Origin of the sequence: Alteromonas gilva, assembly GCF_028595265.1 — a bacterium.
Taxonomy (GTDB): domain Bacteria; phylum Pseudomonadota; class Gammaproteobacteria; order Enterobacterales; family Alteromonadaceae; genus Alteromonas; species Alteromonas gilva.
Genome location: NZ_JAQQXP010000001.1, coordinates 1,038,087 through 1,095,214 on the forward strand (window position 1 = coordinate 1,038,087; position 57,128 = coordinate 1,095,214).

Below are 57,128 nucleotides of genomic sequence, written 5' to 3' on the forward strand. Positions count from 1 at the left end.
ACGGTCAGAGATACATAAATAATCTGGCTGGCTTTACAGGAGCGAATGAATGAAGGTTTTTCTGCGCGGTTTGGCAGCGGTGGTAAGTGTTTTTTCTGTGAGTGTGGTGGCAAATGTGCTGGCCGACGCGCCCGATACTGATAGCGTTAAAGCAAAAATTGAAACCACATTAAAATGGCGTGTCGACTCAATTGCCGATTCACCGGTTGACGGGCTGCTCCAGGTAGGCACCGAAAATGGCCTGTTTTATGTCAGTAAAGACGGCACTTATTTGTTGCAGGCCAGGGTGTATAACCTGGATGCAGAGATGCGCAACGAAACCGAGCTGGCGCTGGCTGATATGCGCATCGAAGGCCTTAAGCAATTCGACGACTCTGTTATCGAATTTAAAGCCGACGATGAGCAATATGTAGTGACGGTCTTCACCGACACCACATGTGGCTATTGCCGTAAGCTGCACGAACAAATCGATGAATACAATGACGCTGGTATTACTGTGCGCTATTTAGCGTATCCGCGCGCCGGACTAAACAGTCCGGTGTATCGCGAAATGGTGTCTGTGTGGTGTTCTGCCGATCCCAAGAAAGCCATGACAAATGCCAAAGGGGGTAGCAGTATTACGCCATCAAGCTGTGAAAACGATATCGCAGAGCAGTTTAAATTTGGTCGCCGTATTGGTGTCAACGGCACACCAAACATTGTATTAAGCAATGGCAGCGTCATTCCAGGCTATCAGCCGCCAGCACAGCTGTTGATGGCGCTGGAGCAAGCCGCAGGGTAAAGCGGTAAGCGTACTTATAAACTCAATAATGGCGCAGTTCGTGTTCGGGCAGCGCCATTTTCGTAACCACATTTCGATAATAAAAGTACATTATGGGATTACCAATCCGTCGCCGGTCATTAGCCGCGGCATTTGATGCAAATTTGCATCCGGTTATTGAGCGAGTTTATCGTGGCCGTGATATTAGCGCTACTGAACAGTTAACTACGAATGCACAGGCGCTGCTGCATTATCGTGACCTACTGGGCTGCGAAGAAGCCGCAGAGCATATTGCCAATGCGATTGTTCACCGTAAACCCATCACCATTATCGGCGACTTCGATGCAGATGGCGCAACCAGCACCGCACTGTGTCTGTTAGCGTTGGCCCAAATGGGCGCCACCGCGGTGGAATATCTGGTGCCTAACCGGTTTGACTTTGGTTACGGGCTGTCGCCGGAGATAGTCGAGCTGGCTGGCCAACGCGGTACTCCACTGATTATCACGGTAGATAATGGCATTTCGTGTCACGCGGGAGTCGAGCGCGCCAAAGCGCTGGGCATGGACGTAATTATTACCGATCACCATTTACCTGGCGAAACCCTGCCTGTTGCCGCCGCGATAGTTAATCCGAATCAACCCGGCTGTCGTTTTGCCTCCAAAAATCTGGCTGGCGTTGGCGTTGCCTTTTATTTAATGCTGGCCCTGCGGGCAACTTTGCAACAACGTGGCTGGTTTGATGAGCGTGGTACGCCCGCGCCAAACTTAGCCAATTTACTGGATATCGTGGCGGTGGGCACCGTTGCTGATGTGGTACCGCTTGATCAAAATAACCGAATTTTAGTGCATCAGGGGCTTCAGCGCATCCGTGCTGGCCGTTGCCGACCCGGCATCACCGCTTTGCTGGACGTAGCCAAGCGGCACCCGCAACGCATTAGTGCCACCGATTTAGGGTTTGTTGTTGGGCCACGGTTAAATGCCGCCGGACGCCTTGATGATATGGCGGCGGGCATAGAGTGCCTGGTATGCAGCGATCCCATGGAAGCCCGTGCCAGAGCAACCGAACTCGACCGGCTTAATCAGCAGCGGCGCACCATTGAACAGGAAATGAAGCAACAGGCGCAGGAGGTGCTGGCCGGTATTCGTCTTGACGAAAGCGCACCACCAGAGGCCATTGTGTTATACGACGAGAGCTTTCATCAGGGCGTTATTGGTATTGTTGCGGGGCGCTTAAAAGACGAGTACAAGCGCCCGACTATTGTGTTTGCACGCCAGGACGATACCACCATCAAAGGGTCGGCACGTTCAATTGCCGGCGTGCATATTCGCGATATACTGGAAGCCGTGAGCACGGCGACGCCGGGTCTTATTGACAAGTTTGGCGGACACGCCGCCGCTGCCGGTTTGTCGTTGCCCCTTGCTAACCTTAGCGCATTCACGCAAGCCTTTACCGCCCACGTGAGCAAGGCGCTGGAGCAGGCTGATGATCCAAACGTGATCTTAAGTGACGGACCGCTTGACGCCGACGTGTTAAACTTACCGCTGGCGCAAACGTTGCGCCAGGCAGGTCCCTTCGGGCAAGGTTTTCATCCACCTTTGTTCGACGGTGATTTTCGGCTTATTGACCAGCGCATTGTCGGCGATTGTCATTTAAAAATGGTGCTGGCTCACCCTGACAGTGGCGAAGAGTTTGATGCCATCGCGTTCAATGTCGATACCGAGGTATGGCCGGATGCGTCGATAAAACACGTGCAGTTGGCGTATCAACTCGATGTGAATTATTATCGGGGACGTGAATCGTTACAATTATTGGTCGAGGCTCTCGCCCCTTATGACGGTAGATAAATTACTTAAGCGCCATCAGCAACTCACTCACAGTGAAAATGTCAAAGTCGTCTCTCACGTGCAACGGGAAGAAGGCGAGTGGGTGCGTCACACAGTGATGATAGAAAATGTCGATGTGCCTTTTGTTTTTAAACGCACTAAGCATTATCAGGGGTTAACCGGTGCCAGAGTCAACATGACCTACTACCCCATGGTAGAATCAATTGCCGGTATGGACTTTGAGCAAATGAAAGTGGTCAGAATTAAACGCGCTTAACGAGAGCTTACTATGCTTCAAGGCTGGCTTAATGCCTATGTACTGCATCGCCGACCGTATCGGGAAACCAGTTTCATTGTTGATTTTTTCAGCCTTGAGCTGGGGCGGGTCAGTGCCGTTGCCCGGGGGGTGCGCAGTGCAAAATCAGACCGGCGCAGTTTATTGCAGCCGTTTCAGTCGCTGCGTATTCAACTCAGCGGCAAAGCGGATTTAAAAAATCTTAGTCAACTTGAAGCGGCTGGCCCCATGAATACTATCGTCGGCGAGGCGTTGTATTGCGCTTTATATGTCAATGAATTAACTAATCGTGTGCTGCCTAACGCCGTGGAGACGCCTGAGTTGTATGGCCGGTATGGCGAAACCCTGGCCGGGCTTCAACAAACGCCGCACAGTCCGGCGCTGGTACTACGCCAGTATGAACTGGCGTTGCTGCAGGAGCTGGGGGTGATGCCCGACTTTACCACTGACGCGGCAACCGAGCAGCCGCTGGAGCCAGCCTTGCATTATGAGTTAATTCCGGAACTTGGATTCTGTGCGGTAAAACAACCCTCGCGCCTGAGTTTTCAGGGCAGTGAACTGTTATTGCTGCAAGACGGTATATTCAACCAGCAAAGCTTACCGGCTGCCAAACGTTTGTGCCGCATTGCACTGCACCCTTTTGTTGGTGATAAACCGTTGAAAAGCAGGGAGCTGTTTTTGGCCTCACGCTGATTCGCTGGTACAATTCAGGTAACTTAACTTTAGGCTCTGTTAATGAAAGATATTCTACTTGGCGTCAATATTGACCACATCGCCACTTTGCGCAATGCCCGTGGTACGTCTTACCCCGATCCGGTGCATGCTGCAGACATAGCCGAACGCGCTGGTGCCGACGGGATCACCGTGCACTTACGTGAAGATCGCCGGCATATTAAAGACCGTGACGTGACTATTCTGGCCCAAACAATCAATACCCGACTCAATCTTGAAATGGCGGTGACCGACGAAATGCTCAGTATCGCTGAGCAGGTGAAACCTGTTTTTTGTTGTTTGGTTCCCGAAAAACGCGCCGAGCTGACCACCGAAGGTGGCCTGGATGTAGCCGGTAACCTCAGTCGTGTTAGCGAAGCATGCCAGCGTCTTGCCGAAGCGAATATTTTAGTCTCCTTGTTTATTGATGGCGATGAGCGTCAGCTCGATGCGGCCAAAGCAACCGGAGCCCCTTTTGTTGAAATTCACACCGGCCATTATGCCGATGCAACCAACGAAGCATCGCAACTGGCTCATTTGGCGCAAATTCGTCGTGGCGTAGAGTATGCCGATCAACTGGGCCTTAAAGTGAATGCCGGCCATGGTTTGCATTACCATAACGTCAAGCCTATTGCGGCCATACCGCAAATCATTGAGCTTAATATTGGCCATGCCATTATTGCCCGCGCTGCCTTTGACGGCTTGCATACGGCGGTTGCTGATATGCGCCGCCTGATGCAGGAAGCCCGCTTACAAGCTCAGTTTTCTTAAGCGCAGGAGTCAGCCATGGCCATTGCCGGCGTGGGTACCGATATTGTTGAAATTGCCCGCTTCGAAAGGGAAGATCCCCAGTCAAACCGCTTGGCGCGTCGGGTGTTAACCGATGCCGAGTGGGCTATTTTTGTTGCGCATACGCAACCTGTCCGCTATCTGGCAAAACGTTTTGCTGCCAAAGAAGCCGCCGTCAAGGCGCTGGGTACGGGTATTGGTCGGGGCATTGGTTGGCAACAGCTGAGCGTAAGTAACGATGAACATGGCGCGCCGCTATTAGCGTTTGACGGTGAATTTGCCCGTCAATGCGAATGTCGGGGAATAGTCCGGGCGCATTTGTCGCTGTCGGATGAACAGCATTACGCAGTAGCCACTGTTATTTTGGAAACCGCTTAACAACCTGGACGACGGCGATGGTCAGCTTTTACAACAACGGCAAGAATAACAAGCCCGGTAAGCGAGGAAAACCGCACCAGGCCAGCAACGTCACGGTAACCATAGATGCCTGGGATGCCCGCGGCCGCGGTGTATGCCGTAATCATAAGCCGGTGTTGTTTGTCGACGGGGCATTGCCGGGTGAAGTGTGCGAAGTGACGGTGACGGCACAAAAAAAACAATTGTGGGAAGGGCATGTTAAGCGGGTTGTCGAGCCGGTAAATGAACGCCAGCAGCCGTTTTGCCCGCTGTATACGCAGTGTGGCGGTTGTCAGTTGCAACATGTCACACCGCATGCCGCGCTGGGTTGGCGACAGGAAGCGCTGGACAGTCAAATGCGGCGCCAGCATAAGCTTGAGAGTATCCACTGGACGGTGCCCATTAGTAGCCCTCAGCCCCGTTACCGGCGTAAAACCCGCCTGGCCATTGATGCGCGCAAAGGTAAGCCGCTGGCTTTGGGGTATCGGTCGCAGCAGAGCGATAAGATAGTAAATGTTGAACAATGCCCGGTGTTGCACGACAGTCTCAACCAACTGTTACCGCCGCTTCATCAGTTAGTGCAAGGGTTGCTGTGCCGAACTCATTTGGGACATATCAGTTTGCTCAACGCCGATAATGGAATTGGTGTCACGTTGCGCTGTACCCGCTCGCCCGGCGCCGACGATCGGCAAAAGTTACAGGCCTTTGCTGAGGCGCATCAGCTCACGCTTACCCTTGATTTAGGCGATACTGCCGAGGTTGTGTACCAACCAACCCCCGCACTTTACTGTGATACCGCTGAGCAACTTAAGTTAACGGTAAGCACCGAAGACTTCGTGCAGGTTAACCGCGAGGTAAACCTGGCCATGATAGAGCAGGCCCTGGACTGGTTGTCACCGGCTGCCGACGATCATGTGCTGGATTTGTTTTGCGGATTAGGCAATTTTACCCTGCCGCTGGCTAAACGGTGCAAGCAGGTGACCGCCGTGGAAGGCATCGCTACGATGGTGCAACGAGGGCAACAAACTGCCCGGAAACAAGGCATCACAAACATAAAATGGTGCGCAGCCGATCTCAGTGACGCCGCTGCGCTGGCTACTCTTGAGATAAAAAATTACCATAAAGTGTTGCTCGATCCCTCGCGGGAAGGCGCGTTAGCGGCGTGTGAACACATCGCGCGCAGCAAGGTGAAGAAAGTCGTGTACGTATCTTGCAATCCGGCAACCTTTAACCGGGATCTTGCGGTGCTTTTGGCGGCTGGCTATCAGTTAGTACAAAGCGGCTTAATGGAAATGTTTCCGTATACCCAACATGTTGAATTGATGGCATTGCTGGAATATAAAGGCAGTATCAGGGGTAAGAGGTAAAAATGGTATCTACCAGAACTGCGCATGGGGAAAAACGCCCGCCATTTGAAAAGTGGTTGGCGAGCTTAAACTTATCCGATACCACGGCACAGAAGTTACGTGACATCTCGCATATGCCCGACAAACTGTTAGTGGGGCAGGAGATGGTGGAAATACTCCATCAGCTCAATATGGACGATGTGACCCTGCAAGCAGCGCTGGTTTACCCTTATTGTCAGCAGCATGAATTAACCGATGCCCAGGTACTGGAAAACTTTGGCGAAGAAATAGAACAGCTGATTATTGGTGTGCGGCGAATGGAAGCCATTCGCATGCTGCATAACCGCAAGCAATCTGACAGTAAATTGTCGGCGCCGGATGAGCAGCACATCGACAGCATACGCCGCATGCTGTTAGCGATGGTGGAAGATGTGCGTGCTGTCGTCATTAAGATGGCTGAGCGGATTTGTGCACTGCAACAGGTCAAAAAGGCTGACGAAGAAACCCGTGTCATGGTGGCGCGCGAGTGTGCAACCATTTATGCGCCGTTGGCTAACCGTTTGGGAATCGGTCAGCTTAAGTGGGAGTTAGAAGATCTCGCTTTTCGTTATTTGCACCCCAAAACGTACAAACAAATTGCTCAGCAACTCGATGGCAAGCGGCGCGAGCGGGCAGAATATATCGATAGTATGGTGGAGGAGCTACAAACACTGCTGAATAACGAGCGTATCGAAGCAGAGGTGTATGGCCGACCCAAGCATATTTACAGCATCTGGAAAAAGATGCAGAAAAAACACCTGACCTTTGAGCAACTGTTTGATATTCGGGCGGTACGCATCATCGCCGAGCGGCTGCAGGATTGTTACGCCGCGCTGGGCACCGTACATGCCCACTTTAAGCATATCCCCAAAGAATTTGACGACTACATTGCAACGCCTAAGGCCAATGGCTATCAGTCTATTCATACGGTTATTCTCGGACCCAAAGGCAAACCGGTGGAAATTCAGATCCGAACGCAGAAAATGCATCAGGATGCGGAGCTGGGAGTCGCGGCCCACTGGAAATATAAGGAAGGCAGCACAGGTAAGGTGTCAGGGTACGATGAGCGTATTAACTGGCTGCGTAAAATCCTCTTGTGGCAGGAAGAAGTGGCCGAATCCGGTGACCTGGTTGAAGAATTACGCAGCCAGGTATTTGACGATCGCGTTTATGTCTTTACTCCCCGTGGCGACGTGATTGATTTACCTCAGGGGTCGACACCGGTTGATTTTGCCTATTATATCCACAGCAATGTAGGTCACCGGTGTATTGGCGCTAAAGTTAATGGCCGCATAGTGCCGTTTACCTATCAGTTGCAAAGCGGTGACCAGGTGGATGTACTCACGGGCAAAGAAGCCAACCCCTCCCGCGACTGGATGCATCCGGGGCTTGGCCATGTACATTCGTCACGAGCCCGCGCCACAATCCACAGCTTCTTTAAGAAACAGGATAAAGAGAAAAACCAGCAGGCAGGTAAAGAACTCCTCGAACGTGAGTTGCACCGCGCCGGGTTATCTCACAAAGTGGCCAGTGATGCCTGTGAGCGGTTTAATGTGCCCTCGGTAGATGAACTGCACGCTGCTATTGGTGCCGGCGATGTACGCGTGATGTCGGTGGTGCATTATTTACAGCAAATTCAGGCGCCGCCCCCAGAGATAGAACTCAGCCCTAAATTAAAAACCCGTAAAGCGGCCAGAGGCAATAATAAGCCCGATAGTGTGGTGGTGCAGGGCGTAGGTAACCTAATGAGTCAGCTGGCTAATTGTTGTCATCCGGTGCCGGGAGAAGCCATATTAGGGTACATCACCCAGGGCCGTGGGGTGAGTGTTCACAAAGAAACCTGTGATCAACTGCAGCATCTGCTCAACCAACACCCTGAACGCCAGATTGAAGTGAATTGGTCGCAGGATCTCAATGTGGGGTACGAGGTAAATCTTGATATAGAATGTAATGACCGTACCGGGTTACTGCGTGATATTACCACCGTGCTGGCCAATGAAGGGGTGGCCCTGCTGGGCGTCAACAGCCTGAGTGACAAACGCCATCAAACGGCACTTATCGCGATCTCGGTAGAAGTGTCAGATGTGGCCAGCTTAACCCGTCTGATTAATAACCTGAGACAGTTAAAGGATATTGTCGATGTCAGACGCAAAACCAATTGATCCCGCTGGTGCGCTGGAGCGCTTGCTGACGATCATGGCGCGGCTGCGCTCTCCTGACGGCGGGTGTCCCTGGGACGTGCAGCAAACCATGCAGTCGCTAACCCGTTATACATTAGAAGAAGCCTACGAGGCAGTAGACGCCATTGAACGCAATGCACCGGATGACATTAAGGATGAACTGGGCGATTTGCTGTTTCAGATTGTGTTTTATGCGCAAATTGGTGCCGAGCAAAAGCTGTTTGATTTTACTGCTATTGCCAATGCCATTAGCGACAAAATGGTCCGTCGCCACCCACATGTTTTTGCCAGGGCAATGACCGATGAGACAAAGCTCGCTGAACAGTGGGAAGCGATAAAAGCCACCGAGCGCCAACAGCAAAGTGGCGGTAAGCCCGCACCTGCGGCCTTGCTCGATAGCGTACCCACTGGTTTGCCAGCCCTGATGTATGCGCAAAAAATCCAGAAAAAGTGCGCCCGTGTTGGGTTCGACTGGCCGGATTTTGCGCCGGTGTTAGACAAGGTTCGCGAAGAGATCGATGAAATTCAGGCTGAGTTAGCGGTCAAACAAATAAACCATGCTGCCCTGGAAGCAGAAATAGGCGATGCGTTGTTTGCGCTGGTTAATGTTGCCAGACATTGTCAGGTGGATGCGGACGCCGCGCTGCGCCGTGCCAGTCTTAAATTTAGTCGCCGTTTTGGTCAGGTGGAAGCCCTTGCAACGGCCCGCCATGGAAGCTTGTACGGGCTCGAACTTGCCGAGCTGGAGGCGTTGTGGCAACAGGTTAAAGCTGATGAGACTAAGGCGTCCTGAGATCTTGCTGGCGTTGAAGATAGGTTTCCATGGGGCGAGGGTCGACTGTCCATAACGGTTGTTCAAACGTCACCGTGAGGTTGGGGTTGTCCAGTTCGAAGTGCTGCCTGTCAGTTGCGGTAGCCAGCGTCATGGCACTTTGATAACCCGGTTGTTTTTCAAAATACTGCTGCAGTTCACCATTTTTTAACATTATGTACAGGCCTTCGTACAAGCGTGCCACCAACGCCGGGTATTTGGGGGAAACAAAGAAATACTCATAACTTGGATAACGTATCAGCCAGTTCTGTTCGAGCGCTATATGTTTTTGTTGGTGGCGTTCCAAGTCGTTAAACACCTCAATGACATTACGTGGAAAATAGTCGACCAGGCCTTTATCTACGGACGTAAACATCGTTGTGAACCACAAGCTCCATGGCGCTCCTTCTACTTTTAGCCCGCTATGTTGCAGTACTTTTAAGTCGGGCCAGTCATCACCCTGAACTCCAACGTAGCCTTGCAATGCTTCAAAAGTCATTGTGGCGGGGAACTGGTCCTGACGGGACGCGTTAATCACTAATACACGATAACCCGCAAGGCCCTGCAAAAGCGGAAACCGAACCGGCAAAAGCTGTTGCTCGCGCTGGTCAGATGTGGCGCTCCACATGATATGTGCTTCGCCATTTTGCAGTTTCAGAATTTGCCTGGCCTGCGGCATTGGGTGCGGGTGGGGGAGCGCGATGGCGTTGCCATATTCGGGCGTTAACTCGAGGATTCGCTTGAGTATACTGACGTGATAGTGGCCATAGTCTTTGTCGGCAAAGGCGCGGGTAAAAATAACTTCCTGTGGGTCGCTATTGGCCTTCATGCTCGCTAAAAGCAACAACATTACACTGTAAAGACGTATCGATAGCATAACTCACTAATATCACAACAGGCCAAACCAGTAGATTAGGGTATAGAAGGTGATTAGGCCAATTATATTTTTTTGTACATTGGGGTTCGCTTTTTGTGCAAATCCTGTATAATTCGCGCCCTGCCCAGTTACACCCGCCTGTGGGAAGGCGGAAGAATCAACGGACTCGAAGGGGTCATCACATTGATTTTAGGTGGTTTAGAGTGGTTTTATATGAATTAAAACTGGTTTAAATCAAGTAACGACGAATTATTTTCGGGTGAAATTTAAAAATGAAAACTTTTGTTGCAAAGCCAGAAACGGTAGTACGTGACTGGTACGTGGTAGACGCCACAGACAAAACTCTTGGTCGCTTAGCTTCAGAAATCGCACTGCGTTTACGTGGTAAGCATAAGCCTGAGTACACACCTCACGTTGACACTGGTGATTATATCGTAGTGGTTAATGCTGATAAAATTACGGTAACCGGTAACAAAGCGAAGGGTAAAATGTACTACGCTCACTCTGGTTATCCTGGTGGTCTTAAAGAGACTAACTTTGAGAAGCTACTCGCTCACAAGCCAGAAATGGTTCTTGAAAAAGCGGTTAAAGGTATGTTGCCTAAAGGTCCTTTGGGTCGTGCAATGTTCCGTAAGCTGAAAGTTTACGCAGGTGCTGAACACATGCATACTGCACAACAACCTCAAGTATTGGACATTTAAGGAGCTTATCACATGGCAGATACTCAATATTACGGCACAGGCCGTCGCAAAAGTTCTACTGCTCGTGTATTCCTGCGTCCAGGTACAGGAAACATTACAGTAAACAAACGTGCTCTAGACGAGTACTTTGGTCGTGAAACCGAGTGCATGGTTGTTCGTCAGCCGCTAGAACTGGTTGAAATGACTGAAAAGTTTGACCTGTACGTCACCGTTGTTGGTGGTGGTACAAATGGTCAGGCAGGCGCTATTCGTCACGGTATTACCCGTGCACTGATGGAATATGATGAAACACTTCGTCCGGCACTGCGTAAAGCAGGCTTCGTAACACGTGACGCACGTCGCGTAGAACGTAAGAAAGTGGGTCTTCATAAAGCGCGTAAGCGTCCACAGTTCTCAAAACGTTAATACGTTTTACGATATCAAAAACCCGGTTATTACCGGGTTTTTTTATGCCTGTTAATTGGTCTGAAGTGCTATAGTTTGCCGTATTGAGTGTACAACGGTTAATCATCGAAACTGACAGCGAAAACAACATTACAGCGTCAGATAAGCACGAAGGGTGCTATTGTGATAAATTAATGTAAATAATTAGTGCAATAACGGGTAACTAACCAGGACTTTAGTCTCAAGCTAATGATTGGAGTCGAAAACTTACAAATATTTATCCAGTTAATTCCACTAATTCCTTGTGTTTTGAGGGGGTTTTCTTTTATCATTTTCGGTCGAAAATAATGACAATCTTTCGTGTGAAATCGCTACTTTGCCTAACAAGTCAGGGGCGGTGGGCACGACAAGTTTAATGAATACCTGTTAAATGCGCTTACCAAGCGTGTTGGCGGGTTTTCATATTATCCAAAACCTGGAGAAAAGTGGATGAGCAATGTATCTGTAGATGCAAAAGAGTCTGCGCTGAGTGATGACAAACCGCAAGACAATCCGCGTCGCCGGTTCCTGACCGTTGCGACATCGGTTGTAGGTGGTGTGGGTGTAGTAGGTGCAGCAGTGCCCTTCGTTGCGTCCTGGAATCCGAGTGCAAAAGCCAAAGCGGCCGGTGCTGATGTAGAAGTTGACATCAGTGCAATTGAGCCTGGTCAGTTGGTGCGTGTTATGTGGCGTAGTAAACCGGTATGGATTGTACGTCGTACCCCTGAGATACTTGCCGAGTTAGGCGAGCACGAAGACAAGTTACGTGACCCTGCCTCAGAAAACGAACAACAACCTGCTTTTGCACAAAACCAGTATCGTTCACTTAAAAAAGAATATCTTATTCTGGTTGGCATCTGTACTCACTTGGGCTGTTCTCCACAGCACCTTAAAGATGGTGCCTTCGAAGAGTATGTAGAAGGCGTGCCTGAAGGCTTTTTCTGCCCCTGCCACGGTTCAAAATTTGATATGGCGGGTCGCGTGTTTCAAAACGTACCGGCGCCATTAAATCTGGTTGTGCCACCGTATCAGTTTGTTGATGACACAACAGTGATCATTGGTTCAGAAGCGGAGGTTGCGTAACATGCAAGCATTTTTAGCCTGGATTGAAGCACGTATTCCTGTAATGCGTGTCGCCAACATGCATGCTATCCAGTATCCAGCCCCCAGAAACATGAATTTCTGGTATGTGTTCGGATTCCTGGCCACTATCGTGTTAGTCAACCAAATCGTAACCGGCATTTGGTTGACCATGAATTTTAACCCCACTGCAGAAGGCGCTTTTGCTTCAGTTGAATTCATTATGCGTGAAGTCGACTATGGCTGGATTATCCGCTACATGCACAGTACCGGCGCGTCGGCGTTCTTTATTGTGGTTTATCTGCACATGTTCCGCGGTATGATTTATGGCTCCTATCAGAAGCCCCGCGAATTGCTTTGGATCTTCGGTATGCTGATTTATCTGGCGCTGATGGCCGAAGCTTTCATGGGTTACGTACTGCCCTGGGGACAGATGTCTTACTGGGGGGCGCAGGTTATCGTGTCGCTGTTTAGTGCCATTCCGGTCATCGGCCCCGATCTGGTGCAATGGATACAGGGTGATTATGTTATCTCCGGCGCTACCCTGAACCGCTTCTTTGCGTTGCACGTAATAGCGTTGCCGCTGGTGATTGTTATTTTAGTGTTCCTGCACATCATCGCATTACACGAAGTGGGTTCAAACAACCCTGACGGCATTGCGATTAAACACAAGAAAGGCAGTTTGCCTGAATCAGAAAAAACCAAATTTGAGATCCATGAATATTACACCAGCAAGTACGATATAGCTGATGATGTATTGCCGTTCTTCCCGCATATTGTGTTGAAGGATCTGGTCGCGTTTTGTATTTTCCTGGCTGGCTTTACCTACATTATGTTCTTTGCGCCAGAAATGGGCGGTAAGTTCCTTGAGCATCCAAACTTTGAAATTGCTAACCCGCTGAAAACACCGGAGCATATCTTCCCTGTTTGGTATTTCACGCCGTTCTACGCCATTCTTAAAGCGGTACCTGACAAGCTGTTTGGTGTTATTGCTATGTTTGGCGCCATTATCTTCTTGTTCCTGTTGCCCTGGTTTGACCGCGGTACTGTGAAGTCCTGGCGTTATCGCAGTGGTTTGCACAAACTCAATCTGATTGTGTTTGCCATTGTCTTTATCTTCCTGGGTTACTTAGGTGGTACGCCGCAGGAGAACTGGAAGATAACTGCTTCACAGATCTTAACGGTCATGTATTTCGGTTTCTTCATTCTGATGTTTATTTACAGCAAAAATGAAACCACCAAGCCTGTACCAGAGAGGATCCCTAAATGAGAAAAATAATCTGTATTCTGGCGTTGTTGTTGCCGGGAATGGCGATAGCCGCTGGTGGTAATGTTCACCTTGATAAAGCTAACTACGATCTGACCGACAAAGCCTCGCTACAGCGTGGTGCGAAGTTGTTCATGAACTATTGCCTGGGCTGTCATGGTCAGCAATATCAGCGTTATCAGCGTACGTTTAACGACTTGGGTATTCCGGAAGAGCTGGCACAGGAAAACCTGCAGTTCACCGGAGACAAAGTCTCGGACTACATTGAACGTTCTATGCCAGCCGAATCTGCCGCCCAGTGGTTTGGTGCCGCGCCACCGGATCTGACCCTGGTTGCCCGGGTTCGCGGTGCAGACTGGATTTATACCTATTTGCGTTCGTTTTATGTTGATGAGTCACGTCCGTTCGGCGTTAACAATACGGTCTTTCCTGAAGTAGGTATGCCGCACGTGTTACAGCCGCTGCAAGGCACGCCGCGCAAAGCGACAGAGCAAGCGATGGTTGACGGTGAAATGGTTACTCGTCAGGTTGGTATTAAAAGTGATGGTGACGGAAGTATGAGTGCTGCCGAGTACGATCAAGCCGTACTCGATCTGGTTAACTACCTTGAATACACCGGCGAGCCCTTCCGTCTTGAGTCTGAGGCGCTGGGCAAATGGGTATTAATGTTTATCCTGGTGCTGTTTGTGTTTGTTTACTTGCTGAAGAAAGAATTCTGGCGAGACGTGCACTAATCGCAACTGTTTTATAGTATAATGTTTGCTAGGGGGCTTCTCGCCCCCTTTTTACTTTAATCCGGGTGGCTGATAGTTGTCCGGATAAGATCGTTTAATGTATTTCGGAGAAGAATGAATGGCCGTAGCCGCGAATAAGCGTTCAATAATGACGTTGTTCTCAGACACGATTGATATCTACAGTCACCAGGTGCGTATTGTATTGGCCGAAAAGGGCGTCGGCGTAGAGATTAGCTACACTGATCCCACTAAACTGCCTGAAGATCTGATGGATCTTAATCCTTACGGAACCGTACCAACGCTGGTTGATCGTGAGTTAGTGCTGTATAAGTCTCATATCATCATGGAATACCTTGATGAGCGTTTTCCTCACCCACCTCTGATGCCAGTTTATCCGGTATCACGCGGACAGAGCCGTTTGATGATGCATCGCATTGAACAGGACTGGTACAGTCTGGCTGCGCAAATTTTCCGCGGTGAAGGTGATGTTGCGACAGCGCGCAATGATCTGCGCGAAGCACTGCTGAGTCTGGCGCCGGTTTTTGCCGAAATGCCTTACTTTATGAGTGAAGAATTCAGTCTCGTTGATTGCTACCTGGCTCCTCTGTTATGGCGTTTACCGGCCCTTGGCATTGAACTGACGGGTGCAGGTGCGAACGATATTCTTGCTTACATGAACCGGATCTTCTCGCGTAGCTCGTTCAAAGCTTCGCTGACCGATCAGGAACGTGAAATTCATAATCCATTATGAGTCAAATGACGTCTAACCAACCCTATTTGTTAAAAGCATTTTTCGACTGGATTGTTGATAATGATTTAACGCCCTATATTGTTGTGGATGCCACAAATAGTCTGGTTGATGTGCCACAAGAGTTTGTCAAAGATGGCCAGATAGTACTGAATATTTCGCCATCGGCTTGTGTGAACTTTTATCTGGACAAAGACGGTATATCGTTTCAGGCCAGATTTGGTGGTCAGCCTCGCAGTTTAAGCATGCCATGTGAAGCAGTACTGGCAATTTATGCCCGTGAAAACGGCGCAGGGACTGTCTTTGCAAGCGAAGCTGAAGCCTTGTCTGAAGACAGTTCAGCAAGCGAGCCGCCACCGCCAGTCGAAGAAGTCAAAAAGGATACTGAAGTACCTGCCCAGACGCCGCCTAAAAATCGCGGTAAGCCAAACCTTAAAATTATTAAATAATTTTATTGGTAGCAGTATTTCACAACGAATAAAACCGGCCTCTCAGCCGGTTTTTTATTGCCATTACTGAGCAATCACGGATTAGATTTGGCTCCCCGCTTGTTTATCTGACTCGTCGCCCTGCTTAACCGCGAACCTCTGACTGCCAACTACCAACTGCGCCGTAACGAATCCGCGCGGCTTAAAAAATGTGAACTATTCGTGATACTTTCGCGAGTTTTGCCACGCAAAATTAATCTGCAAGGTCGAACACGCTCGTTGCTGTGACGTGTTCGATGTGACTGATTTTAATCAAAGCGTCGCCAGCAACGCATTGCTGGATAGCTAGCAGAAAGGTAAAGGAAAGCTCATGAAAATAAAACAACTTACATCCGTATTATTGGCTGCCGGTGTCACCGCCATAGCGCCCGCTCTGCACGCCGCAGAGCTTGAAGTGTCAGTGCAGAACTTAACTCGCGGTATTTATTTTACGCCCATTCTTATCGCGGCCCACACGCCCGGGCAGCAATTGTTCAATGTTGGCGAGGCAGCAAGTGCCGAATTACAGGAAATGGCAGAAGGTGGCAACATCACCGGTCTGGCTGAGGCCACCGAGGCCATGGGCGCTGACAATGTCATTAACCCGGCAGGCGGTTTATTAATGCCAACGGCGACAACTAGTACCACGCTGTCTACTGCAGATACCAATACTGCGTTATCGATTGTGGCAATGATGTTGCCAACCAATGATGGGTTTATTGGTCTTAATAGCTGGGAGATCCCCACAGAAGCCGGTACTTATACCATCTATATCAACGCCTATGATGCTGGCACTGAAGCCAATGATGAAATTCGCGGCGGCGGCGCGCCGGGTGTTCCTGGTTTACCTGTACCGCCGCCACTGGAAGATTTAGTGGGCACGGGCGGTAGTGGTGTCACCGCCGAAATTACCAATGACACCGTACATATCCACCCTGGTAACCTGGGCGATGATGATGCCGAGGGTGGTATGAGTGATGTGTCTAACACTGTGCAGCGTTGGTTAAATCCCGTGGCCAGGGTTACTGTAACGGTATCGGAATAGGAGGTCATATGCTATTACAACAGCGATTATCACTGTCAGCGATTGGCCTGAGTTGTTTGGCGCTCGGCGCATGTAGTGACAGCAACAACCCGAGCCAACCCGTTCCTGAGCCGGCGCCCGTTTCCTATAGCTATGATATTACCGTACAGAACCTGACTAAGGGCCAGCCCTTATCACCTGTGGGCATTGCATTACACGATGATAGGACCTTATGGACCCTGGGTGAAGCTGCCTCGGTGGCACTTGAAGTGCTCGCTGAGGGCGGCGACAACAGCGACTTTATTGGCGATGAAAGCTTTTATGCAACAGTGTCGGGCGCGCAACCGATTGGGCCGGGTATGAGTGACACGCTGACGGTAACGGTCACGGATCAGGCTGAGTCGTTTATCAGTGTGGCAACAATGTTTGTAAACACCAATGACGCCTTTGCCGGCGTAAGCGGCCACGCCCTGGCTGATTTAGCCCTGAACGGCAGCATGACTGTGCTGTTACCTGTTCTGGATGCCGGTACCGAAGCTAACTCGGAGGCTGCTGGCACTATTCCGGGACCGGCTGATGGCGGTGAAGGTTTCAACAGTGCGCGCGATGATGCAGATGTAGTGAGTTTTCATCCCGGGGTTGTCTCTGCTCAGGACGGTTTAACGATGTCAGTGCTGACAAGTGCGCACCGTTTTGATAACCCAGCGGTTAAAGTAACAATTACGCGGGTGCAATAAACAGCAGGGTTAATTGCGTAATAAATATGAAGTCTTTCCGGTCTGTTTAGCAGATGTAAGGTTCCCTCAGCGCTGGCTGAGGGGAAATCGCTGAACGGAGAAGGAATGATTCTAGTTATTAGCAATGACCGCACTAAGAGCCGCTCACTCGTTGCCTGCATTGAGCGGGTGAGCGCTGAATGTGATGTGACCGGTGCTACTGAACAGGCAGTTAAACGCTGTGTACAGCAGCAGTATCCGGTGGTGATCCTCGACAGCTTTTCGCGACTTGCCAATCACTATGAGACGATTCAACAACTTCAGCGTGACGCGCCGGATTGCGCCATTATTGTTGTTGCCCGTCAGGGCTGTGACGCTGAGCGAATAATGAGTTTGGAGTTGGGGGCACAGGATTATATTGAATATCCGTTTAACCCCGCCGAGTTACAAGCCCGCGTGCGCGTTCAGTTGCGCCGGGCTGAACTGACAAAGAATAAATCCCGGACGATGCAGCAACCGGTAAAAATTGGTGGCTTTGCTATCGACAATAGCTACCATCGCGCGGAAGTAGACGGCAAGGTGCTACCCTTAACGGCTAAGGAATTCGCATTGTTGCATTTTTTAGCCAGTCATCCGAACCAGGTGTTCTCGCGTGAGCAATTACTCTCTTCGGTATGGGGATATCACTATGGTGGCTTTGAACACACAGTGGCCAGTCATATTAATCGTTTGCGTTCAAAGCTAAACAAAACCAGGGCCGGTGCCCATTTGGTAGAAACAGTTTGGGGCGTGGGCTACAAGTTTAACAGCGCGAGTTTGGAGATGGTTCAAACCGCATAAAATACAAAAAAGCCTGGTGTGCAGAAAGGACAGAGCCAGTCCGAATGAATAACCGGTTCACAGCAAAACACCGTCTGTCAGTAAACAGACGGTGTTGAACGTTTAAGGCGCTCAGTGAGTGCTTTTCGTCATAAGCTTTTCAGTTAAGTAGGTAAACTCAAGTGCCGCCCGTTTTGCACTTTCCTGTTGATTCGCCGCCGCTGAGTGACCACCGTCAATGTTCTCGTAGTACAAAAATGGCTTGCCGGTGGCTTCAAATAGTTTGGCCATTTTGCGTGCGTGGCCAGGATGCACCCTGTCATCTTTGGTGGAGGTAACAAAGAAGGGTTCCGGGTAATCAACGTCGGCATCGAAATTATGATACGGCGACATTTTTTCGAGCCATGCACGCTCTTCCGGCACATCAGGAGAGCCATATTCGCCCACCCAACTGGCACCGGCCAGCAAGAGATGAAACCGCAGCATGTCGAGCAGCGGAACCTGCACAATTACGGCGTTCCAGAGATCCGGACGCTGGGTGAGCATGACACCCATTAGTAACCCACCGTTGGAGCCGCCTTGTATACCCAGATGTTGGGGAGAGGTCAGCTTGTGGTCAATCAGCCACTCGCCTACCGCGATGAAGTCGTCATAAATCACCTGGCGATTGGTTTTCAGGCCGGCCTGATGCCATTTGGGGCCAAACTCACCGCCGCCGCGAATATTGGCTAATACAAATGCGCCGCCGCGTTCCAGCCAGAGCTTTCCCCGTAGTCCGCTGTAGTTTGGACGCATGGATATTTGGAAGCCGCCGTAGCCATACATCAGCGTTGGTGTTTTGCCGTCGTGCTTAATGCCCTTTTTGTGGATTACAAAAAACGGGATGAGTGTGCCATCTTTTGACTTCGTTTCTTTTTGCTCTACCACCAGATCGTCATCGTTAAACCACCCAGGCAGACGCTTTAACGTTTTTATTTCGCCGTTTTGTGGCGAGTAACTCATTAATGAGTCGGGCGTGAGAAACCCCTCGTAATTAATCAGTACGGTTGCTTCATCCTTATCGGCAAAGGAGACCGACAGGGTGCCATTGAAAGGTAGATCGAGTTGTTCCAATTGCCAATCGCTATTAGCTCGGGTGATGGCAAAAACCTTGCCGACGACGTTGTCGCTCAGGGTCATCAAAAGCTGGCCTTTGGTCATGGAGACACCTTCAATGGCCTGACGGTCGTTTGGCTCAAATATCACTTCTGGCATGCCTGACTCTGTAATGTCAGGTTTGCCGGTAAACGGCATCGCCAGCAGGCTACCGGTTGAAAAGTGAGTGGCAGTGCCACCGGCTTCTACGGTCCAGTCCTGTTTGATAGTAAATATCAGTTGCCCTTCAAATAACCCCACGATATCGGACTTTTCAGGAAGGGGTAAACGAACTGCATCATTACCACCTTGCGGGAAAATGTAGTTCTCGCGGGTAAAAAAGGTGGGGGCGACCACAACCCCTTCCAGGCGGGTGCCATTGTCACGTTCCTGGGTATAAGGGAATACGCCAACGTCGGTTTTTTTGCCGCTGAACATAAGTGTGGCATCGCTCAGCGGTGTATCTCGCTGCCAGCGTTTCACCGTGGAAGGATAGCCTGATTCGGTCAGTGTAGTACCATCACCACCCCAGTCGGTTGCCACCAGAAGTGTATTGTAATCAACCCAGGCCACGCTGGATTTGGCTTCAGGTAAGGTAAAACCATCTGTTACGAAGCGTTTGGTGGCAAGGTCAAATTCACGGATTACCACGGCATCTTTACCACCATTGGATAAACTTACCAGGCATTTATAATCGGCTTTTGCTTGTGCGGTGTAACAGTTAGCGCCTTTGTATACCCAGTTTTTATCTTCGCTTTTAGCCAATTTGTCGAAGTCGAGGATAGTTTCCCATTCTGGCACTTCGGTTGCGTAGCTGGCGAGCGTAGTGCGACGCCACAGCCCACGTACATGCGTTTCATCCTGCCAGAAATTATATAAATAACCATCGCGGATAGTGCCATATGGAATACGTTCTGATGAGTTAACTACCTCCAGAGCCTTAGCTTCCAGGTCGGCGTAAACCGGATTAGCCTGAAGTTCTGCCAGGGTGCGCTGGTTTTGGTTGCGCACCCAGTTAAGGGCTTTCTCACCTTCGACTTCTTCTAACCACAGGTAGGGATCCTGTTCAGATCCAGGCGTTTCGGTGGCCTGTACCTTTGGTTCGGTGGAACTTATCTCCGGGGTGTTGGCCGGGCTGCTTTTTTCGCTCGGTTGCGAGAGACAAGCATTTAGGCCCAACACCGCAACAGTTGCCAGTAACATAGACCGGGTTATTACCATTCATTATCTCCTTGAAGCATCAACACAACGCCGCTGCGTGTTTCAATACACAAAACACACCTGGCGCATCAGTATGCGGTTACCGTTTCAGGTTAATCTAATTTCCAATAAAATAGCACTACACTAAGAACAGGGTGGCGGTACCTAAAAAGGCAAAGATACCGACGACATCGGTAATGGTGGTCAGAATAACACTGCCAGCCAATGCCGGGTCTATGCGTAGCTTTTTCATAATAATGGGTAAGGTGGCGCCTGATACCGCGGCTGCTATCATATTCATTAGCATCGCAAAGGCAATAATAATTCCCAGCGTAAGATCCTGTTTCCAGGCGGCAATAACGGAGGCAATTAAAACAGCCCAAATCACGCCGTTTAATAAACCAATAGCAAACTCCTTGGTGATTAACCAGCGGGAGTTAGATTGATTTACATGGCCAAGGGCCATACCACGAATGACCAGGGTCAGGGTTTGGTTACCCGCTACTCCGCCCATACTTGGCACAATAGTATTGAGAATAGCCAATACCGCCATTTGACTTAACGTAGCTTCAAAGAGATCACTCACTGCCGCTGCCATCAGTGCGGTCAGCAAGTTTACTCCTAACCATACTGAGCGCCGCTTAGTACTTTGCAGGACGGGGGCAAAGGTGTCTTCTTCGTCATCGAGACCAGCCATACTCATCATCGAGTGTTCAGCATCTTCACGAATAATATCGACGACATCGTCAATGGTGATACGCCCTACCAGGCGGTGTTTGTCATCGACCACGGGTGCTGACAACCAGTTATACCGTTCAAACATACTGGCAACTTCATCGTCGGGCATGTTCACCGGTATCGCTTCGGGCTCTTCCTCCATCACATCGACGACCCGGGCCTCCGGATCGGTGGTCAGCAAGCGTGACACCGGAACAATCCCCACGAGGTTGTCGGTGCGGCTGACTACATAAAAGGTATCGGTATTTTCCGGCAGTTCGCCCTTCAGGCGCAGATAACGCAGTACCACATCTATCGACACCTCAGGCCGCAGCGTAATGGTATCGGTATTCATGATAAAGCCAGCGGTTTCTTCACCGTAAGACATGGCCTGCTCGGCGCGCTGGCGGTCCTGAGCATCCATCGATTGTAATACGTCCTGTAGCACTTCATCCGGCAGGCTGGACAGCGTCTCAGCGAGATCGTCGGTGTCCATATCCTCAAGCGCATCGACAACTTTAGCCGGCATCATTTTGGCAATGATGCCATTACGCACTTCTTCGGAGAGTTCTTCTATTACATCGCCGTGAAAATCGCTGTCGAGTAATTCCCACAAATCATCACGGGTTTTCGTTGGGCTGGACTCCAGAATAAGCGCTACGTCACTGGCGGGCATTTCATGTAGCTGCTTTCTAACGGATACAAATCTACCTTCGGCAAGTGCCTGGTTTATATCGCGTAATTGGCCGCGTGCCGATTTTGCTTCGAGGGCGTCTGCCACCTAATCTTCCTGGAATTTTGGCAAGTAATACAAGGGTAACTCAGTGGTGCGATTCTGTCATGGTTTAAGCGCTCAGTGATAGACTTTTTTATTCCATCTTGTCTTTTTATAAATCAGATTTAGACCTAAAAGGCATAGAAATTGTAATGTTTAATACCGTAGTTAAATTTAAATCTTGCTCCGGCTAGCGCTGATGAATAATCACGGCTGACAACCCCGGTTAAAATAGTGGGTGGCATAAAGTGGCCCTGGTGGGCAAACAAACAGTCCTTTATATGTCCTCAATGAGCGGGCAATCGATCAAGCCCTAATAGATATACCCAGGGCGCAATGCAATTTACCCTATTGTTGACGGGCTTTTTTATTGCTTCGCCGGGGGCTGTGCTACAGTAATACTTTGTTAACGCACAAGAAAGTTTTGAGCCAGGAGCACCAATGCGACACCGAGTCTGTTATTTTTTCAGCAATATTAAAATAGTCTGGATATTGCCTTGTTTGGTATTGGCCGGATTGACGGGGTGTGAGTCTACCCCGGTTTCAAACCACGCTGCGAAGGCGTCTGAACCGGCCACGTCGCTGACAAAGACGACGGAGAATAACAGCGCCCGCCTTGCCAGTATTATCGAACAGCACTGGCAGTATAAATTGGCAGAAGATCCCATACTTGCTGCCCGCTTTGGTCACGCATCTTACCGTAACCGTTTGCCGGGTGTTACCGCATCAGATCGGGCGCGTCGTTTGCGCACTGAAGAGGCGCTGGTCGCTAAACTTGATAGCATTAATACGCAAGCGCTGAGCGCCACCGACAAAGTAAATCACGCTTTACTGCGCTGGTTACTGGTTAACAGTATCGAAGCAAATCAGCTCAATTTACAGCGCATTCCGTTTAACACGTTCTATTCGTTCTGGAGCCGGGCACTGGGCGCCAGCAAAGGGCTGTCGATGCGTACCGAGGCGGATATCGAAGCCTATATTGCGCGTATTAAGGATATCGAGCGCTATATTGATGAAAACATCGCCAATATGCGCGAGGGGATCGATGATGGTTTTGTGCATGCCAAAGTAGTGGTTGAGGGCGTTGCCCCGACTGTCCGGGCACTGGTGGTGTCAGATCCAACCCAAACCAGCTTGTATGAACCCTTTACAAAGCTTCCATCCACACTCAGTAATGCCCGGCACCTGCAGTTACGTGAAGCGGGGCGCTCAGCGATTAAAGCGCATGCGTTACCGGCCCTTGACCGCCTGGCTACCTTTCTTGAAGGGGATTACTTAAATGCTGCTACCCAGAGTCTGGGCGCGCAGCAGTTGCCTGATGGCGAGGCGTATTACCGCCATGCAATTCGTCAGTACGTCACAGAAGATCGCGATCCGGCACGCATACATCAGATAGGTCTGGCTGAAGTTAAGCGTTTGCGGGAAGCTATGCAGGCGCAAATGGCGGCGGCTGGTTTTAACGGCAGTTTGGACGAGTTCACTGCCTTTTTGCGCACCGATCCACAGTTTTACCCACAAAGTGCCGAGGCACTATTGAAAGAAGCTGCGTTTATTGCCAAAAAAATTGAATACCGGCTGCCGGAGTTTTTTAGCACGTTGCCCCGACAACCCTATGGTATTGTCGAAGTACCCAAGGAAATTGCCCCAAATTACACTACAGCATCCTACAACTCCGCGCCCTTAGACGGCATTCGTGGCGGTGCTTACTGGGTGAATACACATAACCTCGACCAACGTCCGCTCTACGAAATGGTGGCGTTAACGCTACATGAGGCGGTTCCGGGGCACCATTTACAAAACGCACTGTCGCTGGAGCTGCAAAATGTCCCCGACTTTCGTCGTGACTTATATTTAAGTGCCTACGGTGAAGGGTGGGGGTTATATGCTGAGGGCTTAGGGGTTGAAATGGGCGTGTACGAAACGCCGTATCAGCATTTTGGCCGGTTAAGCTATGAAATGTGGCGAGCGTGTCGACTGGTTATCGATACGGGCATTCACTCGCAAGGGTGGAGCCGGGCCCGGGCAATCGATTATCTGGCGGCTAATACCGCATTATCGATGGCCAACGTGCGCGCCGAAGTGGACCGCTATATTTCCTGGCCGGGCCAGGCGTTGTCGTACAAGATGGGCCAGCTAAAAATACTTGAATTACGTGAGCGCGCCGAGCAGGCGCTGGGTAATCAGTTTGATATCCGTGAGTTTCATCAACAGTTGCTGGGGAATGGGGCGCTGCCACTGGCTCTTCTGGACCGGCAAATTCAGGCGTATATTGACGCCTATCGTTAAACCACAGGGAGTGACGACTCCCTGCTACTCAGCCTCGTTAAAGCGCCCGGCGATCAGCGATTCGACAGCCTGCATGGCGGCTTCGGCATCAGGACCTTCGCTGATCACATCGACCTGCTCACCCTGGTGGCTTTCCATGAGCATCAGGCCCAGTACACTGTTGGCATTGGCTTCCTGCTCGCCTTTAATGAGGGTAATCTGCGCATCAAACTGATTAGCCAATTGCACTAACTGGGTGGCTGCGCGCGCGTGCAGGCCCAGCTTGTTAACGATTGTGAGGGTTTTCTCTACACGCATTATCGGTTCAACTCCCTGTGACGGATTTGCACATCCGGATGCTTATCTGCGAACAGTTTTGCTAATGACTGAGCTACAAATACGGAGCGATGCTGACCACCCGTACAGCCAATGGCAATGGTTACGTAGCTGCGATTGTTCCGCTCTAAATGCGGCAGCCAGGTGGTGATTAAATTCTGAATTTGCCAGATAAACTTAGTGACGATGGGCTGTGAACCGAGAAAAGCTTCAACGGGTGAATCCAGGCCGGTGTGGTGCCTTAGGTCTGGCTCCCAGTGTGGATTAGGTAAGAACCGTGCATCAAAGACATAATCGGCGTCTTTGGGGATACCATGTTTAAAACCAAAGGATTCAAATACCAGTACCAACCGCGAACTTTTTTTACCCAGAATACGCTCACGAATTAACTCAGCTAACTGGTGAATCGACAAGCGATCGGTATCGATATACAGATCGGCCCGCTCGACAATCGGCGCTAACAGATCTTTTTCGGCCTGGATGGCATCTGCCAGGGATATATTTAATTTGGCAAGTGGATGAAGCCTGCGGGTTTCGCTGAAACGTTTTACCAGCATATCGTCGCTGGCATCCAGATAAACGATAGTCATAGCCCAGGATGAGGGCAGATAATCGAGGATTTCAACCAGATCCTCAGGCTCTTTTGGCAGGTTGCGCACATCAATGCTGACAGCGACTTGATCGTATTCATCGGCTACCGTGTGGGTCAGGGTCGGCAGCAGGTTAACCGGGATGTTGTCAACGCAGTAATAACCGAGATCTTCCAGTGCGCGCAGCGCAACGGACTTCCCCGAGCCCGAACGACCACTGATAATGATAAGCTTCATGAACTGTCAGACTCCTTGTGGTATTACTGTTTACTGGGCGGTGTTGTCGCACAGCGCTGCAATAACTTGTTCCTTCGTTTCGGCGTTCCGAATAGTCTTTACGATGGATTTTTGACTCAGTTTACCGGCAATTGTTGCCAGTGTCTGCAAGTGTCCTTCAGTTTGGTTCTCTGGCACTAATATAGAAAAAAAGATGTCGACAGGTTTGTCATCTATCGCATCGAATGCAATAGACGGTTTGGTGGTTACCACAACGGCGGTAATTTCTGAAAGGCCGGCCAGCCGTCCGTGTGGCAGTGCAATGCCATTGCCGATGCCCGTGCTGCCCATTTTTTCGCGAGCCAACAGCGCTGTGAGGGCCTCGTCCTTTTGGATTTCCGGATTGGCTTGTGCAGCAATTGTGCTAATAATTTCGAGTATGCGTTTTTTACTGTTGCACTGGACCGCACATTCAGTGCGATCCAGGCTAACTAAGGCTTCTATATTCATAGGGTTAGGGGCCTAGTGCTTTTTGAGCTTTTCCTTATGCTTAATGACCTGACGATCAAGCTTGTCTACCATAGCGTCGATCGCTGCATACATATCTAAGTTTTCTGACGACGCAAATACTTCAGCACCGCTTAAATGCATGGTGGCCTCAGCTTTTTGATTCAGTTTTTCCACATTCAATATCACATGGACATTTGAAATGTGGTCAAAATGACGCTCCAGTTTGCTAAATTTAGTATCAACATAGTTACGCAAAGAATCGGTAATCTCAACGTGATGACCTGTAAGATTAATTTGCATAGTTCGTCTTCCTTATATTTCTGCCTAGATAAGGCTCTTGCGTTGGTTAGACGGTGGAATCGAAAGTGATTCCCGGTATTTTGCTATTGTTCGCCGAGCAACTTTAATACCTTGATCAGCCAACAATTGGGCAATTTTACTGTCGCTTAAAGGTTTGCTGGGTTTTTCCGCAGCAACCAATTTTTTTATTAACGCACGAATAGCGGTAGATGAGCATTCGCCGCCCGATTCAGTCGCTACGTGACTTGAGAAAAAGTATTTAAGCTCAAAAATACCGCGTGGGGTATGCATATATTTCTGCGTGGTCACCCGTGATATGGTTGATTCATGCATATCAACCATTTCAGCTACGTCATTGAGCACCATTGGTTTCATCATTTCAGGGCCATGCTCAAAGAAGCCCATTTGTTGCTGCACAATACAGTTAGCAACTTTAAGCAGTGTGTCGTTGCGTGACTCCAGGCTCTTTATGAACCATTTAGCCTCTTGCATGTGCGAGCGGATAAACTGTGAGTCAGCGCTATTTCTCGACTGACGACTCATTGCCGCATACTGTTGATTAACGCTCAGTTTAGGCAGACTATCCGGGTTGAGTTCTACCACCCAGCGGCCCTTTTTCTTGCTAACCGAGACATCAGGAATGACATACTCAGGTTCCTGGGTAATCAACGCACTGCCAGGACGCGGATTAAGTGTTTGTAGCAAACGCATGGCTTCTCGCAGATCATCTTCTTTGAGCCGCGACTTACGCATGAGTGTGCGGTAGTCCTTGCTGCTCAACAGATCGGCGTAATCTTCTATCAATGTTTTTGCTTCGTTTAGCCAAGGCGTATCCGGCGCAAATTGTTTAAGCTGAACCAGTAGACACTCCTGCGGGGTACGTGAACCGGAGCCGATGGGGTCAAACATCTGAATGCGCTTAAGGACACATTCAACTTCGTCTTCCTCAACGGGCTCTTCCATATCATCAGTATTGACGCTGTTGAGAATATCTTCAACTGAAACGGTTAAATATCCTGACTCATCTATCGAATCAATAATCGCGATAGCAATAGCACGGTCGATTTCACTGAATGGCGTCAGGCGCATTTGCCACAATAAATGAGCCTGGATGTCATCGGTGGTTTCGCCCTGAAAAACCTGATCGTCGTCTGACGAGGAAGGGCCAGGTGCCGGTGCCGACGATGCTGAATAATATTCATCCCAGGTACTGTCGATAGGCAGCTCGTCAGGCAGTTCGTTTTTTTCCAGCGCTTCGTTGGAGTCTAAATTATTATCGCTGGTGGCAGTTGCCGCTGCATCAGCTTCAGCATCGAGTTTACTGGTCTCGACGATATCGTTGTCGCTGTTGTCCTCGATTTCAAGCAGAGGATTAGCATCCAGCGCTTCCTGAATTTCTTGCTGAAGATCCAGTGTAGAAAGCTGCAGCAGTTTAATGGCCTGCTGCAACTGTGGCGTCATAGTGAGTTGTTGACTAAATTTAAGCTGTAAAGATGGTTTCATCTACTTCTATTCTTAACGCCTTGCTTGTTATTGAAATGGACAATGGTGGTTGTCACGTTATTGTTTGGCAGCCTGTCCCTAACTATAGCCTGAATTGCTCACCCAGGTATACATCCTTCACTTTTTGATTGCTCAACACCTGTTCTGCGCTACCCTGAGCAATCAGTTCTCCCTGGCTGACAATATAAGCCATCTCACAAACATCCAGGGTTTCCCTGACGTTGTGGTCGGTAATCAAAATGCCGATCCCACGGTCACGAAGATGTTGAATTATCTTCTTTATATCATTAACCGAAATTGGGTCAACACCCGCAAAGGGTTCATCCAGCAAAATAAATTTGGGGTTCGCTGCCAGTGCCCGGGCAATCTCAACGCGACGGCGCTCACCACCTGACAAACTCATGCCGGTACTATTACGTATATGGTTAATATTGAATTCATCAAGTAGGGCATTGGCTTCATTTAATCGCTGTTCCGAACTCAGGCCTTTGCGTGTTTGTAATATCGCCATAATATTATCAAAAACACTTAACTTGCGGAATATGGACGCTTCCTGAGGCAGGTAGCCTATGCCGTGACGGGCGCGCTCATGCATGGGCTGACGGGTTAAATCCATGTCATCAATGCGAATGTCGCCTTTATCCAGCGGTACCAAGCCCACGATCATGTAAAAGGTGGTGGTTTTACCGGCGCCATTAGGCCCCAGCAAGCCCACAATCTGCCCGGTCGATACCTCAACGCTAACGTCGCGAACTACCTGACGACTTTTATACGACTTGGCTAAATGTTTGGCGGTCAGGGTGGTCATTCGTTATCGTCATCCTGTTCATCATTGTCGGTTTTTTTGGCCGCACTGTCATCGGGTTCCATACTGTAAATCGTGGTAACGCGGCCGTCACCATCGTCAGACCCGGTAGCCTTAAACTGTTCTTTTTCCATATCGTAGGTAATCGATTCAGCGGTCATGGTACGGGCATTTTGATTCAGCTTTGCCTGTCCTGTGAGTGAGATAGTTCGATTTGCTACTTCATAGCGTATTTCAAACGCCTCAGCTTCCACCACTTTGCCATCATCCAGTTGCTGGCTGTAATACGCCGGACGTCCTGTGGCAATGAATATTTCTTTACCTTTGCCTTGCTCACCCTCAATTTCGAGCCGATCGGCGCGAATGTTTAACGTACCCTGAGTAATTTGGACATTATCAACCAGAACGGTTTTCTTAAGTTTGCCGTCCATAAATTGCGATTCTGATTTCACTTCTAAGTTTTGCGAAAAGTCTGATTGTTTGGCTAGCACCAGTGCAGGTGAAAGCACTAATAATGCACTAGTTAGCAGGTTGATAAGTCGTTTGCACATGATCATTTAACTCATAAGTTTTATGTTTCAGGTTAGCGCGTAACCCGTTACTTAATATGATGAAGTTAGGGCCGGATATTTCTACGCTGGCCTCTGACACCATGGTTTGGGTATCCAAATCGATTTCCAGGTAGTCCGTGGTGACCCGCTGAACAAAATCAGCCGGATTTTGACTGACAATATCAACGTTCTTTTCGAGTTGAATCACATTATTGTCATACAAGGTGCCTTCTGCCGCGACGACCTGCCAGGGCGGCTCGTCAGCATCCTGATAAACAGTATACTGCGGCTTTTGGAACAATATAAAACCCAATTGTTCGTAGTTTTCCATAGATGAAGAAAATACCTGATGGATACGCAGTCCTTCCTCATTAAATAATGTGGTTGTGAGATTGCGCGCCTTATACGTCGGCGACAGCGCTAACACGTCCTGATCGGGCAATACAACCGGCTCTTCGGTTAAAAATGTCGGTAAGTAGAGCGATGCCGCAAGAATAAATAAGCCAGCAATAATGAGACCGAGTCTACTCATACACTGCTTCCCTGTATGCCGTCCAGCGCATCGTTAGCTTGTAGCAGGGTATCGCAAATTTCACGCACTGCGCCAAACCCGCCGCGTTGAGTGGTAATCCAGTTGGCCTGCTGTAACACGGCTGGATGTGCATCCTTTACGGCAATGTTCACTGCACTGTGCGCATACATACCGGTGTCAGGCATATCATCACCTACCGCTGCAACTTGCGCCGGCGTTAACTGCAGAGTGTTGAGCAGGGCTGCCAAAGCGTCGGCTTTGTTTTCCTCACCCTGAATAATATGTTTAACCTTGAGAGCTTGCATACGTTCGGCAACAATTTGCGAACGGCGTCCGGTGATCACGGCCACGTCAATGCCGCTGTTTACCAGCGCTTTAACGCCGTATCCGTCTCGGGTATGAAATGCTTTTAGTTCTTCGCCCTGATTACCCAGGTAAATCCGACCGTCGGAAAAAACCCCGTCGACATCACACACCAGCAACGCAATGTTGCGCAGTTGGTTATACAAGCTTTCTGGTAATACATCGTACAGGGTTGTGACGGTCGTCATTACAGTACTCCGGCTTTGAGTAGCATATGCATATTAAAGGCCCCTACAGGGTGCATCTTGTCATCGACTACTAACAGTGCACTGATTTTATGATTTTCCATGAGGTTTAATGCGGCAACAGCTAAATCTTCCTGCCGCGAGGTTTTACAGCCGCGGGTCATAACGTCATGAACGCGGGTCCCATGGATATCGACTCTGGCGTCGAGTAAACGGCGTAAGTCTCCGTCGCTGAAGACGCCGGATAATTCACCCTGCTGGTTTACTATACCAGTAAGTCCAAGCCCTTTTTTGGATATCTCCAGTAAAGCATCAGAAACCGTCGCGTGTTCATGTATTAAGGGGATTTCATCGCCCCTAAGCATGATATCGGCCACCGTAAGCAGCAGTTTGCGGCCCAAGCTGCCGCCCGGATGGGACAACGCAAAATCATCTGAGGTAAATCCGTTGGCATCCAGCAAGGCTACCGCCAGTGCATCTCCTAACACCAGAGTCACTGTGGTGCTGGTTGTCGGCGCTAAGCCGAGTGAACAGGCTTCCTGTTCGACACCAATATCAAGCACCACGTCGGCATGTTTACCCAGAGTACTGTTAATGCGATTGGTCATGGCTATTACAGGTACATTGAGGCGTTTTACCACCGGCAGCAAGTTAAGTAGCTCCACCGTTTCACCAGAATTAGAGATCGCCAGCAGAATATCTTTTTTGCCCAGCATCCCCAGATCGCCATGATTGGCTTCTCCCGGATGCATAAAAAAAGCCGGCGTACCGGTACTGGCCAGGGTTGCGGCGATTTTATTGCCCACATGACCGGATTTACCCATGCCGCATACCACGACCTTGCCTTCGCAGTTGAGTAATAAATTACACGCCTGGGTGAAGTTATCATCAAATTTGTCATTCAGCGCAGCGATAGCGGCGAGCTCAATATTCACTACGCGCTGGGCTGAGGCGATAAAAGAAGTGGGTTGTTGTGGTTTCATCAGGCAAATAACCAGTACTGATAAGCAAGGAAACACGCCACCAAAATGGTTGCTTCCACGCGATTGATACACCGTGTACCACGGAAATTAAAGCTAAATAGTAACAGCAATAAAGTGAGTCCGAGCATCACCAGCGAGTCTCGCTCAGCGGCATTCACATCGAGTAGTCCGGGAGAAATCAGCCCGGGCATGCCAAGCACCGCCAGCAAATTAAATATGTTCGAGCCTACAACATTACCAAGGGCAAGATCATGCTCGCCTTTTAAAACACCGGCAACGCTTGCGGCAAGCTCGGGTAAACTGGTACCAAGCGCGATTATGGTTAAGCCAATAACCAAGTCACTAATACCAAAATATTGTGCGATATGTACTGCAGAGTCGACCATAAACTGGGCACTCAGCGGCAGCAGTACCAGACCTGCGCCTATCCACATCACGGCCACGCCGTTTTCAACCTGAGTTGGAATTTCATCACTGGCTTCGTTTGCCAGTGGGTCGCCTTTATCTACCAATAAGGAAAGCCAGGCCATACCCGCCAGCACAAAAATAAACAACAGGAGCAGAATAATCCCCTCTACGGAGGTAAGCTTACTGTCGTGCAGAAAATAAACGGCTATCAGGTTAATCACCAACAATACAGGAAATTCGCGTTTAAGTGTCGTTGAGGAAATGAGCAAGGGTTTAACCAGAGCGGTGATGCCTAACACCAGTGCGATATTGGTAATATTGGAACCAAGTGCATTGCCTACAGCGGTATCAGGATTGCCGTTAATAGACGCGACGGCTGAGACGACAATTTCCGGCGCCGAAGAGCCCATGGCAACGATGGTAAGACCGATCATCATCGGCGATATGCCAATATTCTTGGCCAACGCTGATGCCCCATAAACGAACTTGTCGGCACTCCAGCTCAATACGGCCAGCCCTGCCAGAAAAATAGCAACTTGTAATATCACTAAAGAACCTGCTTGCTTGGGAAAGTCGTATTCTCGCAAAAAAACACGCGTATTCCTATGTTTTGCTTGAGACAATTATAATTGCTGGTTGATCCTTTCGAAGTCAGTACCGTTTATGAATAGGTGTTGTGCCAACATTATCAGAATACAGCGCTATGGAGGTTAACAGCCTCTAACTGTGAATAAATTTCGAAACGTCCGGTCTTATCTTTCAGCGTCACGGTAACGTTAATTCAGACAGCACGTTTTGCTAGTTTACGCATAGGCGAGCCGAATATGACTGGCTGATGCGCCGGATGGGCGATCCAGGCTGGCGATCCAAGTTAGTGATCCAAGTTGGCGATCCGGGACGGTACTCAGGAAATCGCTTTACTGTGCGTTATGTGACCCTGATTAGCAAAGGGATGCAGGCCTGTTTTTATATTTTGTTTTTAGCAAACAATTCGTTATTAATTATACCTACATGAATGTATGTAATTTAGTTCTACTATGATAAAATGCAAAAATGTAAGCAATAAGCGTATTTTGCAGCCGAAAAAGTGGCTCGCCAGGTAATGATTCTACAGCGTAGAACGGTGAACTTCGCTATTTGTAACGGACCTTAGCGTTCTTTTCGGGGATAATGCCCCACAGGCTCTAAGCACAGCGGCTACAGGTCGTAATTGCCATGATATAAATTGTAACTTTTTCGGTTTAGTCAAAACAACGCATTCCACGTACAATTGTGACGATGCGGTTTAAAGTAGTTAAATCCACAAACAGATGTAACCGCCAGCAGGCTGGCAAATAATTGGGATCCTGCGGGAGCCAGCACAGGAAATGTGAAGCAACATGGACTATATAGTCGACGTAAACAACATGACTTTTTCACGCGGAGACCGTCTTATTTATGACGGCATATCAATGCGTGTGCCCAAAGGTAAAATTACCGCTGTAATGGGCCCCAGCGGCATCGGGAAAACCACCTTATTAAAACTCATCGGTGGGCAGTTAATACCTGATCAGGGCGACGTGACCTTTGCCGGAGAGTCGATTCATAAAATGAGTCGCAAGGCACTTTACAAGACGCGTCGGCGTATGAGCATGCTGTTTCAAAGCGGCGCGCTATTTACTGATATGTCGGTGTTCGACAATGTTGCATTTCCACTGCGCGAGCATACCAGTCTGTCTGAGTCGTTGATAGCAACGGTAGTTGCCCTGAAACTTCAGGCCGTAGGGCTACGCGGCGCGGCGCAAATGATGCCCAGTGAATTATCTGGCGGTATGGCGCGTCGGGCAGCCCTGGCCAGAGCGATAGCGCTTGACCCTGATCTCATCATGTATGATGAGCCGTTCGCCGGGCAGGATCCAATTTCGATGGGCGTTTTGGTAAAACTCATTCGTGAACTCAATGATGCACTGAATTTAACCAGCATTGTGGTGACGCATGATGTCACTGAAGTACTTACTATTGCCGATTATATTTATATTCTGGCCGACAAGCGCGTAATCGGCGAGGGGACGGCGCAGCAAATTCAGGACAGCGATTCAGAGTTGGTACAACAGTTTTTACAAGGCGAAGCTGACGGGCCGGTACCGTTCCATTACCCTTCAGACTCGTTAAGCAGTGCATTTCTGGGAGAAAGCGATTGAACTGGATTCAACATATCGGTCGCCAAACTATCGAGCGTGTGGCTGCGTGTGGCCGTGCTGGCGTCATGCTGTTTGGGGCGTTGTTCGCGCTGCCAAGTGTTAAGAATATTCCACTGACGATCCGTCAGTTGTATGTTGTGGGCGTGCAATCGCTGGCGATTATTATAGTTTCGGGCGTATTTATTGGCATGGTGATGGCGCTACAGGGCTACACCATTCTCACCGATTATGGCGCCGAGGGGAGCCTTGGCCCCATGGTGGCTTTGTCGTTACTACGCGAACTGGGCCCGGTGGTTACCGCGCTGTTATTTGCTGGCCGGGCAGGCTCGGCTTTAACTGCTGAAATAGGCTTAATGAAAGCAACCGAACAACTCAGTAGTCTGGAGATGATGGCGGTGGATCCGTTACGCCGGGTAGTCGCTCCGCGATTCTGGGCGGGTATAATCGCAATGCCAATGCTGGCAATTATTTTCTCGGCGGTGGGCATCTTAGGCGGCCACTTAGTCGGGGTTGACTGGCTCGGTGTCGATGCCGGCAGTTACTGGTCAATCATGCAATCAACAGTCGATTGGGACAAAGATGTGATAAACGGCGTTATAAAAAGCCTCGTCTTTGCCTTAGTTGTGACCTGGATTGCCATTTTTAAAGGATATGATTCGATACCAACTTCCGAAGGTATCAGTCAGGCAACCACACAAACGGTGGTGTTTTCGTCATTGGCAGTATTAGGGTTGGACTTCGTACTCACCGCCCTGATGTTTGGTATTGAATAAGGGGCAGTTGATATGAATCGATATAAAACGGAATTAATGGTGGGTGTGTTTGTCATAATGACAGTGGCTGCCTTGTTATTGTTGGCCCTGAAGGTGGCTAATCAAACCATGGCGTCAGACGGTGACACTTACACCCTGTACGCCAAGTTCGATAACATTGGTGGCCTGAAAGTACGTTCACCAGTAAAAGTTGGCGGGGTTACGGTTGGCCGCGTAAGTAATATTAAGTTAGACAGAGATGACTATTTGCCGGTCGTGGAGTTGACTATTCAAGCAGCCTACAGCGAATTTCCTGAAACCAGTTCGGCGTCGATATTAACATCTGGTTTGCTTGGCGAGCAGTATGTTGGTTTTGAACCTGGTTTTACTATCGAAGGGGTAGAAAATCTGGCCGATGGTGACTATATCGAGGACACCAGTTCGGCGTTGGTACTGGAAGAGTTAATTGGTCAGTTTCTGTTCAGTCGTAACAGTGAAGAATAATAGTGGCGCAAAGTCGGTCTGATATAACAGTCGAATTGTTGGTTAGGAGAGATAAGTTGAAAGCAAAATTAGGCGTTTTATTTACACTCATGCTGATGGTGATCTTGCCCGTCAGCGCTCAAGAGAACGCGGTGAATACCAAAAACCCTTATGAAATGGTTGAACAGGTTGGTAACCAAACATTTGAACGCATAAAAGCGTCCAAGCAGCAAATTGCCGAAAATCCGGAAATTTTGCGCGATATCATGGAAGAAGAATTACTACCCTATATCGACTATCGGTACAGTGCCTTTAAGGTACTCGGTAAGCATTTCAACTTTAAAAAGGCCGACCAGGACGTGCTGATTGAGTATATCCGGGTGTTTCGTCAGTATCTGGTGACCAGCTATGCCGATGCGTTGAGTTACTATGACGATCAGGAAGTACTGTTTGCGCCCTCCGGTGACTTTGAAGACGACAAAAGCGTGACAGTGCGCGCAATAATTCGCGACGGAAAACGTCCGGATATCAATGTGGCTTTTAAAGTTCGCAACACCAAAGGTGACGAGTGGAAAGCCTACGATATGGTTGCTGAAGGCATTAGCATGTTGCAAAACGAAGTAAAGCAGTATGAACAGATTATTCGTACCGAAGGCATCGAGAAGGTCATTGAACTTATGCGCCAGCGTATTGCCAAACCAATCGAACTCAAGTCTTTGGATGGCAGCAAAAGACAAGGCAACGAAGCGTGAATGACAAACAAACCATCAGTTTAACCGGTGCTCTTGACAGGCAAACGTTGAGTCAGGACTGGTGGAAATCGCTCAGTAGTAATGAGCAGCAACAGTATCGCGACGCCAGCCAGTGTTTGATGGACTTCAGCGCTGTGGAGCGGGTCGATACTGCGGGTCTGGCCTGGACATTAAATGCAATTCGCGACGGTAAAGCGCAAGGGGTTAAAATTACCTTGTGCAACCTGCCCGAAAAAATGCTTAAATTGGCAAAAATCAGCGAACTTGATGGTCTGTTGCCCATCGAGTAAATACACCTAATTATTGCTAAGAGTCTATGGACACTAAAGAGATAGAAACCTTATTAAAAGAACAGCTGGCGTTAGCCGAAGTTCATGTTAAAGGCGATGGCTCACATTATTCAGTGATTGCTGTCAGTGATGCGTTTGCCGATATGAGCCGGGTGAAACGTCAGCAAGTCGTTTATGCCCCCCTGAATGCATTGATTGCCAATGGCACCTTGCATGCGGTTTCCATAAAAACCTATACCGAAAAAGACTGGCAGCGCGAGCGCCTGCTCAACTTGCCGCAGTAACCCACCAGGAACCGCTTGTGGATAAACTTATAATAAAACAAAGCCCGCCGCTTAAAGGCGAGGTGGTTATTTCGGGTGCAAAAAATGCGGCACTGCCGTTATTGATGACCAGTTTGCTAACTGCTCAACCGTGTCGCTACAGCAATGTTCCCCAGCTACGCGATATCAGCACAACACAGGCATTACTTAAAGATCTGGGTGTTGGGGTAGAGCAGCAGGAAGCGAACACGGTATTACTGCATGCTGCAGAGCTGACCAGCGACACGGCCAGTTACGATCTGGTTCGCACCATGCGCGCCTCCATTTTAGTGCTTGGCCCGCTGCTTGCCCGGTTAGGTAAAGCCAATGTGTCGTTACCCGGTGGGTGTGCGATTGGGGCTCGTCCGGTTAACTTGCACCTCGAAGGTCTGGAAAAAATGGGCGCCGTTATAAACGTTGACGAAGGCTATGTCCGGGCCAGCGTTGACGGGCGCTTAAAAGGCGCACGTATCTTTATGGATATCGTGAGCGTGGGAGCGACCGAGAATTTGATGATGGCGGCAGCGTTGGCAGACGGCGAGACCGTCATCGAGAATGCTGCGCGCGAACCTGAAATTGTCGATCTTGCGAACTGCCTGAACAGTATGGGTGCCAGAATATCGGGTGCCGGTACCGATAAAATTCGTATTCATGGTGTTGAAACGCTCAATGGTTGTGACTATCGGGTACTGCCTGATCGTATCGAAACGGGCACCTATTTGGTGGCGGCGACAGTGACCGGTGGTCATATTAAGTGCTTAAATGCTGCGCCTGAAACCCTTGATGCCGTGCTGTCGAAGCTGCAACAGGCTGGTGCTGTCATTACCGTTGGTAAAGATTGGATCGAACTGGATCGCACTCAGACACCACTGACCGCCGTAAAAGTAAAAACCGCACCGCACCCTGGTTTTCCTACTGATATGCAAGCCCAGTTTGTGGCCCTTAATGCGGTGGCCCACGGTACCGGTGTGATAACCGAAACTATTTTTGAAAATCGTTTTATGCACGTGCCTGAGTTGCAGCGGATGGGCGCAGAAATTGCGCTTGAAACCAACAGTGCAGTGAGCAAAGGTGAGTCTAAACTGAAAGGTGCGCCGGTGATGGCAACCGATCTGCGCGCATCAGCCAGTCTGATCATTGCCGGATTAGTTGCTGAAGGTGAAACTCATATCAGCCGAATTTACCACCTCGATCGCGGTTACGAGGCCATTGAACGTAAATTAGGTGGATTGGGTGCGAAGGTGTCGCGGGCAAGCGAATAGCCCAAGTATACAGGCTGGTCGGCGGGGCCGACTAGCCGTTTAACTTTTAACTCAATACCCCAGCCATGCCGCCCCGGCGTCGAATGTTTTACTGATGACTAAATAATGAGTTCGGCAACAGTGACCTGAATAGTCATAGTTCTCGCGTTCCTGCTGACTTCCAGTTCTAAAACTGTTCCCGGCGCCGTCTCGGCAATCATGTCGAGAGCCTTTGAAGCGCTTTCTAAGCGTATACCATCGATTGACATAATAATATCACCAGGTCTTAAACCGGCCTGTGCAGCGGGAGAATTAGGCGAAACCGCTTTGACTTCAATACCCGGGCCACCACGTAATTCTTCACCGACAAAACCTAACTGACCACGGGTGACTTTACCATTAGTTATGATGGACTCCATGACCCGTACTGCCAGTTCGTAGGGCACGGCAAAGTTAATACCATCAACAATATAGGTACCCCGGCGCTCATCGCGTACCTGAAAGTTGGCGTTGGTAATACCCACTAAATAGCCGTTGCTGTCGACCAGCGCACCGCCGGAATTGCCCTGGTTTAGCACCGCATCGGTTTGGATAAAATCAACATAACTGTTGGATAATCCGGTGCGCCCGGCGCGGCTAACGATGCCCTGAGTTATGGTTTGCCCCAGGTTATACGGATTTCCAATAGCCATGACCACATCGCCCACTCGCAAGTCTGGCTCCTCAAGTTGAGGAATAACATGCAGGTTGTCTTCGTTGACTTTCAGCACTGCTAAATCAGTAATTTGGTCAGTACCAATGATTTGTGCCTGGGCAACGCGGTTGTCCTGCAGTGCCACAAAGATACTGCTGGCGTCTTTAATTACATGATGACAGGTTAAAATGTAGCCTGATTCGGTCATGATAACACCCGAACCAAGGCTGGTGCGCTGCCGGGTGCGGTTATAATAATTGGGGTTATTTTCAATGCTCACGCTGTAAATATTCACTACGGCAGGGGCGGAGCGGCTTAACGCCGGGTAGTAGGTTTCGCGTTTGGCGCTTTGCGGCGTGGGGGCAAACCAGGTGGTGCCGAATCCGGTGCCTTTACGAAGATCCGGCACTAAAAACAATATCAGCAGGGCAACAACTAACCCTAAAAATACGGATCGAATTATAAATACAAAAAACTGTTTGCTCGCCACGTGAGTTCTTATTGTGTAATGCGCTGGGGTAGTTCATAAGGCACGCTGCTAAAGAGCAAGACGTGAAGAGCAGCCCAGAGGTTTTTATTATTAGCATAAGCATAACATTTTCAGCAGGCTGCGTGAAAGTAAATGACCGACTCAAACCTGATGCCGCTAGCCAGATGATGTTTACCCTTTTTCTGCGTGCTTGATTGATTGGGGGATAGTAAATGCGCTCAGCGAGTGACGATAAATGTATATCCGTTGTGCGCAAAACAAACGCCGCAGTAAACCCAACCAACAATAAAAAGGCGGCCAAAGGCCGCCTGTTAAACTTAGCGTTATCTTAACAACACGCTACTGGCGAATAACCACGTACAACGACGCGTTGCCGCGGCGAACATTCATTGCAATGACGCCCTTGGTATTCTCAATAGCGTCACGGAATTCCATAACACTGCTTACCCGTTGGCGACCAACTGCCAGAATAATGTCTTCTTCGCGTAAACCAATACGGGCAGCAGGTGAGCCTTCGGCTACCTCGCTGACGAGTATGCCTTCGTTACCGTCGGGGTCAGTGCCTGCGACTAGCGTGGCGCCCTGTAATGCCGGATGAATTTGTTCAGCCACCACCTGTTTTTGCGTTGCGTCATCTAATACAACGTCTACAGAGAGGCGTTCACCTTTGCGAACCAGGGTCAGTTCAACCTTAGCACCCGCACCCATGGTGCTAATTTTAGCGCGTAATTCGCCAAAGCTATTAAGCTCCTTACCATTGATCGCGACAATGATGTCGCCGGCTTTGATGCCTGCTTCCTCTGCCGCTGAATCAGGTTGTACTTCGCTGACGAAGGCACCTTTGTTGACTTCAGAGTTCATCGCTTCGGCTAACCCTTGATCAACGTTGCTACCTAAAATACCCAGCAAGCCACGGCGAACCTCGCCGAATTCAGCAATTTGCTCGACCAGGTTATTCATCATATTGGCCGGGATGGCAAAACCAATGCCCACATTGCCGCCATTTGGACCAAAAATAGCGGTATTAATACCGACTAATTCGCCGTGCAGGTTAACCAGTGCACCACCGGAGTTTCCGCGGTTAATGGCCGCATCGGTTTGAATGAAATCTTCAATGCCGCCGATATTCAACCCAGAGCGACCCATAGCGCTAACGATACCGGAGGTCACGGTTTGTGACAGACCAAACGGGTTACCAATGGCGACTACAAAATCACCTACCCGTACTTCGTCAGAATCTGCCAAAGGCAAAGCGGTAAGATCATCAGGTTCTATTTTTAACAGCGCAACGTCGCTTTGTTCATCGGCGCCAAGTTTTTTGGCAGAGAACTCGCGCCCGTCAGCCAGCTTGACAGTGATTTCATCGGCGTTATCGACCACGTGGGCATTGGTTACCACAAAGCCTTTTTCGGCATCGATGATTACCCCGGAGCCCAGGCCACGAAATGGCCGCTCGCGGGTTTGCTCAGGCGGGCCACCAAAGAAGTAACGAAACATCTCCGGAACTTCCTGACGCGAAGTCTGTGTGCCTTCAACGGCGATACTGACCACCGCTGGCATGGCTTCTTCGAGCATAGGGGCCAGCGACGGGACTTCTTTTTTGCTGTCGTTAAAAAAAGGAAGAGCAGCCTGAGTGGAAACTGGTACACCGATTGTACTGGCGACAACACCAGTAACCAGCACAAGCTTTCGAAAAGACTTATTCATAGACACATACACTCCTAGTCTCATTGCGGTTTGCAACTACCTTCCCACAGACTGTACCTTTGCCTAAAAAGTTCCGCTGTTATTCTTTGTCTGCGGCAGATGTTGCTTTATTGCCGACAAATAACCCTGAACTGTGATTAGCAAAATCCCGGGGTTGGGTGTCACTGCTAGCATTTTGTTTACTCTTTTCCACACCTTTTAGATTATTCCGCAGGTAAGCGGTTGTATGCTCGCCAAAAAACGGAACGGCTGGTGTAGCATCTGAATCCGCGGTATCCAACAGTTCTTCGTATTCAGATAAACTCTGTTTAAGGTCATTACATTGTTTTTCAATAGTCTCTATAGACTGTTTCACCTGAAAAACATGATGCTGAGACTGTTGAGCGAGCAGTTCCTTAATGGCTTTCTCTGCTGTTTGATTCGCTTTTACCGCCCCTTCTTTGGTGTACATAAACCGGGCCACGAAATAACCAATAATTAAGCCGATTGCCAGCATTGCTAAGGGGATAACCACTTCCATTTTTTTCTCCAATGTTACTGTTTTACAGGCGCTAAGCTCAGATTAGTGAAAGCGAGGCCTGCTGTCTTACTGCGACAGATACTGCATAGTATGCATTACTGAAACTATAGCAAGAGCTAACGCATTTTGCGCGGATTGATTGTGGCAAAATGTTACCAGAACGAACGTGCCGGTGCTTTTACTTAATGCGCTGTAAGGCATCCCGACGCGAGTCAATTCGTATATTTGGTTTATTCGTCGCACTGAATTGGTGTTAACGGCGAATTAGGGCATAATATCGCCCCAATCTACAGGTGTGACCAATCCAGGGTCAAAAATACGCGGTATGAATACTGCCGACGTTTTATAACATACTCATTCGAATAGTATTGTTGGGTTTTGGCAGCAGTATTCATAGGGGCATTCTCGAAGGAGTAAATCAGGCGATGACGCCGTGGCAAACATATCAGCAAGACCTAAAGCGCGACGACTTTAAGCATGATCCTGCGCAGGAAAACGCGGTGCGTGAGTTACAACGCCTTTACGAGGCGTTAATTGCGCAGCCAGCTTCCCCGTCGGGCTTTGCCAGTAAAGTTAAAGCCTTGTTTGGCGCTACAACCCCGCCAACGCCGATACAGGGTATCTATTTTTATGGCGGTGTGGGGCGGGGCAAAACCTATCTGGTTGATACCTTTTATCACTGTTTGCCGTTTGAAAATAAAATGCGCGTGCACTTTCACCGTTTTATGCACCGTGTGCACGACGAGCTTAAACTGCTGGGCGGTAAACAAGATCCGCTTGATATTATTGCAGCCAAGCTTGCTAAAGAAACGCGCATCATTTGTTTTGATGAATTTTTTGTCTCGGATATTACCGATGCGATGATACTGGGCACGCTGATGCAAGCGCTGTTCGCCCAGGGCATTGTGCTGGTGGCGACATCAAATATTGTGCCCGATGAGCTTTATCGCAATGGCTTACAACGCGCTCGGTTTTTGCCGGCTATTGCGCTCATTAATAAACACTGCAATGTGGTAAATGTTGATAGCGGTGTAGATTACCGTTTGCGCACCCTGGAGCAGGCTGAAATTTTTCACTACCCCCTCGATGAGCAGGCGACATCAAATTTACACAGTTATTTTACCCAGTTAGCGCCGGATGAAGGCACCAGTGGCGAAAGTATCGAGGTTAATCATCGTCAGTTGCGAACACTGCGTGACGCCGACGGCGTGCTGATGATTGAGTTTTCTGAGCTGTGTGAGGGGCCACGTAGTCAGTCGGACTACATCGAACTGAGCCGCTGTTATCACAGCGTGTTGGTGGCCAATGTAAAGCAAATGGGACAGGGCAATGACGACGTTGCACGGCGTTTTATCGCTATGGTCGATGAGTTTTATGAGCGTCATGTCAAACTCATTATGTCGGCGGCAGTTGCCCTTGAGGATCTGTATACCGACGGCATGTTAAGCTTTGAGTTCAGGCGCTGTCTGAGCCGTTTACAGGAAATGCAGTCACACGATTATTTGGCCACGGAGCACTTACCTTAAGCGGCAAAAGCCGTTAAACTCTGGGGCCACACGTTGAGTAGCAGAGTCAAGGCCTGCTGCATTAGCAATAAACGGTTAACACCGGCCCCCTTTAATCTGGTCGTTAAGCGACCTGTTTATGCACAAGAATTAGCAAGTTTTACAAAGAGATTCATGAGATGGGAAGAGCATTTGAAGTAAGAAAGAACGCCATGGCTAAAACGGCTGGCGCTAAAACCAAGGTGTATTCTAAGTACGGTAAAGAAATTTACGTCTGTGCAAAGAACGGCGGGCCGGATCCGGATACTAATCTGTCGCTGAAGCGCCTCATCGAAAAAGCCAAAAAAGATCAGGTACCCAGCCATGTTATTGACAAAGCTGTCGACAAAGCCGTTGGTGGTGCTGGTGAAGATTTCGTACCGGCCCGGTATGAAGGCTTTGGCCCGGGTAACTGCATGGTGATTGTGGACTGCCTGACTGATAACAACAACCGAACCATTACCGATGTGCGTAATTGCTTTACCAAAACAGGCGCCAAAATTGGTGCCCCGGGTGCGGTTTCGCACATGTTCGAACATCAGGCTGTATTTGTGTTTGCCGGCGACGACGAGGACGAGATATTAGAAATTCTGATGGAAGCCGACGTTGACGTTACCGATGTGGAATGCGAAGAGGGCAAGATCACTGTATACGCGCCCCATACTGAATTCTACAAAGTGAAAACAGCGCTGGCCGATGCTAAACCGGATTTGCAGTTCGACGCTGAGGAAATCAGCTTTATTCCACAAACCGAAGTGGAAATCAGCGAAGAAGACATGCCTATGTTTGAAAAATTCATGGATATGCTCAACGACTGTGACGACGTGCAGGACGTGTATCATAACGCGATCACGCCTAACTAAATATTTTCCGTTGCTAAGTCTTCGGCATAGTGTTTAAAGCAGCCCAAAAACCCACTGTTTAAGTGGGTTTTTTGTTAGGTATTTCCAATACAGCGTGGCAAATGTTAACGCTTTAACTGTTATTAGTTTTACTCTTTATAGTCTCTGGCGTGGCACATAATATTGATGAAAGAATCAACATAGAACCGCTCCGGATGACTGGCCAGGTGTTGTAACGATTCTTCATGGGCTTCGGTCGATACCGACAGATGGTCGCCGCCAATACCGTGAAATATGATGCTGGCCAACTGACCATTTTGAGCCGCTTTTTCAACATACGCGATTAATGCCTGTTCGCTCACCCCCGACGGCATTAGATCAATGATTTGCTCCGGGGGCAAGTGCATAGGGACGCCTTTAACGCCAACAAAGTACTTGCTCAATACCGGTTTAATACTGGTATTGTCATTGTTAACCGCCAAATCAATGCAGGGCGGGATGTAAGTGCGCTCAGTAAGGCCGTCAACGGCGTGCAAGAAGGTGTTGGTGGTAGCGATTTCCCGTTCTAGCTGTGGCAGGCTGTAACGGTGTAAATCGGCATAGTCGGCCACCCAGTCTCTGCCAGGCAGCGTTTTTCGACAGGGGTGGTAAATGGTATGGTTGCCGAGTTCGTGACCTTGTTTGGCAGCTTGTCGCCATTCCTCCATCCGCAGACTCAGTGGCTCATTAGAAACGCTTAAATAAAATGAACCCTTCAGGTTATAATTATTTAATGCTGGTATAGCGTTATCCAGCTGGCTGTTCAGGGTATCATCGTAAGACAGGCTGACTGCGGCTTTAGCCCCATTAGGCCACGTCACAAAATCAGCGGTTTGTGCCTCACACAGGCTTACAAGACCTAGCAGGCTGGCTGCCAATAAATACTTAATCTGCATCATATTTTCCTTTTTACAAGAGCGTATAACTACCATGCATCATAATTGCTGTTTTAATACAGATCATTAGTGAAAAACCAGTCATGGGTTATGTTAACTGATTGTTGCAGAATGTTTGTGAGATGTAGGTGCGCCCACTCTTAAGTGGGCTGATTATTTTGCGCTTATGACGTCCAGGTATCGCACTATATCTTATCCGACTCATTATCCCAGTAATGATAACGCTGCCTGTGGGCGTTGATTTGCCTGCGACAGAATAGTGATACTGGCCTGCTGCATAATCTGACTCTTCGTTAAGCCCGCCGTTTCTGCGGCAAAATCGGCATCCCGAATGCGGCTGCGGGCGCTTGTTACATTCTCGACTATATTCGACAGATTACGAATGGTGGATTGAAAGCGGTTTTGTAAAGAACCCAAGTCGGCACGCACTTGGCCAATACGTGATATAGCGCCATCAATAAGTGATATGGCACTATTAGTATCGCCTGAGTTAGCTGCAACATCGGGAGCATCATAGCTGCCGCCAAAGCCAGCACCAGGATTGTCAGAGCGATCAACGATTAAGAATTCTGTGCTGCCATTTATCCCATCCGAGCGAGTGGGTGACACGACATTGACTGTCGTAGTAATCCCGGCACCAGCAAATGCATCCTGAAAATTCCTTACTGTTGCATCGGAATCACCGTCTACAATTTCAACGGTTATTTCCTGGTAAGTTGCGCCGCCGTCGCTGCTTACAGCATAATTATAGGTGCCCGGTTCAGCAGACTGACCGGCGCCAATGTCTGAATCAGAGATATTGAAGTATGTGGCATTTGCATTAATTGTAGATGCCCCCGTAATGGTGCTGGAATCGATTTGGTTTGAACCACTGCTGCCACTGGCTCCGGTTAATAAGTTTAAGCCACTAATACCCAATCCGCTGACCCCAAAGCCAACACCCGAAAATTGCGTTAAACCAACATTAATTGTTTGTCCAGCATTGGCGCCAACCATGAAAGAAGCACTGAAATCTCCCTTCAGCAGGTTGCTGCCGGCAAAGGAAGTAGTATTCGCAATTCGGTTGATTTCGTTCAGTAGTTCATCGGTTTCTTGTTGCAGCGCATCGTTATCTTCGGTTCGGTTTATGCCGTTTTTGGCCTGCACTGCCAATTGCCGGATACGCTGTAAATTAGTGGTGGTTTCTTCTAATGCGCCTTCTGCGGTCTGAGTTAACGATATACCGTCGTTGGCATTTCTTACCGCTTGATTTAGCCCGCTAATTTGCGATGTCATGCGATCAGATATTTGTAAACCAGCCGCATCGTCGGAAGCGCCGTTTATTCTGAAGCCAGACGACAGGCGTTCGAGTGCCTTTGACTGGGCATTACTCGAATTAAATAATTGTCGCTGTGCATTTAACGCTGATACATTGGTATTAACATACAGCCCCATATCGTCCCTTCTACACTCTATTATTTTTATTAATAAACAGGAGTGTTTAATCTGCAGTCGCGATACTGTCGCGATACTACTGAAGCGCCGTCGCTGCTAACTTCCTGTTCATTACACCGGCCTCTCAAAACGGGTGTACAAGGTGCTATCGGCAGACAGTAATTATTTATTAACTATTTATTGTACAAATGATGACTTTCGGAGCAGAAGTCGATGTTTTCGAATGCGGCCTGAATGTATTTTATAAATACACTTAATCTAAGCGCCATGTGTCGATTGGGCGCATAAAGCAGTGAAATATGCAGGGGGGCGGGCTGCCAGGCTTGCAGGAGTGGTATTAATGAGCCGCTGGCAAGTGCATCACCCACAATAAAACTCGGTAGCATGGCAATTCCCACGCCCTGCAGTGCCGCTTGTTTCAGTACATCACCATTGTTAGAGCTCATTACGCCGTTAATTCGCACCCGCTGCGGCTTGTTGTGATGCAGTAAATCCCAATAGTTGCCGTGCACCAAATTACCATACTGCAAACAAGGCAGGTTAATGAGTTGCTGCGGCGATGAAAGCGGACCAATGCGCTGTAATAGCGCCGGTGCAGCGCAAATATAGCGCTCAGTGTGGGTAATGTCGTGTTCAATCATGGCGGGGTTTGGCTCTGGTGGGCCAATACGCAGTGTCATATCAAACTGATTCGACAGCGGGTCACGTTTTTCATCCGATAAGTCCAGCTGCACCTGAATATGCGGATATTCATGCATGAACTTCAGGACAACCGGTGTTAAGTGCGCCAGCCCAAACGACATAGGAGCATTGATCTTTATAGTGCCAGACAGCGCTTGCTGATTTTGTTGTAACTGCGCTTCGGTATTGGTCAGGTTATCCAGCAGCGGCAGGATATTTTCTAAATACGCCTGGCCTGTATGGGTGAGATCGACCCGGCGAGTCGTGCGGTTAAACAAGGTTACCGACAGTTCGTCTTCGAGCCATAAGACCTGGCGATTTATTTGCGAGCGGGATAAACCGAGCTTGCGTGCTGCCGCCGCAAAGCTGCCGTGTCGCGCTACAGTAGCGAACGCCCGCATAGCAGAGAGCTTGTCCATAAAAGGCTACTCAGTAAGTATTGGCTATTAACAGTAAGATTGTCGCATTATGTGCGACAGTGTAGTCAATGGTATGTATATTGTCTCGTTATTTAAGGCTGCTACTATGTCATTGTCAACTAACGGGAGCAAGCTATGAACATTCGTAAAGCCAGTGAGCGGGGCCAGGTCAACCTGGGCTGGTTGCAATCGCAACATACTTTTTCCTTTGGTCATTACTACGATGAGCGCTACATGGGGCAAGGACCGCTGCGGGTTATTAATCAGGATGTGGTGCAACCAGGCGGCGGTTTTAGTGAACACGGCCACGCCAATATGGAGATCATTTCCTATGTGCTAAAAGGGAAACTTGCCCATAAAGACAGCGAAGGCAATGAATCGGTTATTCGCCCAGGCGACGTGCAAAAAATGACCGCCGGTACAGGCATTCGGCACAGCGAATTTAATCACAGCAAAACAGGTGTGGTGGAGTTTCTGCAAATTTGGGTTGTACCCAACCAAATGAATGTTGCGCCGGGTTATGTGCAACAGCATTTTGCTCAGTTGCTGGCACCCGCCGAGGCACCAACATTGATATTTTCTGCTGATGGTAGCGGTGATTCACTGCCGGTATATCAGGACATTAAGGTGCTGGCCGGTAAACTGGCTGATGACAGTCCTTGGCAATACGCCGGCAACGCAAATCGCATTGGCTGGTTACAGGTGGTGGAGGGCCGTGCTCTGATCAATGGCGAAAACGTCTCGGCCGGTGATGGTGTTGCCTTTGCTGCGGGCGAAACTGTTGATGTGAGCCAGACTACCGGTTTACATGTGCTTTATTTTGATCTGCCAGCCAAATAAGCCATGGCGCGCGGTGGCGAACTTAGCTACAATGCGCGCCGGAGTTGGCCAGGCAATCGCCGCTTTCGCAAGAAAGGGGAGGAAAGTCCGGGCTCCATAGGGCAGGGTGCCAGATAACGTCTGGGCGGCGTGAGCCGACGACCAGTGCAGCAGAGAGTATACCGCCTAAGCGCTTCGGCGCCGGTAAGGGTGAAAGGGTGCGGTAAGAGCGCACCGCACAACTGGTAACAGTTTGTGGCATGGTAAACTCCACCCGGAGCAAGACCAAATAGGCTCCCTATACGTACGGCCCGTGCGGGGAGCGGGTAGGTTGCTTGAGCCAGTGAGCGATTGCTGGCCTAGAGGAATGATTGCCACTCGCAAGAGAACAGAACCCGGCTTACGGCCAACTCCGACTTTTACTTTCCGCCCTGGATTGGTTTTCCGGGGCTTAGCGCGGATCCCGAATGCAATAATGCATCAGTGTTGCTCCTATCACCTCTTAAAAAGTTGTTACAGCGTTAGAAAGGCAATCCCATGGGTTGGCCATTGAGTATGGCGTTAGCGTTTTCCATGCTAAATGTAATTTCATAGCCCGCATCTGTTTTGCTTAGCATCCCTTGCTGAACAAACGCGTTAATGGTGGCTTGTGATTGTTCTGCTATTAACGCTTTCTGCTCTTCATCGCTCATTTGCGCAAACTGGGGATTAGCGCCCAGCTGACTTTTTAGAATGAGTTCAGCGATGAATAATGCGGCGCCTTCTTCTGCATTCAATGTAGCGTCAATGAATGCGTGTTCAGCCCAAAATGCCGGGTCTTCCATGGTGTCTGGCAGCGTCTGAATGTTGACCAGTCTGGTGTTTGCATAACCATTGATCTTCGACTCGTTAATCACTCCCTTAATGACCGGAAAATTCAGTTCGGGACTAGCCTGCAACTGCGCAAGGCCAGCACTTTGAATAAATTCACGAAAGAGGCTCTCTGTCTGGTCCGGGGCATTCATGATATCTTCCGAGAGTTGCTGATAAGCTGTCAGGAAATTCCGTTGCAGATTGGCAACTTCAACATCAAGCTGGATGTCTTTTATCGCCATCGCGCTACTGACAAAACTTGTTACTCTGGATGAAATCAACATGCTGCCCAGCTCAGTAGTGTCGTCATAGCTGGTGACCGAATCCACAACGATATTTTCGATTTTCGTTTCCTCACTGGTCGCGAGATTAGCCATGGTTATGGTATCAATACGCAATGACGCTTCACCGTTATAAAGCGGTTGTTTCCAGGCCTGCATAAACCCCGATGCTAAGTCTGCATCAAAAGACATATTGTCGAAAGAGGCTATGGGCGTGTCTTGTGTCGCCAACTTCAACGACAACGGTTGTTCAGTTTTATACTCCATAGAGTCAGAGGTTAAGCGTGCATGGCCCTGCCAGCCGGTAATCGATAAGGTAAATCCACTTTGTGGCTCCGTATAGGTTAACGCTGGAATAATATCGCTGTAAGACGTTGTACCCAATAAGCTGGTAAACCCTTCGGCAGAGTAGATAAACTCGCTATCACCTGCCATCTTTAGCTGCGCGACGTGTTCTGCCAGCGCTATATTAACCTGCCAGTCGACCACACCTAGCCGTAAATCCGATTGCGTTAACAAAGGGCCGTGTTGCGCTTTAATCGGGACAGAAAAAGACAGTACGGCTTGTTCCGTTGTGTTTAATGAGTTTCCATACTGCGCAATATCAATGCTAATAGCCAAAGAAGCGGTTGTTGAGAACCAACTTTGAACACGTTCTTCCACAGTTGCTTTATAGAATGGTTGCTCACTGAGTTTGTCAGCAAAATCATCTAATTGTTGGTTAAAGGCGTTGCCGGCAAATTTTGGTCCCACCAGACCAATGACGACCACGAAAAGTAAAAGTGCGAGGAGAATTTTTTTCATTCTACATCCTTGTTTTATGTAAAGCGCCATTTGAAAACGACTGATACAGTCTTAGTCTTAACCAGCATATCAATTTTGCTCTTCAAGACACCCTGAGTCACACATCCATTGCCCAGCACTGTATCGTGAATGGCTGGTAAGTCAAATTTTAGGCCCATATTGTCGACCTCCAATCTTCTCGCGCTCTTATTATTGTAATATTGCAGCGTATCTATAAATTGCGTTATTTGGCCGAAACCCACGGGTAACTAATTGTTTTTAAATCCCAATAGTGCAATCGTATAAAAAATACAAAAATTCACTATTTTGGAGCTCTTTCATGTCAGCCCATCTTGTTTCCCGCCGCCAGCTTCTCCAGCGGTCTCTGGCACTTTCAGGCTCTCTGGTAAGTGCCCGGGCCCTCGCCAATAAATGGCCAGCCTTACCTGACCCCAATGTGTCTGCCTTTGAGCTGGCAGTTGACGAAGGCTACTGGCGTTCAGTTAGTGCGTTTTATAAAAAGGCCGCGGGTATTGTGAACCTTGAACACGGTTACTGGGGAAAGATGTCCATACCGGTAGAGCAGTCTTATATTGAATTGACCGAAATGGTAAATCAGCAGCTCTCTTATTATGCCCGTAAAGACTGGTATGCAGATGCTCAGGAAGCCGTTACCAGCATTGCCGACGCCCTTAAGGTTGCAGCCGATGAAATAGCCCTTACCCGCAATGCCACTGAGGCTATGCATAACTTATTGTTTCAATACCAGGGACTCAGCCCGGGCGACAGTGTGTTGTGGGCTGATATTGATTATCCGGCATTCAAACGCACCATGGCTGCTATCTGTGAGCAAAAAGACCTCAATGGCATAGCGCTTGAGTTACCCGCGCAAGCTAATCAGCAGCAGTTAATCGACGCCTACAAAAACGCCATAACGGGTGCGCCCAATCTTAAGTTAATGATCCTTACCCATGTGTCTAATCAACACGGGTTAATACTGCCGGTAAAGCAAATTGCGGCGATTGCCAAACAGCATGGTGTCGACGTTATTTGCGACTGCGCCCAGTCCTGGGGATTAATTGATTTTACTCTGCCTGAACTCGGTGTCGACTGGGCCGTATTTAACGTACATAAATGGATTGGTGCGCCTCTCGGGGTGGGGGCGTTGTATATGCGTCGCGGTACCCTTGAGAAAGTGGCACCCTATCCGGGGGAGTCCGACCCCGATAACAGTAAGGTAAGTGCGCGTATTCATATGGCCACCGCTAATTTTGCGGCCTTTCTAACTGTTCCTCATGCGCTTAAATTTCACCAGCAGGTAGGGCCGGCTGCCAAAATGGCGAGACTGCGCTATTTGCGGGAGTTATGGGTTGAACCTGCCCGAAAAATGGCCCATATCGAGGTTCTCGGGGCTACCGACTCGGCATCAGCCAGTGGCATGGGATCCTTTCGGTTAGCCGGTCAGTCCCAGCGTGAGCAGGTAAATACGTTGCAGCGGCGCCTGGAAGAAGAATTTGGCGTGTTTACGGTTGGCCGACACGATTTGGCCAGTGGTAGCTGCATACGGGTAACGCCTCAGGTGTTTACAACGCCCACCGAAATTCGTCAGTTGAGCAACGCGCTGGCGCAGTTAGGATGATGTAACAATCCGTATTAAACGGCTTGTTTTGGTTATGTTAAGCGCTGGGTAAGGCGATAGCTTATCGGTTAAACGCCAGCCCCCACTCGCTGGCGTGTTTTTCTCAAATCAGGCAAGCCTGACATTATTTTAAAGAGAAAGGCGTAAAGTTAGTGTGCTCGTCGTACACGTCAACGCCTTCGGCCTTTTTGAGGACGGCAATTACTTTATAAGTAACCGGTGTTAAAACAACTTCCCAGAGTACTTTTAAGCCATAGTTGGTAAGCGCGACGGTAACAATCAACTCGGTACTCCAGATGCCCCAGAATGCCACAGGGTAAAACACCACTGAGTCTACCGCCTGGCCCACGATGGTGGATCCAATGGTACGCTGATACAACGCTTTTCCCTGGCTTCGCACTTTCATGCGGGCCATGACAAAGGCGTTGGTGAACTCGCCCAGCCAAATGGCCAGTACCGAGGCCAGTACAATACGCGGTGCTTGGCCGAAGTTCATGGCGAAACTTTCCTGACGGCTAATACCACCCACATCCTGATTCCAGCCGGCGGCGGGTGGCATTGCGGTAATAAACCAGGCCATAAATGCCGCAAAGGCTGCGGCAAAAAAACCGGCCCAAATAGCTCTGCGGGCACGCTGATAGCCATACACTTCGGTGAGAACGTCACCGAGTACGTAAGAGAGCGGAAAAAATATCACGCCGGCACCAAAGGTGAATCCGGCAACTTCTGCAACTTTACCAGCGCCAATAATATTTGAACAAACAATCAATATACAGGTCGCAGCTAACATGAAATCAAAAAAGCGAAAATGTCGGGTGGTGGTGTCGGTAACCCGGTTGAGTGACGATGTCATAGTATTGAGGTTCTGAGGAGTACGGACAAGCAGTGTGGCATAGCGCGCGAATACTGGCAAATAGCGGCGTCTAAACTATAGTAGAAATAGCAGATACAGCCTCGTCGAAGGCAATACAATCAACAGGAAGGCGTATGCAGATGGCAAAGTCAGCAATCGATCCTGTTGATACTGTTGTGGCATAGTAATTGTTTAAATTGGTTAGTGTTGAAAATGTAACAGAACAATAACCAGCGTCATCTGGGAACAAATTTGCATCTGATATATAACAAACTAGGTTTAAGGTAGTGATTAACAAAGTAAACAGTATGCAAATACCAACAATTATCGATGTTGAAGCCAGCGGGTTTGGTTCGCATGGTTACCCTATCGAAGTGGGTGTCATTCGCAGCGACGGCGCACGGTTTTGCCGACTCATCAAGCCGTTTGAGCATTGGACACATTGGGATGACAAGGCTGAAGCACTGCATGGAATTACCCGTGAGCACTTACATGAATTCGGTTCTGATGGCCATGAAGTTTGCTTAAAGTTAAATGATTTTTTAGCTAATTCAACCGTTTATTCCGATGGGTGGGTGGTTGACCACCCATGGCTTATTAAGCTTTTTGCGGCCTCAGGCATTGAGATGACCTTTAACGTTCGTGCCTTAGAGTATGTGTTGAACGAATATCAAATGGAACACTGGCTGGCGGTTAAAAGCCGAATAGTGGCACGGTTTAACGGCAAGCGACACCGCGCCAGTACCGATGCCGAAATTATTCAGCAAACGTTTGTGCAAACCCGGCCATTAGCCCCGCCTACTCGCTCGCAACTGGCGGTGGGCAACGGCTGAATGGCGCTAAGTGTCTGCATTCAGGAACACCGACAATGAAAACACTAGGGTTGATAGGTGGCATGAGCTGGGAATCTACCACGTTATATTATCAGCACATCAATAACGAAATTAAACGCAGAAAGGGCGGTCTGCACAGTGCGCCGCTTATTTTGTATAGCGTCGATTTTGCTGAAATCGCGCGCTTGCAACATGCTGGTGACTGGGCTGCGCTGGGCCAGAAGTTAGCACAAATCGGGGGTAAGTTAGCGCAAGCAGGTGCTGACGGTCTGATTATTTGCACCAATACGATGCATTATGTGGCTGATGAAGTTTCAACGGTGGTGCGTATCCCCTTACTGCACATCGGCGATGCTATCGCTGCCGCCTGCCAGCAACAAGAGGTGGAGACGGTTGGGCTGCTCGGCACCCGTTTTACCATGGAAGCGCCATTTTTGCGTCAGCATTTACACGCCGCCGGCTTAACCGTGATGACGCCCGATGAGCAAGACCGTCAACGGGTGCACGATGTTATCTATCAGGAGTTATGCGTTGGTTATATTAACCCCGACTCCAGGCAGCAGTTCCAGACTATCGTTAGTCGCCTTGCCAGAGAAGGTGCGCAGGCGGTTATTCTGGGGTGTACAGAAATCGGTTTGCTTTTAGGAGCCGGGGATGTTGAGTTGCCGCTGCTCGATACAACCCAATTGCACGCCAACGCGGCGGTAGACTTTATGCTTGCAGATTAATTAAAAGTAATAGTGAACGCCCATCACTAACGAATTAACATCTTCTTCGCCGATGTCACGGTATTCATACCCCACTGCCATGCCAAATCCTTGCAACTCACCAAACTGCCACCCCACACTGGCGGCCCTATCATGCTCGCCTAACAATGGCATTGCCTGGGTTTGAGGTGAAGTCGTGTATTGGGTTGACCGAATAGTCGCATAAATCCAATGCGGTGCATTTAACGGTAAGGCGCGATGGGCTGATAGACTGTAAGCTCTGACGCCAGATACGACGATAGGCACCGAAGGGGTAAGGTTGCCAAAGCGGGCAGCATAAGAACGATTTACCTGCAGACTAAAGTTCCATTTGGGTAATCGTTTACTCTGATACGCAATAAAGTGGTCGTCATTACCTACCGGGCTGATCAGCAACGGTCTGTTTGCCAGCGAAGACGCCGCACTTACCGATAATGAGTACAGTAGACCCGCAACCAGACTAACGATTAACGAGCAAAGTTTAGGCTCTTTCATTTGTATGGTGTTCCGTCGAGAATAGTGGCTTATACAGTGACTTATAATGTCAGGTTCGGTTACCCGCCCTTTATATAAACTATAGCTTTTCTCAATCGCTATACAAGTGTGGCGGTTAAAAAATGTGCACTTTGTTATTTATTTTTTAGCATTGTGGCGAATACTCAACTAAATTTAAGACTCGACTCTCAATGCTGTGTAGCCAGGTTGTTGCCAAGTAACAGTAGTTCATCGAGTCTGTTTTATAACAATAAGCTAAATACTTTCAACGCAACTTAATAATGATAATTTAACGTATTAACTGCTTTTCAGGACTCAGGCAACAAGGACATTAACGACGCGGCGCAGGATACGCCAATTGAGGAACAGCTAATGCGAGACCAACGGCTAAATGAAAGGAAGTTTGTTATTACTTACTTACCTGAAGGGCTGCTTAGAAAAAAAAGATCAGTGTGTGTAAGGGAAGGGTATCTGACTGTGCACAATGAACGTCAGGTGCACATCAGTGACTACGGCGGTCAGTACACGATGACCATCAGGCAAGGCAAACGGCTGAAAGTAACGGAGGCCGAAATTTCTCTTTCCGATGAACAGTTCAACGATCTGTGGCCGCTAACGCAGCATATGAGGATCGAGAAATCACGTTATCGAATTGAGCGTCTTGGTTACAAGCTGAGCGTGGATGTGTTCAGACAACATCTCGAAGGGCTCATGTTAGCCGCGGTCGAGTTTGACAGCGAGGTCGACTGTCGACGGTTTTTAGCGCCGGATTTTACCGATTTTGAAGTCACCCATCGACGCGAATATCAAAACGAGCAGCTTGCCAGGCTTGGCATGCCAGATACGTTTGCAAAGGCGAGTATGAGTATGGTTTAAATGAGATTATCGGTACGCAGCGCGCACCAATAACCTCAGCCATGGATGCTTAGCCAATGGCAGCGCGAAGTGCTTCGGCTTTGTCGGTAGATTCCCACGGGAACTGTTCACGCCCGAAGTGACCATAGGCTGCGGTGGCCTGATAGATAGGTCGTTCAAGATCCAGCATTTTGATTAAGCCGTAAGGACGCAGATCAAAGTGTGCTTTCACCAGCGCCACCAGTGTTGCTTCATCCAGCTTGCTGGTACCGAAGGTATCAATACTGATTGAGGTGGGCTCTGCCACACCAATGGCGTATGACACCTGAATTTCACAGCGCTTGGCTAAGCCCGCTGCAACGATATTCTTTGCCACATAGCGTCCGGCATAGGCAGCAGAGCGGTCAACTTTAGATGGATCCTTGCCAGAGAAGGCACCGCCACCATGACGAGCCATACCGCCATAGGTATCAACGATGATTTTACGCCCGGTCAGGCCGCAGTCACCCATTGGCCCACCTATAACAAAGCGACCGGTCGGGTTAATGTGAAACTTGGTAGCCGCTGTGATCCACTCAGCCGGCAATACCGGTTTGATCACTTCTTCCATAACCGCTTCGCGCACCGTGCTTGTTGATACTGAGTCGCAATGCTGGGTAGAGAGCACTACCGCATCAATACCTACAGGTTTGTTATCTTCATAAATGAAAGTTACCTGACTTTTGGCGTCCGGACGTAACCAGTCAAGCTTACCGGATTTACGTAACTCAGCCTGACGCTGCACTAAGCGATGTGAGTACGTAATGGGAGCAGGCATAAGTACGTCAGTTTCATCGGTTGCGTAGCCAAACATTAAGCCCTGATCGCCAGCGCCTTGCTCTTCCGGGCGGGAGCGGTCCACACCTTGATTAATGTCTGGTGACTGTTTACCAATGGCATTCAACACGGCACAGGATTCGGCATCAAAGCCCATATCGGAATGGGTATAACCGATGTCTTTAACCGTTTGGCGGGTAAGCTCTTCGATATCTACCCAGGCCGACGTGGTAATTTCGCCGCCAACCAGCACCATGCCAGTTTTAACGTACGTTTCGCAGGCAACACGTGCTTTGGGATCTTGCTGTAAAATTGCATCGAGCACAGCATCGGAAATCTGGTCGGCTATTTTGTCCGGGTGTCCTTCAGAAACTGACTCAGACGTAAATAAATGGGCTGCCATACATGCTCCGTATAAATAAAATGTCTTAATTGGGGTGTTGTTACAAACCCAGCTTGCTAAGCATATACTGTAAAATCACCTATATGGTTTTGCTGGTCGTGATATTGCAATCAACATTATGAACACTATTGTAGCAAGCAAAATGATAAATACCAGTCTTTACTTCTGGACGTCTAAAAGTCTATTTGTTACGTTATCTTGACAGTAACCGGCAAAATGGCGCTTGCAGATCGCGACATTGCGCGTGCGCAATACCATTTTATCCCTCGATTTAGCCCTGCAGAACCTTGAGTTTGCCTGGTAACGCTAAAATGCACCCGGGAAATCGAAAACACATTGAACTGCACTGGCCGGTAGGTAACAATATGGCTCTGAGCCTGATAAAGCGTAACTGGCCGTCGTAAGTTGGTACTGCGGACTTAACTGTAGCAGGAATAACTGAAGGGCAGCGTATTTAGCTTAGTGGATAAAGCAGGCCGCTGAGCGGGTGTAAGTGCTGCGATAGCGCGATCAAGAAAAGCGAGTATAAAATGTCGGTTGTTGTGACGAAAAAGTAAGTGTAATTATTTTTAGCGGGCCGGCGCTTGCCGGTGATATGTTTCAGGCATTGCAACATTACTGTTGAAGCAGCAGTAGAGGTAGCGCTGGAACCAAAGGAACATGGCGCTCTGAAGGCTAAAAAAATATGGTAAGAATCGCCATTAATGGCTTTGGTCGTATAGGCCGGAATGTACTGCGGGCATTGTATGAAAGTGGCCGCAATCAATTTATACAGGTTGTCGCTATTAATGAACTGGCGGAGCCAGAAGGCATGGCGCACCTGCTCAAATACGATACCTCCCATGGTCGGTTTGCCTGTCATGTGGAGCTGAATGACGATAAACTCACCGTGGCAGGTGATGTGATTCAGTTATGCCACCAGGACACGATTACCGGGTTGCCCTGGGCTGATCTTGCGGTGGATATTGTACTGGAATGCACCGGACAGTATTCTGACAAAGAAAGTGGTCTGGCGCATATTGCCTCTGGCGCTAAAAAAGTCCTGTTTTCGCAGCCGGGTGCGCCGGATATGGACAACACCATTATTTATGGCTGCAACGAAGATACA

General features: G+C 49.1%; 58 protein-coding genes, 1 other RNA gene and 2 pseudogenes (1 of these 61 only partly in view). 36 read left to right on the forward strand and 25 right to left on the reverse strand.

The window, feature by feature from the left end:
* The first annotated feature begins 49 nt into the window (after positions 1–49).
* From dsbC to mazG, 9 genes are all read left to right on the forward strand, one after another.
* Complete coding sequence (gene dsbC / locus OIK42_RS04570) at positions 50–781, forward strand: bifunctional protein-disulfide isomerase/oxidoreductase DsbC (RefSeq protein WP_273638717.1); 732 nt, start codon at positions 50–52, stop codon at positions 779–781.
* 92 nt (positions 782–873) lie between these two features.
* Positions 874–2,604 (forward strand): single-stranded-DNA-specific exonuclease RecJ, encoded by a 1,731-nt coding sequence (gene recJ, locus OIK42_RS04575; RefSeq protein ID WP_273638720.1) that lies wholly within the window; start codon positions 874–876, stop codon positions 2,602–2,604.
* Entirely contained in the window at positions 2,591–2,860 is a 270-nt protein-coding gene (locus tag OIK42_RS04580) for a hypothetical protein (protein ID WP_273638722.1), read from the forward strand. Before recJ ends, OIK42_RS04580 begins: the two co-directional genes overlap by 14 nt.
* A 12-nt stretch (positions 2,861–2,872) precedes the next feature.
* Entirely contained in the window at positions 2,873–3,571 is a 699-nt protein-coding gene (recO, locus tag OIK42_RS04585) for a DNA repair protein RecO (RefSeq protein WP_273638724.1), read from the forward strand.
* 42 nt (positions 3,572–3,613) lie between these two features.
* Positions 3,614–4,360 (forward strand): pyridoxine 5'-phosphate synthase, encoded by a 747-nt coding sequence (pdxJ, locus tag OIK42_RS04590; RefSeq protein ID WP_273638726.1) that lies wholly within the window; start codon positions 3,614–3,616, stop codon positions 4,358–4,360.
* A 15-nt stretch (positions 4,361–4,375) separates the two neighbouring features.
* Positions 4,376–4,756 (forward strand): holo-ACP synthase, encoded by a 381-nt coding sequence (acpS, locus tag OIK42_RS04595; RefSeq protein WP_273638727.1) that lies wholly within the window; start codon positions 4,376–4,378, stop codon positions 4,754–4,756.
* A 17-nt stretch (positions 4,757–4,773) separates the two neighbouring features.
* Positions 4,774–6,141, forward strand: coding sequence for a 23S rRNA (uracil(1939)-C(5))-methyltransferase RlmD (rlmD, locus tag OIK42_RS04600; RefSeq protein WP_273638730.1), 1,368 nt, complete (start codon positions 4,774–4,776; stop codon positions 6,139–6,141).
* 2 nt (positions 6,142–6,143) lie between these two features.
* Complete coding sequence (gene relA, locus OIK42_RS04605) at positions 6,144–8,321, forward strand: GTP diphosphokinase (protein ID WP_273638732.1); 2,178 nt, start codon at positions 6,144–6,146, stop codon at positions 8,319–8,321.
* Complete coding sequence (mazG, locus tag OIK42_RS04610; RefSeq protein WP_273638734.1) at positions 8,299–9,132, forward strand: nucleoside triphosphate pyrophosphohydrolase; 834 nt, start codon at positions 8,299–8,301, stop codon at positions 9,130–9,132. Before relA ends, mazG begins: the two co-directional genes overlap by 23 nt.
* On the opposite strand, the gene OIK42_RS04615 is transcribed toward mazG, so the two are convergent.
* Positions 9,119–10,027: a transporter substrate-binding domain-containing protein gene (locus OIK42_RS04615; RefSeq protein WP_273638735.1), complete on the reverse strand. Its 909-nt coding sequence runs from the start codon at positions 10,025–10,027 to the stop codon at positions 9,119–9,121. The genes mazG and OIK42_RS04615 overlap by 14 nt on opposite strands.
* A 272-nt stretch (positions 10,028–10,299) precedes the next feature.
* Between OIK42_RS04615 and rplM the strand changes: the two genes are divergently transcribed.
* The 10 genes from rplM to OIK42_RS04665 all read left to right on the forward strand — a co-directional run bounded on the left by rplM (position 10,300) and on the right by OIK42_RS04665 (position 18,027).
* Positions 10,300–10,728, forward strand: coding sequence for a 50S ribosomal protein L13 (rplM, locus tag OIK42_RS04620; RefSeq protein WP_273638737.1), 429 nt, complete (start codon positions 10,300–10,302; stop codon positions 10,726–10,728).
* 12 nt (positions 10,729–10,740) lie between these two features.
* On the forward strand, positions 10,741–11,133 hold the full coding sequence (gene rpsI, locus OIK42_RS04625) for a 30S ribosomal protein S9 (protein ID WP_273638739.1): 393 nt from the start codon (positions 10,741–10,743) through the stop codon (positions 11,131–11,133).
* A 468-nt stretch (positions 11,134–11,601) separates the two neighbouring features.
* On the forward strand, positions 11,602–12,234 hold the full coding sequence (petA, locus tag OIK42_RS04630; protein WP_273638741.1) for a ubiquinol-cytochrome c reductase iron-sulfur subunit: 633 nt from the start codon (positions 11,602–11,604) through the stop codon (positions 12,232–12,234).
* Between the two features lies 1 nt (position 12,235).
* A complete protein-coding gene (locus OIK42_RS04635; protein ID WP_273638742.1) occupies positions 12,236–13,501 on the forward strand; it encodes a cytochrome b in 1,266 nt (421 codons plus the stop codon).
* Positions 13,498–14,232 (forward strand): cytochrome c1, encoded by a 735-nt coding sequence (locus OIK42_RS04640; protein ID WP_273638744.1) that lies wholly within the window; start codon positions 13,498–13,500, stop codon positions 14,230–14,232. Before OIK42_RS04635 ends, OIK42_RS04640 begins: the two co-directional genes overlap by 4 nt.
* Before the next feature lie 118 nt (positions 14,233–14,350).
* A complete protein-coding gene (sspA, locus tag OIK42_RS04645) occupies positions 14,351–14,983 on the forward strand; it encodes a stringent starvation protein SspA (protein ID WP_273638745.1) in 633 nt (210 codons plus the stop codon).
* Positions 14,980–15,429, forward strand: a complete 450-nt coding sequence (locus OIK42_RS04650; RefSeq protein ID WP_273638747.1) for a ClpXP protease specificity-enhancing factor — start codon at positions 14,980–14,982, stop codon at positions 15,427–15,429. The genes sspA and OIK42_RS04650 overlap by 4 nt, the downstream gene beginning before the upstream one ends.
* Positions 15,430–15,778: 349 nt before the next feature.
* Entirely contained in the window at positions 15,779–16,492 is a 714-nt protein-coding gene (locus OIK42_RS04655) for a spondin domain-containing protein (RefSeq protein ID WP_273638748.1), read from the forward strand.
* An 8-nt stretch (positions 16,493–16,500) separates the two neighbouring features.
* On the forward strand, positions 16,501–17,208 hold the full coding sequence (locus OIK42_RS04660) for a spondin domain-containing protein (protein ID WP_273638750.1): 708 nt from the start codon (positions 16,501–16,503) through the stop codon (positions 17,206–17,208).
* 105 nt (positions 17,209–17,313) lie between these two features.
* Complete coding sequence (locus OIK42_RS04665) at positions 17,314–18,027, forward strand: response regulator transcription factor (protein WP_273638752.1); 714 nt, start codon at positions 17,314–17,316, stop codon at positions 18,025–18,027.
* A gap of 111 nt (positions 18,028–18,138) precedes the next feature.
* On the opposite strand, the gene OIK42_RS04670 is transcribed toward OIK42_RS04665, so the two are convergent.
* Together OIK42_RS04670 and mgtE are read right to left on the reverse strand one after the other, a co-directional pair.
* Positions 18,139–20,361: a prolyl oligopeptidase family serine peptidase gene (locus OIK42_RS04670; protein ID WP_273638754.1), complete on the reverse strand. Its 2,223-nt coding sequence runs from the start codon at positions 20,359–20,361 to the stop codon at positions 18,139–18,141.
* 118 nt (positions 20,362–20,479) lie between these two features.
* Complete coding sequence (mgtE, locus tag OIK42_RS04675; protein WP_273638755.1) at positions 20,480–21,838, reverse strand: magnesium transporter; 1,359 nt, start codon at positions 21,836–21,838, stop codon at positions 20,480–20,482.
* A 435-nt stretch (positions 21,839–22,273) separates the two neighbouring features.
* On the opposite strand from mgtE, the gene OIK42_RS04680 reads away from it, so the two are divergent.
* On the forward strand, positions 22,274–24,118 hold the full coding sequence (locus OIK42_RS04680) for a DUF885 domain-containing protein (protein WP_273638757.1): 1,845 nt from the start codon (positions 22,274–22,276) through the stop codon (positions 24,116–24,118).
* Between the two features lie 24 nt (positions 24,119–24,142).
* Here OIK42_RS04680 and OIK42_RS04685 read toward each other — a convergent pair whose 3' ends face one another.
* The 11 genes from OIK42_RS04685 to OIK42_RS04735 all read right to left on the reverse strand — a co-directional run bounded on the left by OIK42_RS04685 (position 24,143) and on the right by OIK42_RS04735 (position 31,927).
* Positions 24,143–24,415 (reverse strand): HPr family phosphocarrier protein, encoded by a 273-nt coding sequence (locus OIK42_RS04685; protein WP_273638759.1) that lies wholly within the window; start codon positions 24,413–24,415, stop codon positions 24,143–24,145.
* Positions 24,415–25,260 carry an RNase adapter RapZ gene (gene rapZ / locus OIK42_RS04690; RefSeq protein WP_273638760.1) on the reverse strand — a complete coding sequence of 282 codons (846 nt, stop codon included), beginning with the start codon at positions 25,258–25,260 and terminating at the stop codon, positions 24,415–24,417. Before rapZ ends, OIK42_RS04685 begins: the two co-directional genes overlap by 1 nt.
* Positions 25,261–25,290: 30 nt before the next feature.
* Positions 25,291–25,749 (reverse strand): PTS IIA-like nitrogen regulatory protein PtsN, encoded by a 459-nt coding sequence (gene ptsN / locus OIK42_RS04695; protein WP_273638762.1) that lies wholly within the window; start codon positions 25,747–25,749, stop codon positions 25,291–25,293.
* Between the two features lie 12 nt (positions 25,750–25,761).
* A complete protein-coding gene (gene hpf / locus OIK42_RS04700) occupies positions 25,762–26,049 on the reverse strand; it encodes a ribosome hibernation promoting factor (protein ID WP_273638764.1) in 288 nt (95 codons plus the stop codon).
* 24 nt (positions 26,050–26,073) lie between these two features.
* The gene (locus OIK42_RS04705) at positions 26,074–27,552 is read right to left on the reverse strand and encodes an RNA polymerase factor sigma-54 (protein ID WP_273638766.1); all 1,479 of its coding nucleotides are present in this window, start codon (positions 27,550–27,552) and stop codon (positions 26,074–26,076) included.
* 82 nt (positions 27,553–27,634) lie between these two features.
* Positions 27,635–28,360, reverse strand: a complete 726-nt coding sequence (gene lptB, locus OIK42_RS04710; protein WP_273638768.1) for an LPS export ABC transporter ATP-binding protein — start codon at positions 28,358–28,360, stop codon at positions 27,635–27,637.
* On the reverse strand, positions 28,357–28,908 hold the full coding sequence (gene lptA / locus OIK42_RS04715) for a lipopolysaccharide transport periplasmic protein LptA (RefSeq protein ID WP_273638770.1): 552 nt from the start codon (positions 28,906–28,908) through the stop codon (positions 28,357–28,359). Before lptA ends, lptB begins: the two co-directional genes overlap by 4 nt.
* A complete protein-coding gene (gene lptC, locus OIK42_RS04720; RefSeq protein WP_273638772.1) occupies positions 28,877–29,440 on the reverse strand; it encodes an LPS export ABC transporter periplasmic protein LptC in 564 nt (187 codons plus the stop codon). The genes lptA and lptC overlap by 32 nt, the downstream gene beginning before the upstream one ends.
* Complete coding sequence (gene kdsC, locus OIK42_RS04725) at positions 29,437–29,991, reverse strand: 3-deoxy-manno-octulosonate-8-phosphatase KdsC (protein WP_273638773.1); 555 nt, start codon at positions 29,989–29,991, stop codon at positions 29,437–29,439. The genes lptC and kdsC overlap by 4 nt, the downstream gene beginning before the upstream one ends.
* On the reverse strand, positions 29,991–30,971 hold the full coding sequence (locus OIK42_RS04730) for a KpsF/GutQ family sugar-phosphate isomerase (protein WP_273638775.1): 981 nt from the start codon (positions 30,969–30,971) through the stop codon (positions 29,991–29,993). The genes kdsC and OIK42_RS04730 overlap by 1 nt, the downstream gene beginning before the upstream one ends.
* Positions 30,971–31,927, reverse strand: a complete 957-nt coding sequence (locus OIK42_RS04735) for a calcium/sodium antiporter (RefSeq protein ID WP_273638777.1) — start codon at positions 31,925–31,927, stop codon at positions 30,971–30,973. Before OIK42_RS04735 ends, OIK42_RS04730 begins: the two co-directional genes overlap by 1 nt.
* An 831-nt stretch (positions 31,928–32,758) precedes the next feature.
* Here OIK42_RS04735 and OIK42_RS04740 point away from each other — a divergent pair.
* Genes OIK42_RS04740 through murA form a run of 7 tightly spaced genes read left to right on the forward strand, consistent with a single transcriptional unit; the run spans position 32,759 to position 37,400 of the window.
* Positions 32,759–33,559 (forward strand): ATP-binding cassette domain-containing protein, encoded by an 801-nt coding sequence (locus tag OIK42_RS04740; protein ID WP_273638779.1) that lies wholly within the window; start codon positions 32,759–32,761, stop codon positions 33,557–33,559.
* Positions 33,556–34,332 (forward strand): lipid asymmetry maintenance ABC transporter permease subunit MlaE, encoded by a 777-nt coding sequence (gene mlaE, locus OIK42_RS04745; RefSeq protein WP_273638782.1) that lies wholly within the window; start codon positions 33,556–33,558, stop codon positions 34,330–34,332. The genes OIK42_RS04740 and mlaE overlap by 4 nt, the downstream gene beginning before the upstream one ends.
* Before the next feature lie 12 nt (positions 34,333–34,344).
* The gene (mlaD, locus tag OIK42_RS04750) at positions 34,345–34,815 is read left to right on the forward strand and encodes an outer membrane lipid asymmetry maintenance protein MlaD (protein ID WP_273638784.1); all 471 of its coding nucleotides are present in this window, start codon (positions 34,345–34,347) and stop codon (positions 34,813–34,815) included.
* A gap of 56 nt (positions 34,816–34,871) precedes the next feature.
* The gene (locus tag OIK42_RS04755; protein ID WP_273638786.1) at positions 34,872–35,546 is read left to right on the forward strand and encodes an MlaC/ttg2D family ABC transporter substrate-binding protein; all 675 of its coding nucleotides are present in this window, start codon (positions 34,872–34,874) and stop codon (positions 35,544–35,546) included.
* Complete coding sequence (locus tag OIK42_RS04760) at positions 35,543–35,836, forward strand: STAS domain-containing protein (protein ID WP_273638788.1); 294 nt, start codon at positions 35,543–35,545, stop codon at positions 35,834–35,836. Before OIK42_RS04755 ends, OIK42_RS04760 begins: the two co-directional genes overlap by 4 nt.
* A 26-nt stretch (positions 35,837–35,862) precedes the next feature.
* Positions 35,863–36,120, forward strand: a complete 258-nt coding sequence (locus OIK42_RS04765; protein WP_273638789.1) for a BolA family protein — start codon at positions 35,863–35,865, stop codon at positions 36,118–36,120.
* A gap of 17 nt (positions 36,121–36,137) precedes the next feature.
* A complete protein-coding gene (murA, locus tag OIK42_RS04770; RefSeq protein ID WP_273638791.1) occupies positions 36,138–37,400 on the forward strand; it encodes a UDP-N-acetylglucosamine 1-carboxyvinyltransferase in 1,263 nt (420 codons plus the stop codon).
* 98 nt (positions 37,401–37,498) lie between these two features.
* Here the strand turns inward: murA and OIK42_RS04775 are convergent, their stop codons facing one another.
* From OIK42_RS04775 to OIK42_RS04785, 3 genes are all read right to left on the reverse strand, one after another.
* Positions 37,499–38,563 (reverse strand): trypsin-like peptidase domain-containing protein, encoded by a 1,065-nt coding sequence (locus OIK42_RS04775; protein ID WP_273638792.1) that lies wholly within the window; start codon positions 38,561–38,563, stop codon positions 37,499–37,501.
* Positions 38,564–38,902: 339 nt separating this feature from the next.
* Positions 38,903–40,270 carry a DegQ family serine endoprotease gene (locus OIK42_RS04780; protein WP_273638794.1) on the reverse strand — a complete coding sequence of 456 codons (1,368 nt, stop codon included), beginning with the start codon at positions 40,268–40,270 and terminating at the stop codon, positions 38,903–38,905.
* A gap of 79 nt (positions 40,271–40,349) precedes the next feature.
* Positions 40,350–40,790, reverse strand: a complete 441-nt coding sequence (locus OIK42_RS04785) for a ZapG family protein (protein WP_273638796.1) — start codon at positions 40,788–40,790, stop codon at positions 40,350–40,352.
* Between the two features lie 425 nt (positions 40,791–41,215).
* Between OIK42_RS04785 and zapE the strand changes: the two genes are divergently transcribed.
* Both zapE and OIK42_RS04795 read left to right on the forward strand, forming a co-directional pair.
* Positions 41,216–42,316, forward strand: a complete 1,101-nt coding sequence (gene zapE, locus OIK42_RS04790) for a cell division protein ZapE (RefSeq protein ID WP_273638798.1) — start codon at positions 41,216–41,218, stop codon at positions 42,314–42,316.
* A gap of 158 nt (positions 42,317–42,474) precedes the next feature.
* On the forward strand, positions 42,475–43,197 hold the full coding sequence (locus OIK42_RS04795; RefSeq protein WP_273638800.1) for a YebC/PmpR family DNA-binding transcriptional regulator: 723 nt from the start codon (positions 42,475–42,477) through the stop codon (positions 43,195–43,197).
* Positions 43,198–43,325: 128 nt separating this feature from the next.
* Here OIK42_RS04795 and OIK42_RS04800 read toward each other — a convergent pair whose 3' ends face one another.
* The 4 genes and pseudogenes from OIK42_RS04800 to OIK42_RS04815 form a co-directional block, all read right to left on the reverse strand.
* Complete coding sequence (locus OIK42_RS04800) at positions 43,326–44,114, reverse strand: polysaccharide deacetylase family protein (protein WP_273638802.1); 789 nt, start codon at positions 44,112–44,114, stop codon at positions 43,326–43,328.
* Between the two features lie 201 nt (positions 44,115–44,315).
* Positions 44,316–44,570 (reverse strand): annotated as a pseudogene (locus tag OIK42_RS20435) (flagellin); the annotation flags it as partial.
* 564 nt (positions 44,571–45,134) lie between these two features.
* A pseudogene (locus OIK42_RS20440) lies at positions 45,135–45,545 on the reverse strand (flagellin N-terminal helical domain-containing protein); the annotation flags it as partial.
* A gap of 173 nt (positions 45,546–45,718) precedes the next feature.
* A complete protein-coding gene (locus tag OIK42_RS04815; protein ID WP_273638804.1) occupies positions 45,719–46,645 on the reverse strand; it encodes a LysR family transcriptional regulator in 927 nt (308 codons plus the stop codon).
* 135 nt (positions 46,646–46,780) lie between these two features.
* Here OIK42_RS04815 and OIK42_RS04820 point away from each other — a divergent pair, with 135 nt between their 5' ends.
* Together OIK42_RS04820 and rnpB are read left to right on the forward strand one after the other, a co-directional pair.
* Entirely contained in the window at positions 46,781–47,485 is a 705-nt protein-coding gene (locus OIK42_RS04820) for a pirin family protein (protein WP_273638806.1), read from the forward strand.
* Positions 47,486–47,525: 40 nt separating this feature from the next.
* An RNA gene (gene rnpB, locus OIK42_RS04825) (RNase P RNA component class A) lies at positions 47,526–47,882 on the forward strand.
* A 103-nt stretch (positions 47,883–47,985) separates the two neighbouring features.
* On the opposite strand, the gene OIK42_RS04830 is transcribed toward rnpB, so the two are convergent.
* Positions 47,986–49,401 (reverse strand): DUF945 family protein, encoded by a 1,416-nt coding sequence (locus OIK42_RS04830; RefSeq protein WP_273638808.1) that lies wholly within the window; start codon positions 49,399–49,401, stop codon positions 47,986–47,988.
* Positions 49,402–49,720: 319 nt separating this feature from the next.
* Between OIK42_RS04830 and OIK42_RS04835 the strand changes: the two genes are divergently transcribed.
* Positions 49,721–51,019 carry an aminotransferase class V-fold PLP-dependent enzyme gene (locus OIK42_RS04835; protein WP_273638810.1) on the forward strand — a complete coding sequence of 433 codons (1,299 nt, stop codon included), beginning with the start codon at positions 49,721–49,723 and terminating at the stop codon, positions 51,017–51,019.
* Between the two features lie 124 nt (positions 51,020–51,143).
* Here OIK42_RS04835 and OIK42_RS04840 read toward each other — a convergent pair whose 3' ends face one another.
* Positions 51,144–51,872 carry a queuosine precursor transporter gene (locus OIK42_RS04840; protein ID WP_273638812.1) on the reverse strand — a complete coding sequence of 243 codons (729 nt, stop codon included), beginning with the start codon at positions 51,870–51,872 and terminating at the stop codon, positions 51,144–51,146.
* Between the two features lie 308 nt (positions 51,873–52,180).
* Here OIK42_RS04840 and OIK42_RS04845 point away from each other — a divergent pair, with 308 nt between their 5' ends.
* Both OIK42_RS04845 and OIK42_RS04850 read left to right on the forward strand, forming a co-directional pair.
* A complete protein-coding gene (locus OIK42_RS04845; RefSeq protein ID WP_273638814.1) occupies positions 52,181–52,705 on the forward strand; it encodes a 3'-5' exonuclease in 525 nt (174 codons plus the stop codon).
* A gap of 35 nt (positions 52,706–52,740) precedes the next feature.
* Complete coding sequence (locus OIK42_RS04850) at positions 52,741–53,433, forward strand: aspartate/glutamate racemase family protein (protein ID WP_273638816.1); 693 nt, start codon at positions 52,741–52,743, stop codon at positions 53,431–53,433.
* On the opposite strand, the gene OIK42_RS04855 is transcribed toward OIK42_RS04850, so the two are convergent.
* Complete coding sequence (locus OIK42_RS04855) at positions 53,434–53,946, reverse strand: hypothetical protein (RefSeq protein ID WP_273638818.1); 513 nt, start codon at positions 53,944–53,946, stop codon at positions 53,434–53,436.
* Positions 53,947–54,318: 372 nt separating this feature from the next.
* On the opposite strand from OIK42_RS04855, the gene OIK42_RS04860 reads away from it, so the two are divergent.
* Positions 54,319–54,822: a CYTH domain-containing protein gene (locus OIK42_RS04860; protein ID WP_273638820.1), complete on the forward strand. Its 504-nt coding sequence runs from the start codon at positions 54,319–54,321 to the stop codon at positions 54,820–54,822.
* 49 nt (positions 54,823–54,871) lie between these two features.
* Here OIK42_RS04860 and metK read toward each other — a convergent pair whose 3' ends face one another.
* Positions 54,872–56,020 carry a methionine adenosyltransferase gene (metK, locus tag OIK42_RS04865; protein ID WP_273638822.1) on the reverse strand — a complete coding sequence of 383 codons (1,149 nt, stop codon included), beginning with the start codon at positions 56,018–56,020 and terminating at the stop codon, positions 54,872–54,874.
* Between the two features lie 685 nt (positions 56,021–56,705).
* Between metK and epd the strand changes: the two genes are divergently transcribed.
* Positions 56,706–57,128, forward strand: partial view of an erythrose-4-phosphate dehydrogenase gene (gene epd, locus OIK42_RS04870; RefSeq protein ID WP_273638824.1) — the start only. It continues 594 nt past the right edge of the window; 423 of the gene's 1,017 nt are visible here — the first part of the coding sequence; it begins with the start codon at positions 56,706–56,708; its stop codon lies beyond the right edge, outside the window.

Coding starts and splice junctions, on each gene's coding strand:
- dsbC (WP_273638717.1), top strand. CDS start 50: ATGAAGGTTTTTCTGCGCGGTTTGGCAGCGGTGGTAAGTGTTTTTTCT.
- recJ (WP_273638720.1), top strand. CDS start 874: ATGGGATTACCAATCCGTCGCCGGTCATTAGCCGCGGCATTTGATGCA.
- OIK42_RS04580 (WP_273638722.1), top strand. CDS start 2,591: ATGACGGTAGATAAATTACTTAAGCGCCATCAGCAACTCACTCACAGT.
- recO (WP_273638724.1), top strand. CDS start 2,873: ATGCTTCAAGGCTGGCTTAATGCCTATGTACTGCATCGCCGACCGTAT.
- pdxJ (WP_273638726.1), top strand. CDS start 3,614: ATGAAAGATATTCTACTTGGCGTCAATATTGACCACATCGCCACTTTG.
- acpS (WP_273638727.1), top strand. CDS start 4,376: ATGGCCATTGCCGGCGTGGGTACCGATATTGTTGAAATTGCCCGCTTC.
- rlmD (WP_273638730.1), top strand. CDS start 4,774: ATGGTCAGCTTTTACAACAACGGCAAGAATAACAAGCCCGGTAAGCGA.
- relA (WP_273638732.1), top strand. CDS start 6,144: ATGGTATCTACCAGAACTGCGCATGGGGAAAAACGCCCGCCATTTGAA.
- mazG (WP_273638734.1), top strand. CDS start 8,299: ATGTCAGACGCAAAACCAATTGATCCCGCTGGTGCGCTGGAGCGCTTG.
- OIK42_RS04615 (WP_273638735.1), bottom strand. CDS start 10,027: ATGCTATCGATACGTCTTTACAGTGTAATGTTGTTGCTTTTAGCGAGC.
- rplM (WP_273638737.1), top strand. CDS start 10,300: ATGAAAACTTTTGTTGCAAAGCCAGAAACGGTAGTACGTGACTGGTAC.
- rpsI (WP_273638739.1), top strand. CDS start 10,741: ATGGCAGATACTCAATATTACGGCACAGGCCGTCGCAAAAGTTCTACT.
- petA (WP_273638741.1), top strand. CDS start 11,602: ATGAGCAATGTATCTGTAGATGCAAAAGAGTCTGCGCTGAGTGATGAC.
- OIK42_RS04635 (WP_273638742.1), top strand. CDS start 12,236: ATGCAAGCATTTTTAGCCTGGATTGAAGCACGTATTCCTGTAATGCGT.
- OIK42_RS04640 (WP_273638744.1), top strand. CDS start 13,498: ATGAGAAAAATAATCTGTATTCTGGCGTTGTTGTTGCCGGGAATGGCG.
- sspA (WP_273638745.1), top strand. CDS start 14,351: ATGGCCGTAGCCGCGAATAAGCGTTCAATAATGACGTTGTTCTCAGAC.
- OIK42_RS04650 (WP_273638747.1), top strand. CDS start 14,980: ATGAGTCAAATGACGTCTAACCAACCCTATTTGTTAAAAGCATTTTTC.
- OIK42_RS04655 (WP_273638748.1), top strand. CDS start 15,779: ATGAAAATAAAACAACTTACATCCGTATTATTGGCTGCCGGTGTCACC.
- OIK42_RS04660 (WP_273638750.1), top strand. CDS start 16,501: ATGCTATTACAACAGCGATTATCACTGTCAGCGATTGGCCTGAGTTGT.
- OIK42_RS04665 (WP_273638752.1), top strand. CDS start 17,314: ATGATTCTAGTTATTAGCAATGACCGCACTAAGAGCCGCTCACTCGTT.
- OIK42_RS04670 (WP_273638754.1), bottom strand. CDS start 20,361: ATGGTAATAACCCGGTCTATGTTACTGGCAACTGTTGCGGTGTTGGGC.
- OIK42_RS04680 (WP_273638757.1), top strand. CDS start 22,274: ATGCGACACCGAGTCTGTTATTTTTTCAGCAATATTAAAATAGTCTGG.
- OIK42_RS04685 (WP_273638759.1), bottom strand. CDS start 24,415: ATGCGTGTAGAGAAAACCCTCACAATCGTTAACAAGCTGGGCCTGCAC.
- rapZ (WP_273638760.1), bottom strand. CDS start 25,260: ATGAAGCTTATCATTATCAGTGGTCGTTCGGGCTCGGGGAAGTCCGTT.
- ptsN (WP_273638762.1), bottom strand. CDS start 25,749: ATGAATATAGAAGCCTTAGTTAGCCTGGATCGCACTGAATGTGCGGTC.
- hpf (WP_273638764.1), bottom strand. CDS start 26,049: ATGCAAATTAATCTTACAGGTCATCACGTTGAGATTACCGATTCTTTG.
- OIK42_RS04705 (WP_273638766.1), bottom strand. CDS start 27,552: ATGAAACCATCTTTACAGCTTAAATTTAGTCAACAACTCACTATGACG.
- lptB (WP_273638768.1), bottom strand. CDS start 28,360: ATGACCACCCTGACCGCCAAACATTTAGCCAAGTCGTATAAAAGTCGT.
- lptA (WP_273638770.1), bottom strand. CDS start 28,908: ATGTGCAAACGACTTATCAACCTGCTAACTAGTGCATTATTAGTGCTT.
- lptC (WP_273638772.1), bottom strand. CDS start 29,440: ATGAGTAGACTCGGTCTCATTATTGCTGGCTTATTTATTCTTGCGGCA.
- kdsC (WP_273638773.1), bottom strand. CDS start 29,991: ATGACGACCGTCACAACCCTGTACGATGTATTACCAGAAAGCTTGTAT.
- OIK42_RS04730 (WP_273638775.1), bottom strand. CDS start 30,971: ATGAAACCACAACAACCCACTTCTTTTATCGCCTCAGCCCAGCGCGTA.
- OIK42_RS04740 (WP_273638779.1), top strand. CDS start 32,759: ATGGACTATATAGTCGACGTAAACAACATGACTTTTTCACGCGGAGAC.
- mlaD (WP_273638784.1), top strand. CDS start 34,345: ATGAATCGATATAAAACGGAATTAATGGTGGGTGTGTTTGTCATAATG.
- OIK42_RS04765 (WP_273638789.1), top strand. CDS start 35,863: ATGGACACTAAAGAGATAGAAACCTTATTAAAAGAACAGCTGGCGTTA.
- OIK42_RS04780 (WP_273638794.1), bottom strand. CDS start 40,270: ATGAATAAGTCTTTTCGAAAGCTTGTGCTGGTTACTGGTGTTGTCGCC.
- OIK42_RS04785 (WP_273638796.1), bottom strand. CDS start 40,790: ATGGAAGTGGTTATCCCCTTAGCAATGCTGGCAATCGGCTTAATTATT.
- zapE (WP_273638798.1), top strand. CDS start 41,216: ATGACGCCGTGGCAAACATATCAGCAAGACCTAAAGCGCGACGACTTT.
- OIK42_RS04795 (WP_273638800.1), top strand. CDS start 42,475: ATGGGAAGAGCATTTGAAGTAAGAAAGAACGCCATGGCTAAAACGGCT.
- OIK42_RS04800 (WP_273638802.1), bottom strand. CDS start 44,114: ATGATGCAGATTAAGTATTTATTGGCAGCCAGCCTGCTAGGTCTTGTA.
- OIK42_RS04815 (WP_273638804.1), bottom strand. CDS start 46,645: ATGGACAAGCTCTCTGCTATGCGGGCGTTCGCTACTGTAGCGCGACAC.
- OIK42_RS04820 (WP_273638806.1), top strand. CDS start 46,781: ATGAACATTCGTAAAGCCAGTGAGCGGGGCCAGGTCAACCTGGGCTGG.
- OIK42_RS04830 (WP_273638808.1), bottom strand. CDS start 49,401: ATGAAAAAAATTCTCCTCGCACTTTTACTTTTCGTGGTCGTCATTGGT.
- OIK42_RS04835 (WP_273638810.1), top strand. CDS start 49,721: ATGTCAGCCCATCTTGTTTCCCGCCGCCAGCTTCTCCAGCGGTCTCTG.
- OIK42_RS04840 (WP_273638812.1), bottom strand. CDS start 51,872: ATGACATCGTCACTCAACCGGGTTACCGACACCACCACCCGACATTTT.
- OIK42_RS04845 (WP_273638814.1), top strand. CDS start 52,181: ATGCAAATACCAACAATTATCGATGTTGAAGCCAGCGGGTTTGGTTCG.
- OIK42_RS04850 (WP_273638816.1), top strand. CDS start 52,741: ATGAAAACACTAGGGTTGATAGGTGGCATGAGCTGGGAATCTACCACG.
- OIK42_RS04855 (WP_273638818.1), bottom strand. CDS start 53,946: ATGAAAGAGCCTAAACTTTGCTCGTTAATCGTTAGTCTGGTTGCGGGT.
- OIK42_RS04860 (WP_273638820.1), top strand. CDS start 54,319: ATGCGAGACCAACGGCTAAATGAAAGGAAGTTTGTTATTACTTACTTA.
- metK (WP_273638822.1), bottom strand. CDS start 56,020: ATGGCAGCCCATTTATTTACGTCTGAGTCAGTTTCTGAAGGACACCCG.